The organism is Streptomyces sp. MBT53, from assembly GCF_016654115.1.
In the GTDB taxonomy this organism is placed as follows: domain Bacteria; phylum Actinomycetota; class Actinomycetes; order Streptomycetales; family Streptomycetaceae; genus Streptomyces.
On record NZ_JAEQAZ010000030.1, the window covers coordinates 1 to 57,431 of the forward strand.

A 57,431-nucleotide genomic window follows, 5' to 3' on the forward strand; every position below is an offset into this window, starting at 1 on the left:
GCCGCGGACCGTGACGGTGATCGTGTCGCCCGGTTTGGCCGTGCCGTGGGCGTCCGCGCGCACGGAATCGACCCGGAAGCGGCAGACCGCTCCACCGCCGCCCGCCATGGAAGCCTTCAACTTCACGGTGGCGGAGGGGTGTTGCCCGTGGAACCGCAGGATTCCGCCGAGCGCGCTGTAGGCGGTGCTGCTCTTGCAGCCCTTCAACTTGCCCTGGAGCGCGGCATAGTCAGAGGCCGCGAGATTCCAGTCGCCGCCCTGCCCCTGCACGGCCTTGCACGCCTCGGCGAGTCCGCGGAGCACCCGCCAGTTGTCGTTGTTGCCGTCGAGACCGGCCGGGATCTGTTTGGCGGTGTCCGCGCAGCTCGCGGGGTTCTCACCGAGCAGGTCGTAGACGACCTCGGGGTCGATCTTCGAGTTGGTGTTGGGCGAGTGCGGCCCGGGCGGTAACCAGGCGGGGCCCTCTATCTTGCCTCCGCCTCCGCCGCCTGTATTGCCCGATCCGCCGGATCCGCTCGAACTGCCCGATCCGCTGGTCCCGTTGGACCCGCCCGAGCCACCGGACCCACCGGTACTGCCCGAGCCGCTCGATCCACTGCCACCGTTCCCGTCGGGTGGCTTCCAGGTGGGCATGCCGCCACCTGTACTGCCAGTGCCACCCGTACTACTGGTGCTGCCCGAGCCGCCCGTACCGCCCGTGTTCCCGGTCCCGCCCCCGACCTGCCCTCCGTTCGCGGTCCCGCCGACGGCGCTCGTGCCGCCGCCGTTCCCGCCTTCGGACGACTTGCTCGCGGTGTTCCCGTCGCCCCCGCCGCACGCGGCAGCGGTCCCGATGGCCAACGCCCCCGCGAAACACAGCGCCGATATGCGCACGCCGAGCGAAACCCCCATGACGCCCCCCGTTGCGGTCGCCCCCGGGCTTGCCTCGCCGGGCCGGTGGCCGCGCGCGGGCCCCAGTGGGTTCCCTCATGATGGGACGGCCCGGTCCGCCCGGGAAGGCGATTCGCCCAAGATGCGAGAGCAGGGGTGAATCGATGCTCGGGAGGCAGGCCGAGGGGCCGACACCTGGGCGCAGGGGCCGAGTTGGAGGGGGCGACGCCTGGGCTCAGAGGGCGCACCAAGGCGGCGACGCCCGAGCTCGGACGGCGAGCCGGGCGGCGTGACCTCGGCTCAGGGCGCGATGCCCGGGAGCACCTCGCGGGACGGGCCCAACTGCCAGAGCCCGGCAGCGCCCTGCGGGACCGCCTCAGGGCGCGAAGCCCGGCAGCGCCTCGCGGGACCGGCCCTCCAAGCGCAGCTGCATTGCGCAGGACCGCATCAGCCCCCGAAGTTCACCAACCCCCGCAGTGTCGGCTCCCCCGAAGCCCAGCTGCACCTTGCGGCACCGGCTCAACTCCCGAAGTCCAGCTGCACCTTGCCGCACCGGCTCAACTCCCGAAGTCCAGCAGTACCTTGCAGGACCGGCTCCGGTCGGCCGCCAGTGCGAACGCGGACTCGGCCTCCCGGACGGGCACCACCGCGCTGACGAGCGCGTCGAACGCGGGCTCCACCGCGAGGAGTTGGAGCGCGTCGTCGAACTCCGTGTCGAAGCGGAACGCGCCCCGCAGTTCGATCTCCCGGCTGACGACCAGGTTCCCCGCGAAGGGACTCTGCCCCGGCGGCAGCATCCCGAGCTGCACGACCACCCCGCCCCGCCGCACGAGCCGCAGGCAGGTGTCCAGCCCCGCCGCCACCCCGGACGCCTCGATGGCCACGTCGACCTCCGACGGCCACCCGGAGTCGTCCGGGTCATCGGCCCGTACGACGGTGTCGGCGCCGGCCGCCGTGGCGTACCGAAGTGCCGCCGGAAGCAGGTCGGTTACCGTCACGTGTGCCGCGCCGGCAGCCTTCGCCGCCGCGACGACCAGGCAGCCGATCGGACCCGCGCCCGTGACCAGTACCCGGCGTCCGGTCACGTCTCCGGCTCGGCGTACGGCGTGCAGGGCGACGGAGAGGGGTTCGGCGAGGGCGGCCCGGCGCAGCTCAAGGCCCGCCGGGACCGCCCTCAACTGGTCGGCGGGGACGGTGACTTGGGCCGCGAAGCCGCCCTGTACGTGCGGGAAGCGGGCCGCGCTGCCCAGATACGCGGTGTCGCGGCAGACGTTGCGCCGCCCGTCCGCGCACTCGGGGCAGACCCCGCACGGAGTGGCCGGGTGCACGGCAACTGCCGTACCGGGGGCGGGACCTGAGCCACCGGGGCCGTAGGACAGGACCGTGCCGACCACCTCGTGGCCGAGCAGCATCGGTTCCTTGAGGCGGAAGTCGCCGACGCCGCCGTGGCGCCAGTAGTGGAGGTCGGAGCCGCAGACGCCGCCGTAGCGGACGGCGACCAGGGCCTGGCCGGGGCCGGGCTCGGGGACCGTCAACTCCTCGACGCGCAGATCTTCCTGACCGTGAATCACACAACCCAGCATGTCCGGACTCCCGTTCTCTACAGCACGCTCGTCATGCCGCCGTCGACATACAGCACCTGTCCGCTCACGAAGTCCGCGGCGGGCGATGCCAGGAACAGCACTCCGCCGACCAGGTCGTCCGTGGTGCCCCAGCGACCGGCCGGGGTCCGCTTGCGCACCCAGGCGCTGAACTCCTCGTCCTGGACGAGGGGTTGGGTCAGTTCCGTCTCGATGTAGCCGGGGCCGAGGCCGTTGACCTGGACGCCCGACGGGCCCCAGTCGGCGCACATGCCCTTGGTGAGCATCTTCAACGCGCCCTTGGTGGCCGCGTAGGGCGCGATGCCGGGGCGGACCACCTCGCTCTGGAGCGAGCAGATGTTGATGATCTTCCCGTGGCCGCGTTCCGTCATCCGCCGGGCCGTCTCACGGCCGACCAGGAACGCGCTGGTGAGGTTGGTGTCGATGATCCGGTGCCAGTCGGAGTCGGTGAACTCCAGGAGCGGGGCGCGCAGTTGCATGCCCGCGTTGTTGACCAGGATGTCCAGCGGGCCGACCCGGTCTTCGATGTCCTTGATCCCGGCGGCCACTGACGGACCGTCGGTCACGTCGAAGGCGGCGGTGTGGACATCGCCGGGGAGTTCGGCGGCGGCCTTGGTGAGGCGTTCGGCGTCCCGTCCGTTCAGGACGACCGTGCAGCCGGCCTCCGACAGGCCCTGCGCGAGGGCGAGTCCGATGCCCCGGCTGGAGCCGGTTACCAGGGCCCTGCGGCCACTGATGTCGAAGAGAGGATGACTCATTCCCGTACTCCTAGATCACGAGCGAGAGGAGGAGGACCAGTCCGCCGGCGACCACGGAGATGATCGTCTCCATGACGGACCAGGTCTTGAGGGTCTGGCCGACGCTCAGGCCGAAGTACTCCTTCACCAGCCAGAATCCGGCGTCGTTGACATGGCTGAAGAAGAGCGAGCCCGCGCCGATCGCCAGGACGAGGAGAGCGGTGTGGGTCGAGGACATGTCGGCGGCCAGTGGGGCGACCAGACCGGCCGCCGAGATGGTGGCCACCGTCGCCGAACCGGTCGCCAGCCGGATCGCCACCGCGATCAGCCAGGCCAGCAGCAGCGCCGGGATCGACCAGTCCTTGGAGATGTCCAGGATCATCTGGCCGACACCGGAGTCGATCAGCGTCTGTTTGAAGCCGCCGCCCGCGCCGACGATGAGGAGGATGCCCGCGATCGGCATCAGCCCCTTCTCGACGGTCGAGGACAGCCGTTCCTTGGTGAAGCCTGCCGGGCGGCCGAGCGTGAACATGCCGACGATCACGGCCGCGAGCAGCGCGATGAGCGGGGAGCCGATGACGTCGAAGACGCGCTGCACGGTGTGCGTGGGGTCGTCCACGATGATGTCGACCAGCGCCTTGGAGAGCATCAGCACGACCGGCAGCAGGATGGTGGAGAGGGTCGCGCCGAAGCCGGGACGGTTCTCCAGGTCCTCGGAGGGGCGCTGCGGGAGCATGCGGTCGGGCGCCTGGACGTCCACCCAGCGGGCGGCGACCTTCGAGAACAGCGGCCCCGCGATGATCACGGTCGGGATCGCGACCAGCACGCCGAGCGCGAGGGTCAGACCGAGGTTGGCCTTGACGGCGTCGACGGCGACGAGCGGCCCGGGGTGCGGCGGAATGAGCCCGTGCATGACCGACAGACCGGCCAGGGCCGGGATGCCGATCCGCATCAGGGAGTAGTTGCCGCGCTTGGCGACCATCAGCACGACCGGGATCAGCAGCACGATGCCGACCTCGAAGAACAGCGGCAGCCCGATCACCGAGGCGATCAGGACCATCGCCCACGGCATCGACCGGGGGCTCGCCTTCGCGAGGATCGTGTCGACGATCTGGTCCGCGCCGCCCGAGTCGGCGAGCAGCTTGCCGAGGATCGCACCGAGGGCGATCAGCACACCCACACCGGCGACCGTCGAGCCGAGTCCGGTGGTGAAGCTGGTGATCGCCTTGTCCAGCGGCGCCCCGGCGAACGCGCCGAGCGCGAGCGAGCCGATGGTCAGCGCCAGGAAGGCGTGCATCTTGAACTTGGTGATGAGCAGGACGATGACGGCGATGCCCGCCAGTACGGCGATGCCCAGCTGTGCGTGGCCGGCCGAGGTGATGGGCTCGACGGGGTCTGCTGCCAGCAACTCGACGCTGAGTCTGGTCACGGTGGATTCCTTGCGGATACGGGGGAGGGGTGACAGGCGGTGGGTGCTAGAAGGTGGGCTCGGGGACCTGCTCCAGCGCGGCCGTCGCCCGCTCGGCGATCTGCTCCGGGCTGCCGCTGACGTCCACGGCGACGCCCGCCTCGTCGGCCTCCAGTGGCTGGAGCGTGGCGAACTGCGAGTCGAGCAGCGCGGTCGGCATGAAGTGCCCGTGCCGGTGCGCCATCCGGTCCTCGATGAGCGCGCGGTCGCCGGTGAGATGCACGAAGACGACCCCGGGGGCTGCGGCCCGCAGCCGGTCGCGGTACGACCGCTTCAGCGCCGAGCTGCTGACGACCCCGCCGAGCCCCGCGCGCCCGTGCGCCCAGGAGCCGATGGCGTCCAGCCAGGGCCACCGGTCCTCGTCGGTCAGCGGGTGCCCGGCCGACATCTTGGCGATGTTGGCCTGCGGGTGGAAGTCGTCGCCCTCGGCGTACGGCACGCCGAGCCGGGCCGCGAGCAGGGGACCGATGGTGGTCTTCCCGGTGCCCGCTACGCCCATCACCACGACGACATGGGGGGTACGCATCGCTGCCTCACTGTCTCCGTCGACATCTGATGTCGATCCCACTGAAACCGATTAGGTACGACGAATTCAAGAGTCTGTGACATATAAGTCTGACTTTTTGGTTGGGTGACGCGCCCCGTACGCTGAGTGCATGACCACTCCGGGCCGCGGGTTGCACGGCCGTGTACTCGACTCCCTCGGCCCCGCCATCACCGCGGGCGAGTACCCGCCGGGCAGCGTCCTGCGCACGGACGAGCTGGCCAAGGACTTCGAGGTGTCACGGTCCGTGATGCGCGAGGCGGTCCGCGTCCTCGAATCCATGCACCTGGTCGAGTCCCGCCGCCGGGTCGGCGTCACCGTCCGCCCCAAGGCCGAGTGGAATGTCTACGACCCGCAGGTCATCCGCTGGCGCCTGGCCGGCGCGGACCGCCCGCAGCAACTGCGCTCGCTCACGGTGCTGCGTTCCGCCGTCGAACCGATCGCGGCGGGCCTGGCGGCCAAGTTCGCGACGGCGGAGCAGTGCGCGGAACTCACCGAGTGCGCGATCGGCATGGTCGCCAACTCACGCGGCCACAAACTGGAGGCCTACCTCGTCCACGACGTGGCCTTCCACCGGGTGATCCTCGCCGCCTCCGGCAACGAGATGTTCGCCCGCCTCGGCGACGTCGTCACCGAGGTCCTCGCCGGCCGCACCCACCACGAGGTCATGTTCGAGGACCCCGACCCGGCCGCCGTCACGCTCCACGTCCAGGTCGCGGAGGCGGTCCGCGAGGGCGACGCGGTCCGCGCGGAGACGTTGACCCGCGAGATCACGATCGGCGCCCTCCAGGAACTGGACATCCTGGCCCCGTAGAGCGTCAGTCCTCGATGAACTCCCCGTCGAGGTACACCCACGCCCCGTCGACCCGCTCGAACCGGCTCCGCTCATGGATCGCCCCACCCCGGTACGAGGCCCGGAACGTCACGGTCCCCGCGGAGTGGAACGCCGACCCGCCGCTCGTGTCGAGGATCTCGAGCCCGGTCCATCGCATCCCCGGGTCGAGTTCGAGAGGTTCGGCGGGCCGGGTCCGCGGATGCCAACTGCGCAGCAGATACGGCGCGTCGAGCCGCACGAAGGCGCTGTAGCGGGAGCGCATCAACGCCTCGGCGGTGGGGGCGGCGGTGCCTGAGTGGTAGCGGCCGCAGCAGGTGTCGTAGGGGGTGGGGAGGCCGCAGGGGCAGGTGGTGGGTCGGGGCATGGGGACCATTGTGCCGGGGCTACGGGAGTGGTTCCTCGGGGGTGACGTGGAGTGGCAACCGGACGTAGGGGTCCGTCGCCGGGCCGCCGGGCAGCGCGGTGCTCTCCTTCCCATGTGTGAGCGTCGCGCGGGCCAGGAGGGGTGGTGCAGGGGTGTCCTCAGGAGCACCGTGCGCGGCCCCGATGAACTGCACGAGAAGGGCACCGGTGACGCGGGTGCCGATCTGGTTCACGAAGCTCGGCGGGAGGATCCATTCGACTCCCTGGTACAGGGTCTCGTCGACGGTGTCGTGGACTCTCCTGACGTACCACTCGTCGTTCTGTATCTGGGGAGCGCTGCGCGCGTTCAGATGGGCGGCTATGGACGCTACCGCGTTGAGGTCGGGAAAGGTGGGAGAGCCGGTCAGGCCAGCTGTAATGGCCTCCAGTATGGGTCCGGCCACCTGCAGGTCCCTGGCCAGCGTGTCCCGCCACGCCCGCTCCTCCTGCACGGGCGGCAGGTGGTACACGACGGCCTGGAGATCCTTCACCCGCCAGTCGCCCTCAGCCGGGAACAACAGGGTGACCTCCGTGCGCCGGGCCTCCCTCGAGTACCCGAGCGTCCAGACGTACAGATAGGCCGTGAAGGGGTGCGCCTCATCCGTGTCCGTGGCGAGGATCCGCTCCAGCGGAACGGACCGCGGCTCGGTCTCCCCGTAGACCTCCAGCCACTCACCCGTCTCCGCGTGCCCTCGGCCCCATGCGGTTGCCATGACCTCACCCCCATGAAGCCACTTGATACTCCGTCAGTTCCCCACTGGCAACGGAGCCGACAACTCAGACCGCGATCCCCGTCTCCGCCGAAGGCATCGGCGGCAGCCGAGTCCCGTGCACCCACGCCTCGAAGAGCTGGTCCAGCGGCTCGGAAGTGAAGCGGGACGCATGCGACGTGAACGTCGCCGTCGTCACCGTGCCATTCCGGTGCACGCTCGCCCAGCTGCGCAGCATGCGGAAGAACGCGATGTCGCCCAGCGCGCAGCGCACCGCGTGGACGGTGACTCCGCCGCGTTCGTAGAGGCGGTCGTCGAACATGGACTTGCGGCCGGGGTCGGCGAGGCGCAGGTCTTGGGGGAGAGTCGAGAGCAACCGGTGTGCGGCGGCGGCGTGTTGGTGGGCCGTACGGCCGCCGGAGCGTTCGGACCACAGCCATTCCGCGTACTTGGCGAGGCCCTCGTTCAGCCAGATGTGCCGCCAGTCGGCGATGGAGACGCTGTTGCCGAACCACTGGTGGGCCAGCTCGTGCGCGACCAGTCGCTCCGAACTCCGCGCCCCGTCAACGTGGTTGGCGCCGAACAGCGACAACCCCTGTGCCTCGACGGGGACATCGAGTTCCTCCTCCGTCACCACGACCGCGTACTCGTCGAAGGGGTACGGGCCGAACAGCTCCTGGAACAGCTCCATCATCGCGGGCTGGCGTGCGAAGTCCCTTGAGAATTCGGGGAGCAGGTCCGACGGGATGTGTCCGTGCTGCGGGACCCCGCCCAGACCGGGGTCGCCCAGCAGCACCGTCTGGTACTTGCCGATCGACAGGCCGACGAGGTAACTCGACGTCGGCGCCGACTGTTCGTACACCCACGTCGTGGTCGAGGCCTTCGTCGTGCGGGTCAGGAGTCTGCCGCCCGCCACCACCGCGTACGCCGACGGCGTCGTGATCGAGATCTGGTACGACGCCTTGTCGGCGGGGCGGTCGTTGCACGGGTACCAGGACGGTGCCCCGATCGGCTGGCTCGCCACCAGCGCCCCGTCGGTCAACTCCTCCCAGCCGAGGCCGCCCCAGGGGCTGGCGACCGGCTTGGGGTTGCCCGACCAGTGCACCTCGACGGTGAACGCGGCCCCGGCCCGCAGCGGCTTCGCGGGGCGGATGCGCAGTCGGCCGCCGCGGTGCGTGTAGTGCGGCTGGCGGCCGTCCACCCGGACCCGGCCGATCTTGAAGTCGCCCAGGTTCAGCTGGAATTCGGGCAGCGGCGCACGGCCCGCTATGGCGTTGATACGGGCCGTGCCGGAGAGACGGTTCGGGCCGGGGCGGTAGTCCAGCGCCAGTTCATAGCGGTGCACCCGGTAGCGGGCATCGCCGTTTGCCGGGAAGTACGGGTCCGGACCTGCCGCCTGCTGAACGGTCACTGCTGCGTCTGCTCCCTGCGCTGTGCTCGTATCTCGTACCCGTGCACCGCCCTCCGAAGCCGACGCCCCGCGACCCGTGTTCAGGATCGCCATGACTCGATCGGATTGCCCAGCCAGCGGGTGTCGTCCGGGACGGACTCCGCCGCCATCACGAGCGATGCGGGACCCAGAGTGGTGCGCGCCCCGACCTCACTGCCGGGCAGGACGATTCCGCCAGGACCCAGCGTCGCGCCCTCACGGAGGACCACAGTATCCGTCCGCAAGATCCGGTCGTGGAAGAGGTGGGTCTGCAGCACACAGCCACGGTTCACCGTGGAGGCGTCCCCCAAGGTCACCAGGTCGGTCTCGGGCAACCAGTAGCTCTCCACCCAGACGCCCTTGCCGATGTGCGCGCCGAGCCCGCGCAGCCAGGCCGTCAGCACGGGAGTGCCCGGCACGGAACCGGCCAGCCACGGCACCGCGACGACCTCGACGAAGGTGTCCGCCAGCTCGTTGCGCCACACATAACCGCTCCACAGCGGGTGCTCGGCACCGTGGTGCCGTCCCACGAGGGCCCACTTGGCCACGATCGAGATCAGCCCGGCGAGAGCGCCCACGGCCAGCAGGACCAGGCCCGACAGCAGCGCAGCCCACACACCCAGCGCGCACAGCGCGGCCACCGTCAGCACGGCCAGTGCCGCCGAGCAGAACACCGGCACGATCCGGCACAGCTCCACGAGGCCACGCGCCCACAGCAGTCGGGCCGGCGGGTCGTACGTGCGGCTCTGGTCGCCGCCGCTCGTGCTGCGCGGCAGCTTCACCGGCGGCAGGCCCAGGTACGACGTGCCCTTCTTCGCCTTCTTCGGCGTCGCCGACAGCACCCCGACGAGCCCGCCGTCCGGCACGCTCCGCCCGGGCGCGGTCATCCCGGAGTTCCCGAGGAACGCCCGCCGTCCGATCTCGGCCCGCCCGATGTGCACCCAGCCGCCACCGAGCTCGTACGGCGCGGTCAACGTGTCGTCGGCCAGGAAGGCGCCCTCACCGACGGTCGTCAGGCTCGGCAGCGCGAGCACGGTCGACACCTCGGCGCCCCGCCCGATCCGCATCCCGAGCAGCCGCAGCCACACCGGCGTGACGAGCCCGGCGTAGAGCGGGAACAGGGTCTCGCGGGAGAGGTCCATCAGCTGCGTGACCGTCCACGCCTGCCAGCCGATACGGCTGTGCGTGGGGTGCGTGCCCTCGCGCAGCCCGAGGCTGAGCAGCCGTACACCGACCAGGATCAGCAGCGCGTACGTCAGCCCGAAGGCGAGCGTCGCCGGGACCAGGGCCAGGGACGCGCCCCGCAGGGCCTCACCGAGACCGTCGCCCGGGGCCACGAACAGGCTGGTCATCAGGAGCGCGACCGCTCCGGCGACCACCGGGAGCATGGTGAGCGCGAAGCCCGTGATGCCGTACATCACGCGCCAGTACGTGCCCCGCTGCGGGCGCTCCTTGGGCCAGTTGCGCTTGGCCTTGCCGAGCTTGACGGCGGGTGCGCCCGCCCAGCGCTGGCCGGTCGGGACCGTGCCGGTGACGGCCGAACCCGGCGCCACCTCGGCCCGCTTGCCCACCCGGGCGCCGGGGAACAGCATGCTGCGGGTGCCGACGACGGCGTGCGCGCCGACCTTGACCGGGCCGATCTCCAGACGGTCGCCGTCCAGCCAGTAGCCGGACAGGTCCACCTCGGACTCGACGGCGGCACCGCGGCCGAGCTTGAGCATGCCGGTGACCGGGGGGAGGGAGTGGAGATCGACGTCGGGCCCGACCTTGGCACCGAGGGCACGTGCGTACCGCTCCAGCCACGAACCCGTCAGCGAGGTCGCGCCGCTGAACTCGGCCAGTCGCTCCGCCGCCCAGAGCCGGAGGTGGACGCTGCCACCACGGTCGTAGCGGCCCGGCTTCACGCCGCGCAGCAGCAGGCGTGCACCGCCGGCCGCGATCGCGAGGCGGCCGGGCGGGCTGAAGAGCAGCAGTGCGCCGGCGGCGACCAGCCACCAGGAGGCGGTGGGCAGCCAGGCGTAGCCGTTGAGTACGTTGCCGAGCGCGGCCAGGGCCACCGTCCAGCGCAGGCCGGCGAGGGTGAACAGGGGGACCAGCGCGAGGAGTTGGACCACCTTGGCGCGGGTCGGGACCGGCGCGATCACGCGGGCCGTGCCGTCGCCCTGCGCCGAGTCCTCAAGGTGCCGGGCCAACTTGCGCAGCGTGGTCTGCTGGTAGATGTCGAGGACGGCCGCGCTCGGGTAGCGGGTGCGCAGCCGGGTGGTGAGCTGCGCGGCGGCCAGGCTGCCGCCGCCGATCGCGAAGAAGTCGTCGGAGGCGGTGCTCACGGGGATGCCCAGCACCTCGGCCCACTGCTCGGCGAGCCAGGCCTCCGTGCCGTAGAGCTGCTCCTTGGCGCCGCCGGTCTCCAGGCCTTCGAGCGGCCAGGGCAGCGCGTTGCGGTCGACCTTGCCGGAGGTGCGGGTCGGGAGATCCTCGACCGGGGCGATCAACGGGACGAGGGCGGCGGGCAGTTCGGCCCGCAGCTTCTCGACGGCGGAGGGCTGGTCCCAGCCCTCCTGGGTGACGACATAGCCGACGAGGAGTTGGTTGCCGCTGCGGGCAGTTCGTACGGCGGCCGCGGCGCCCGCGACTCCGGGCAGTGCCTGGAGGGCCGCGTCGACCTCGCCCAACTCGATCCGGCGTCCGCCGAGTTTGATCTGCTCGTCGGCACGGCCGAGGAAAATCAGGCCCTCGGGCTCGGCCTTGACCAAGTCGCCGCTGCGGTACGCCCGTTCCCAGCCGAGGGATTCGAGCGGCGCGTACTTCTCGGCGTCCTTCTCGGGGTCGAGGTAGCGGGCGAGTCCGACCCCGCCGATCACCAACTGGCCGCTGCCGCCCATCGGTACGGGCACCCCGGCCTCGTCGACGACGGCCAACTCCCAGCCGTTCAGGGGGAGTCCGATGCGGATCGGCTCGTCGCCGGTCATCAGGGAGGCGCAGGCGACGACGGTCGCCTCGGTCGGGCCGTAGGTGTTCCAGACCTCGCGGCCCTCGGTGACCAGCCGCTGCACCAGCTCGGGCGGGCAGGCCTCACCGCCGAAGATCAGCAGGCGTACGTCGGTGAGCGCCTCCGGCTCCCAGAGGGAGGCCAGGGTCGGCACGGTCGAGACGACGCTGATGTCCTGGTCCACCAGCCAGGGGCCGAGGTCGGCGCCGCTGCGGACCTGGGCGCGGGGGACGGGCACCAGGCAGGCGCCGTAGCGCCAGGCGAGCCACATCTCCTCGCAGGACGCGTCGAAGGCCACGGACAGGCCCGCCATGACCCTGTCACCCGGACCGATGGGGTCGTCGGTGAGGAACAGTGCCGCCTCGGCGTCGACGAAGGCCGCCGCGCTGCGGTGGGTGACGGCGACGCCCTTGGGCTTGCCGGTGGAGCCGGAGGTGAAGATGATCCACGCGTCCTGCTCGACGCCGGGTCGCGCGGCCGGGACGTCACTGTGCCCGAGCACGGTCAGCGCGTGCTCGGCGCCGATCACGGCCCGGACGTCGGCCTCGCCGAACACCAGGTCGGCCCGCTCGTCCGGGTCCTCGGCGTCGACGGGGACGTAGGCGGCACCGGCGGCGAGGACGGCGAGGATCGCGATGTAGAGGTCGTTGGTCCCGGACGGGACACGCACGCCGACCCGGTCGCCCAGGCCGACACCGGCCGCGGCCAGGGTGCGGCGCAGGGTCTCGACCTCGACGGCGAGTGCGCGGTAGGTGAGGCGGACGGTGCCGTCGTCCAGGGCGAGCTCGTCGGGATACGACCGCACGGACGCGTCGAAGATGTCGACAAGCGTGCGGGCCGAGGCGGCGGGCGCCGCGGAGAATCGTGCCGTATCGCCGAACTGTGTGCGGATCTCTTCGTCAAGCCCGAGAGCACTGCTCTCGTGTATGGCTGCCATCGGTCCTCGCGTCTCGAACCCGGTAACTTCCGGGGTGCTGGCGGGCCCGCAGGTATGCCTGGGGTTGTCCAGCTCCAGCTCCGTTCCGTAACAAGCCGGAAATTTTAGTACGACGCTAGGCGCCCCGCCTGCCGACGGCCACTCGGGGGAGCCGAACGGGGGCGCTCCGTGAGCGTCCGGCAACGCTCTGACCTGGTGATCTTCGGGTCGGGGGAGACATCCCCCACAAAACCGGCGCGGGGTCCGCGGGGGCCGGAACCCCACTCGTCAGAACGTGCCGAAGAAGCGATGCCACCAACTGTGCCGCTGGACGTGCCAGGGCAGTCGGCTCGGCCCGTCGTAGTCGTCCTCCAGCAGTTCCTCTGGAACGACCGTGTATCCGAGGTCGCCCAGCGCTCGATCGACCTTCGCGAGATCCGCGGCATCCAGCTCGCCCTCGGCCCGGGCCTCCGCAGTGCCGAGGAAGGCTCCGGGGTTGTCGGCGCAGACCAGGGCGAGGGACCCGAACCTGCTCACGCAGACCACGATCCGTGTCCCGCACACGGTTGCTTCGGCGGGCACGACGACACGTCCGTACTCGGCGGAGTCCTGGGTGTCCTGCTCGGTCGCGCAGCGAGCCGCGAAGCCGCCCTCCAGGGGCGACGCGGGGCGGCCAGGGCCGTAGAAACAGAAAAACCCCAGATCGACTGGGGTTTCTGCTGGTGTCCGAGGGGGGACTTGAACCCCCACGCCCCGTAAAGGGCACTAGCACCTCAAGCTAGCGCGTCTGCCATTCCGCCACCCGGACAAGGTGTTTGTCGCGCGTGGTTTCCCCCGCGGCGACGAAGGAAACATTACCAGGCTTCCAGGGGTGGCCGATCACCCCCTGTTCCCACCCGCCTCCCGCGTGAACGGCGTGTGACGGGCGCGGACCGCCCTTGGGGTGCGGGCCGGGGAGAGGGAGGATGAGGGGCAGGACCACCAGCAGTGACAGTGGGAGGAAGCAGCGTGAGCGACACGGACACGGCCAAGGGCGTCACCGGCGAGGACGAGGTCGTGGACCTCTGCCGCGAGCTGATCCGGTTCGACACCAGCAACTACGGCGACCACTCGGGCCCGGGTGAGCGCAAGGCGGCCGAGTACGTCGCCGAGCAGCTCGCCGAGGTGGGCCTCGAACCGCAGATCTTCGAGTCGCACCCGGGACGCGCCTCCACGGTCGCCCGGATCGAGGGCACGGACCCCTCCCGGCCCGCGCTCCTCATCCACGGCCACCTGGACGTCGTACCGGCGAACGCGGCGGACTGGACCCACCACCCCTTCTCCGGCGAGGTCGCCGACGGGTGTGTGTGGGGGCGCGGCGCGGTCGACATGAAGGACATGGACGCGATGACCCTGGCGGTCGTCCGCGACCGGCTGCGCAGCGGGCGCAGGCCCCCGCGCGACATCGTGGTCGCGTTCCTCGCGGACGAGGAGGCGGGCGGTACGTACGGGGCGCGGCACCTCGTCGACAACCACCCCGAGCTGTTCGACGGCGTCACCGAGGGCATCAGCGAGGTCGGCGGGTTCTCGTTCACGGTGAGCGAGGAGCGGCGGCTCTATCTGATCCAGACGGCCGAGAAGGGCATGCACTGGCTGAAGCTGACCGTCGCCGGTACGGCGGGGCACGGTTCGATGATCCACCGCGACAACGCGATCACCGAACTGTCCGAGGCGGTCGCCCGGGTCGGCCGGCACAAGTTCCCGGTGCGGGTCACCAAGACCACCCGCGCCTTCCTCGACGAACTCGGCGACGCGCTCGGCACCCCGCTCGACCCCGAGGACATGGAGTCGACCCTCAAGCGGCTCGGCGGCATCGCCAAGCTGATCGGCGCGACCCTCAGCAACACCGCCAACCCGACGCAGCTGAACGCCGGTTACAAGGTCAACGTCATCCCTGGCGAGGCCACCGCGAACATCGACGGGCGCTTCCTGCCGGGCCACGAGGAGGAGTTCCTCGCCGACCTCGACCGGATCCTCGGCCCCAAGGTCAAGCGCGAGGACGTGCACTCGGACAAGGCGCTGGAGACCTCCTTCGACGGCGCGCTGGTCGAGGCCATGCAGTCCTCGCTGCTCGCCGAGGACCCGACCGCGAAGGCCGTCCCGTACATGCTCTCCGGCGGTACGGACGCCAAGTCCTTCGACGACCTCGGCATCCGCGGCTTCGGTTTCGCCCCGCTCAAGCTGCCGCCGGAGCTGGACTTCGCGGGCATGTTCCACGGCGTGGACGAGCGGGTGCCGGTGGAGGGGCTGAAGTTCGGGGTGCGGGTCCTGGACCGCTTCATCGACGCTTCGTAAGAGGCCGGGTGACACCGGTTGACGCGTGAATTCGACCGCGCGTACGGGGGGCGACTGGGACGAGTGAATGTGCTCATAAGCTCGTAGCTCCATTACTCCCTCCTCGTTACAGGTGATGCGATCGGCAACACGAGATCGCTTTTGCCAACAAGGAGGAATAATGATCAAGAAGGTCGTCGCCGCTGCGGCTGCCACCGGTGGCCTGGTTCTCGCGGGAGCGGGCCTGGCCGTCGCCGACTCCGGTGCCCAGGGTGCCGCTGTGCACTCCCCGGGTGTCGTTTCCGGCAACGTCATCCAGGTTCCCGTGCACGTCCCGGTGAACGTGTGCGGCAACACGATCTCGGTGATCGGTCTGCTGAACCCCGCCTTCGGCAACACCTGCATCAACAAGTGACGTCGCCCCACTGAGGGGTGACCACGTCCTCGGCCCCGGAGCGCGCGCCATGCGCTCCGGGGCCGACGGGTCTTTGCGCGCTTTTTCGCCGGGAATCGGGCGGGAAGTCGCGCAAGGAATTCAGTGAGTCAGTCAGTCAGGAATGACAGCAGGAAATGAAGGCAGGGGGGAATTCAGCAATGCGACAGGTCACCCGCAAGAGTTTGATGACCATGGCGGCGGCGACCGGAGTGATCGCCGCCGCGGGCGGTGTCGCCCACGCCGACTCCGGCGCGAACGGCTCCGCCTCGGGCTCGCCCGGCGTACTGTCCGGCAACACCGTGCAGGCACCGGTGCATGTGCCGGTCAACGTCTGCGGCAACACCGTGAACGTGGTCGGGATCCTCAACCCGGCGGTCGGCAACAAGTGCGCCAACCAGGGCGGGGGCAGCGGCGGTCACGGTGGCGGCCACGGCTCGTCCGGCGGCTACGGCGACTCGGGGGGTTACGGCGACTCGGGCGGCTACGGCGGCTCGGGCGGGCACGGGGGCTCCGGCGGCCACGGCGCGCACGGCGGCTCAGGGGGCTCGCACGCCGGTGGACACACCTCCGGCTCGCCCGGTGTCGGCTCGGGCAACCACGTCCAGGTACCGATCGACGTGCCGGTGAACGTGTGTGGCAACAGCGTCGACGTCATCGGCATCGGCAACGCCGTCACCGGCAACGACTGTGCCAACGGCGGCGGTTGGAACGACGGCGGCCACCACGGCGGCGGTCACCATGGTGGGGGTCACCACGGCGGCGGCCAGGACGGTGGTGGTGGCCACCATGGTGGTGGCAACCACGGGGGAGGCCACGACGGTGGTGGTGGTCACCACGGCGGTGGGGGCGAGCACGGCGGCGGTGGCCATCACGGGGGTGGCGGTCACCATGGCGGTGGTCACGACGGTGGCGGTGGCCACCACGGCGGTGGTCACCACGGCACGCCTCCGGGCGGCGGTCACGGGACGACCCCGCCGGGAACGCCGGGCCACCCGGGCACTCCGAGCCACCCGGGGACCCCCGGTCACCCCGGAACTCCCACTCACCCGGGCACACCCGCCCACCCCGCCTCACCGGGCGGTATCTCGCCGGTCATGGGCGGTCACACGCCGGCCGGCGCAGCGCACGTCACCCAGCCCGGTGCGCAGTCCGCCGTCCAGGCCCAGGGCGGCCCGCAGCTCGCGCACACCGGTGCCGATCTGCCGCTGGGCCTCGCGCTGCCGGTTGGAGCGGGCGCGCTGCTCGCGGGTGCGGTGCTCTACCGCAAGGCGAAGGCCATGGCGTAGCGCCTGGGATCAAGCGCCCGGGAACATGTGATCTGCGCGACGGAGGGGCCCCGCACAGCCGGGGCCCGCTCCGTTTCGCCCGACTCAGCTCACCACGTGGCACGCACCTGGCGGATGATCCGCCGGCGCAGCCGCACCCTGCGGCTGCCGTCGCGCAGCAGGCTCAGTCGGTCCAATTCCCAGTGTCCGTACTCGGCGTGGTCCGTCAGCAGACGTGTGGCGTCCTTGCGGGAGACCCCGCGCGGTACGTACACGTCGACAAATTCGTATTCCGGCATCGCATCTATTGTGCGGGCAGAGCCCCGGTACGGATAGCGTCTGCACTATGTCTGATGCTGCGCAGCCCACCGCTGCCGAGGTACGCGCCGCCGCCGAGGCGGTCAAGACCGCGCTCGACCGCCACCTGGCCGCGGTCGAAGGCCGGTCGGGGGAGGACGACCCGGCCGTCTACGAGGCGTTCAACCAGCTCGCCGCTGCCGCCGAGGTCTATGACGAGCTGCTCTACGACCGTTATGACGAGGTCACGCCTTTCGAGATCCCCGGTACCGACGACTCCCTGCCGCCGTACACCGGCCCCGAGGAGCCGAACGCGGTGAGCGTGCTGATCCGTCGCGACTACGCCGTGGCGGAACCGCAGCGGCTGCTCGCGCAGGCGCAGCGGGTCGAGGCGGCGGTCGGCGACGGCACGGGCACGGAGGCCTCCGGCACGATCCACGGCGCGCTCGGCATTCTCTTCGACGAGTTCGAGGCCGACGAGATCGCCTCCCGGCCCAAGGAGTTCGGCCTTGAGGAGGGCGACTCCACGCTGTGGGTGACGGCGGCCGACGAAGCGGCCGAACCCGGCGCCTGGCTCGAGGCCCCCTTCGAGGGCGTCGACCCTCAGCGGGTGGTGTGCCGCTTCGACGTCAGCGCGGTCTTCGACGACGAGATCGACGACGAACTGGACGACATCGACGAGGTGGACGAACCCGGGGCGGAGATCGAGGACGGCATCGAGGACGAACTCGATCCCGACCTCGACGCGGATCTCGACGAGGACGAGGATCTGGAGGCGCTCGAAGCGGACCGCTGAGCCGCGCCTCGCCGACAGTGACGAACGACGACGACGGCGGCGGTCACGGAGGAAGCCCCTCCGTGACCACCGCCGTCGTCCGGTTCAGCTCCCTGCCGGGACCTGCGGTCGCAGCAGGACCGGCAACCGGGTCGTGCGCGGCTTGGCCGGGATCTCGGCCACAGCGCGGGGCAGTGCCTGGTCGACGCCGTGCACCACGGAGAGATGACGGTCCGCCCGGCTGAACGCCGTGTAGACCCAGGGCCGGCTGAGCGCCTGCGCCGCGTCCCCGGGCAGCACCACGACCACCGCGGGCCACCGCGCCCCCACCGCCTGATGCGCGGTCAGCGCCCACCCGTGCCGCACGGACTGCTCCACCCGCTCCTTCGGTACGACGACGGGTTCGCCCGCGCACGACAGGTGCAGCCCCTCGGCGTCGGCCTTCACCACCTGGCCGACGACGGTACGGCCCGGGGTGGGGGAGTAGGCGACCCGGTCACCGGGGTCGAAGCCGCCGAACCGGCCGGGGCCGGGGTTGAGCCGCTCCTTCAGCGCCACGTTGAGGGCGCGGGTGCCGGCCGCGCCGCCGTGGCCCGGAGTGATCACCGTGGTCTGTTCGGCGGGGACGCCGATCACGCGCGGCACCGAGTCGGCGACGAGCTGCACGGTCCGGTGCACGGCCTCGCCGGCATCCCGGACCGGCACGATCACGACCTCCTTGCCGGGGGCCTCCACCTGGTTCAGCTCGCCGATGCCGATGCCGGAGACCAGCTCGCCCACGGGACCGAGGTCGGGGCGGCGGGACACGACGTGGGGGCAGGCCCGCGCGGCGAGCAGATCGGCGAAGACCCGCCCGGGGCCCGCCGACCACAGCACCGCGGGGTCCCCGGCCAGCACCAGCCGGGCGCCGTCCGGCAGCGACTCGGTGAGCAACGCCGCCGTCTCGACGTCCAGTTGAGGCGCGTCGAGCACGACGAGGAGATCCAGGTCCAGGGCGCCGTCTGCGTCCCGCCCGGGGCCTTCGACACCGGCTGAGCCGGCCAACAACCCGGCGACGGTGGCCACTTGGGGTCCGTCACCGGGCGCGGCCCCAGCCGTCCCGCCGGACCGCGTCAGCAGCGCGGCGAACCGGTCCCGGCCCACCGGGCTGTACGCGGCGGCCCAGGCGCGGAGTCCGAAGCCCGCCGCCGTGTGCAGCAGCGCGGCCGGTTCTTCGAGGGACGCCTCCCCGCCGGTGTGCAGCACCAGGCCGTGCCCCGCGACCGCGCGGATCAGCTCGCCGGTGGACCCCTTGGCACCGCCGGCCCGCTCCCAGTCCGCCGCCGAACCGTCCTCCTTCGGCACGGAGTTGATCAGCTTGGCCAGTCCGTCGGCGAGGCTCTCCTCGGCGAGCGCGTACCGCTCCAGGCCGATCAGCACCCGGACCGGACGCTCCTCCTCCTCCGCCTCGTCGTCCGTGCGCTGCACCGGGACCGCGGGCTCGTCCAACGCGTCCTGGAACACCAGCACTTCGCCCTCCGCGATGGCGCTCTGCGTCGCCGCGTCGGGGTCGGGCACACCCTGCTTGGCCATCGCGGCAGTCAACGCCGAGGCCTCCAGGGCCGTATGCCCGGCCAGGGCCGCCTGCTCCAGGAGCCAGCCGGTGACCGACCGGCCCCGCCGCTCGTCGTCCGGCGCGCACTCGGCGCCGAGCAGCGCCCGCGCGAAACCGTCGGCCTGCTCGGGCCGTACCCCCGGGACGCGCAGCAACTGCCAGGGATCCTCGCGGAGTTGGTCGTCCGCACCCTCGCCGAGCGCCGCCGCGACCTGGGCCGCGAGCGACTCGGGCGCGCCGCCCTCGACCAGCACCTGCCGTACGGAGGCGACGGTCTCGCCGGCCGGGGCGCCGGGCTCGGCCGTGACGGGCTGCGGGCGCCGCACGGCTTCGGGGGTGGCGGGGCGGCGCGGGGCGGGCTCCGGCCCGGTGAACGCGGTGGCGACGGGCTTCTCGCCGCTCTCCACGGCCCGTACGGCCGCGAGCAGATCGGCGGCCGTACCGCTCAGCTTGGTCCCGGCCGCGATGGGCCCGGCCTTCTCCGCCTTCCGCCGCTCGATCCGCTCCCGCTCCAGCCGCTGCGCGAGCAACTCGGCGGCGGCTTCGGAGAGTTCGGGGGCGGCGGCAGCTTCGGCGGTGGCCTCACCGGCGGCTTCCGTGACCTCGGCGCCCTCGGCGCCCTCGGCGGTCGCTGCCTCGCCGGCGCCGGCGCCGGCGTCCGTGCTCTCGGCGTCCGTATCCGCGCCGTCGGCGGCCGAACTCTCCCCGGCCGGGCCCCCATCCGCGCCCCCGGGTCCCTCGCCGGCGTCCGTGCCGGTGCCCGTGTCCTCGGCGGCGTCCGCCACGGTGTCCCGCGTCGCCTCCGCGCCCTCGGCCGGCGAGGTCTCCGTGGTCTCCGGGTCCGTGCTCACAGCGTGCTCCAGTCGTGATCGGGATAGCGGTGCAGAGGCGCCGACACATCGTCGAGCGCTCGGCAGATCTCGTCAGGAAGACTAAGCGCCTCCACTGACAATGCGGCCGTGAGCTGCTGCGCGTTGCGCGCGCCGACGATCGGGGCGGCCACCCCGGGCCGGTCACGGACCCAGGCCAGGGCGATCTGAAGGGGTGTCACGGCGAGCCCGTCCGCGGCCGTGGTCACGGCGTCCACGATGCGGGTCGCCGTGTCGTCGAGGTAGGGCGCGACGAAGAGCCCCATGTGCTCCGAGGCGCCGCGCGAGTCGGCCGGTGTGCCGTGCCGGTACTTCCCGGTGAGCACCCCGCGCCCGAGCGGCGAGGAGGGCAGCAGCCCGATGCCCAGGTCCAGCGCGGCCGGCAGCACCTCGCGCTCCACGCCCCGCTGCAGCAGCGAGTACTCCAGCTGTGTGCTGGCCAGCCGTGTCCGCGAGCCCGGCGCCGCGAGCTGCCAGGTCGCCGCCTTGGCGAGCTGCCAGCCGCAGTAGTTGGAGACGCCCGCGTAGCGTGCCCGGCCGCTGCTGACCGCCAGGTCGAGGGCCTGGAGGGTCTCCTCGAGCGGGGTGAACGGGTCGAAGGCGTGGATGTGCCACAGGTCGACGTAGTCGGTGCCGAGCCGGGCCAGCGAGGCGTCCAGCGCGGCGAGCAGATGGCCGCGTGAGCCGTCGAAGCGGCGGTCGGGGTCGGGCACGCTCCCCGCCTTCGTCGAGATGACCAGGTCCCGGCGCGGCACGAGCCCTTCTATGAGCTGTCCGAGCAGGTACTCGGCCTCCCCGTCGCCATACACGTCCGCCGTGTCGACGAGGGTGCCGCCGGCCTCCCAGAACGCCTTCAAGAGGTCCGCGGCGTCATGCTCGTCGGTGTCGCGTCCCCACGTGAGGGTGCCGAGTCCGATCCGGGACACACGAAGGCCGGTACGGCCGAGATGCCTCTGCTCCATGAACGCCGAGATTACTGGCCTGAACCTGGCCTGTGGTTGCCTGTGGATAACCGATTTCCACGATGATCCACAGTCGGTCGCACGGCACGCTCCGTGACCACTCACCGGCACCCGTCCTGTCCGCCGGGACCACCTCGCGCTAGGGTCGGCACAACAGCGACGTTACTGACGGGTAAGGGGTCTGCCATGCAGCTCGGGATCAACCTCGGCTACTGGGGTGCCGGAATGGACGGCGACAATCTGGCCGTGGCCCAGGAGGCCGACCGCCTCGGCTACGCCGTGTGCTGGGCCGCCGAGGCCTACGGCTCCGACGCGGCCACGGTGCTCACCTGGGTCGCCGCGCAGACCGAGCGCATCGACGTCGGCTCGGCCATCTTCCAGATCCCGGCCCGCCAGCCCGCGATGACCGCGATGACCGCCGCGACCCTCGACTCCCTCTCCGGGGGCCGCTTCCGCCTCGGCATCGGCGTCTCGGGCCCGCAGGTCTCCGAGGGCTGGTACGGCGTCAAGTTCGACAAGCCCCTGGCACGCACGCGTGAGTACGTCGAGATCGTCCGCAAGGCCATGACCCGCGAGCGGCTGTCGTACGACGGCGAGCACTGGACGCTGCCGCTGCCCGGCGGCCCGGGCAAGCCGCTCAAGCTGACCGTGCACCCGCAGCGCGAGCACATTCCGCTGTACATCGCGGCGATCGGCCCGAAGAACCTGGAGCAGACCGGCGAGATCGCCGACGGCGCGCTGCTCATCTTCCCGTCCGCCGAGCACCTGGAGGACACCGCCGTACGGCACCTGCGGGCCGGGCGCGAGAAGGCGGGCAAGACCCTCGAAGGCTTCGACATCGTCCCGACGCTCCCGCTCGCCCTCGGCGAGGACAAGGACGTCGAGAAGCTCGCCGACACCTTCCGCCCGTACACCGCGCTCTACGTCGGCGGCATGGGCAGCCGGCAGCAGAACTTCTACAACAAGCAGGCTCAGCGCATGGGCTTCGAGGAGGCGGCCGCCGAGATCCAGGACAAGTACCTGGCCGGCGACAAGGACGGCGCCGCGGCCGCCATCCCGCACGACCTGATCGACAAGACGACGCTCCTGGGCTCCGTGGACCGCATCGCGGACCGGATGAAGGAGTACGCGGCGGCCGGTGTCACCACCCTGACGCTCGCCCCGGCGGGCTGGACCCTGGAGGAGCGGATCGCCGCCCTCCGCGCCGGAACCGACGCACTGGAGCGCGCGGGTCTCGCGTAACGCGGCCCTGCCGTACGGAAGTTTTCTACGGCCGTGGTGGGGGCTCGGGGGGTCTTCCCCGCCACGGCCGTCACGGGGAACAACGCGCGGCGGGCCGCGCGGTTACGCCCCCGGAGGGACATCCGCCGTCCTCCTTTTGGCGGAGTTGTCCGACACTGCTGTTGCAGCACCTCTGACGTCGCATTTGACTCGTTCTTTGCGGAATGCGGCGGAATCCTGCATGGAGGTGCCTTCAGATGCTTTCGGCCAAGAGCCTGTTCCAGGAGATCCTCGACGACGACGAGTCCTTCCGGCTGTTCTGCTCCATCGCGGCCGGCGGGGAGTCCCAGGGCGGCTGGGAGAACGGGCGCATCGCCGCCCTCGTCCCGCCGGCCGAGCGCGACCTCGCCCCCAAGATCAGCCGGCACGGCGCCGACGAGGACAAGCACGGGCGCATTTTCAACGCCCTCATGAAGAAGCGTGGCCTCGAACCCGTTCCGGTGCCCTCGGACACCGACTACACGATGCTCCTGGAGCGGCACGGCATCGGTCTCCCGCACGAGAAGCTCAAGGGCGACCAGTCGCTCACCGTCCAGGACATCGTCGTCTACCTCGCCCACAGCCGGGTCACCGAACAGCGCGCCTCCGAGCAGATGGACCTGCTGCGCAGGCACTTCGCGGACCATCCCGACCTGGGCCGCGCGGTGCGGATGATCTCGCACGACGAGGACAACCATCTCGCGTACTGCCACGAGGAGTTGCTGCGCTTCGCGGCCGCGGGACACGGCCGCGCGATCCAGCGGACGCTGCGCGAGTGCGCGCTCGCCGAGATCCGCATCTACCGGGACGTGAGTCTCGCCGTGATGGCCCACATGGGACGCGTCCTCGGCTGGCCGCGGGCCAAGTCGGCGGTGCTCGCCGCGGGCATCCACGCCGTGTACGCGTACGAACGGCTCGGCGGCTGGCGGCGGATGGTGTCCCTGAGGATGCCGGAACGACGCGACGCCCTCGGCGGACCGGCGACCACGGCCCCCGAATTCGCGTGAGAACTACAGCCAGCCGCGCCGCTTGAACGTCCGGTACAACAGCACCTCCAGGGCGACCATCAGCAGGATCACCGCCGGATACCCCCACAGCCAGTGCAGTTCCGGCATGTGGTCGAAGTTCATGCCGTAGACGCCCGCGATCATCGTGGGGACCGCGGCCATGGCCGCCCACCCGGAGATCTTCCGCATGTCGTCGTTCTGCCGGACGCCGGTCTGCGCGAGATGCGCCGCCAGGACGTCCGAGACCAGCCGGTCCAGGCCCTCCACGGACTCGTTGACCTTCATCAGGTGGTCGTTCACGTCCCGGAAGAACGGCCGCGCCTTGTCGTGCACGAACCGCACCCGGTCCCCGGCGAGACCGGCGCCCGCGAGCCGGGACAGCGGCTGCGCGAGCGGTCCGGTGGCCCGGCGGAACTCCAGGATCTGCCGCTTGAAGGCGTAGATCCGCGACGCCGTGGTCCGCGAGCCGCCGCCGGTCGGCGAGAACACCGCCGCCTCCAGCTCCTCCAGGTCGGTCCCCAACTCGCCCGCGACGTCCACGTAGTGGTCGACCACGGCGTCGGCGATCGAGTACAGCACCGCCGTAGGACCGTGCCGCAGCATCTCCGGCTCCTCCTCGAGGCGGTGCCGTACGGCCGCCAGGGGGGCCTCCTCGCCGTGCCGGACGGTCACCACGAAGGAGTCGCCCACGAAGACCATGACCTCGCCGGAGGTGACCACGTCGCTGTCCGCCTCGTAGCCCACCGGCTTGAGGACCATGAACAGCGAGTCGTCGTAGACCTCCAGTTTGGGCCGCTGATGCGCGGTCAGGGCGTCCTCGACGGCCAGTGGGTGCAGCGCGAACTCCTGGGTGACCTTGTCGAACTCGTCCTCCGTGGGCTCGTAGAGGCCGATCCAGACGAACGCGTCACCCACCCGACGGCAGTGGTCCAGGCCGTCCGAGAAGTCGCCGGGCCCCTCGGTCCGGCGCCCGTCGCGGTAGATGGCGTAGTCGACGATCACGGTGCGTATTCTCCCGCCGCCCGGCCGAAAACGCACCCTGGGGTACGCCTACCCTTGGCCGCATGCCCACGTTGATCCTTGTCCGGCACGGACGTTCGACCGCCAACACCGGGGGAGTGCTCGCCGGCTGGACGCCCGGTGTCGCCCTCGACGAGCGGGGCAACGCCCAGGCCGCCGCACTCCCGGGACGGCTCGCCGCGCTGCCGATCGCCGAGGTGGTCGCCAGCCCGCTGCAGCGCTGCCAGGAGACCCTCCAGCCCCTCCTGGACGCCCGCCCCGACCTGCGGCTGCACACCGAGGAGCGGATCGGGGAGTGCCACTACGGCGACTGGTCCGGGCGCAAGCTCGCCGAGCTGTCGGGCGAGCCCCTGATGGAGGTCGTACAGGCGCATCCCTCGGCAGCCGCGTTCCCCGGCGGCGAGTCGATGCGGGCGATGCAGACCCGCGCGGCCGAGGCCGTACGCGAGTGGAACGCGCGCGTGGAGCGCGATCACGGCGCCGACGCCGTCTACCTGATGTGCTCGCACGGCGACATCATCAAGTCCCTCGTCGCGGACGCACTCGGACTTCATCTCGACCTCTTCCAGCGGATCTCCGTGGAACCGTGTTCCATCACCGCGATCCGTTACACCCGTCTCAGGCCCTTTCTCGTACGGCTCGGGGACACCGGCGATCTCGCCTCCCTGGCGCCGCGCGAGGAGCCCCCGGGCGACGAGGCCACGGTCGGGGGCGGCGCGGGCGCACCGTGATCGTCGGCCGCAGTAGGGTGAAGCGGTCGCAGTAGCGCCGCACTTGTCAGCAGTCGATTCCAATGGAGACAGGACGTGTCCCGTCAGGTGTTCCTCTACGACCCGCCGGACCGCTTCGTAGCCGGTACGGTCGGTCTGCCCGGGCGCCGTACGTTCTTCCTCCAGGCCGCCGCCGGTCCTCGGGTGACCAGCGTGGCCCTGGAGAAGACGCAGGTCGCCGCGCTCGCCGAGCGCATGGACGAGCTTCTGGACGAGGTCGTACGGCGCAGCGGCGGCAGCGCGGCCGTCCCGGCCGTCACCCCCACCGAGATCTCCGACACCCGCCCGCTGGAGACCCCCGTCGAGGAGGAGTTCCGCGTCGGGACCATGGCGCTCGCCTGGGACGGCGAGGAACAGCGCATGATCGTCGAGGCGCAGGCCCTCGTGGAGCTCGACGCGGAGTCCGAGGAGGACCTCGCCGAGGCCGAGGAGCGACTGCTCCAGGACGAGGAGAACGGACCCCCGATGCTGCGGGTCCGCCTCACCGGCGCCCAGGCCCGCGCCTTCGCCAAGCGGGCCCTCGACGTCGTCAACGCCGGCCGTCCGCCCTGCCCGTTGTGCAGCCTCCCGCTCGACCCGGAAGGACACGTATGTCCGCGCCAGAACGGATACCGCCGCGGAGCGTGACCACGGCCGAGCTGCTCGCCAAGGGTGAGCTGAAGGTACGCGGACGCATCCGCGAGGCGTCGAACGCGGTGCTGTTCTGCTCCGTGACGTACGAGGGCCGTGAGGCGTCCTGCGTCTACAAACCGGTCGCCGGGGAGCGCCCCCTGTGGGACTTCCCGGACGGCAACCTGGCCCGGCGCGAGGTCGCCGCCTACGAGGTCTCCGAGGCGACCGGCTGGGGGCTCGTGCCGACCACCGTGCTGCGCGACGGGCCGTACGGCGAGGGCATGTGCCAGCTGTGGATCGAGGCGGCGGCCGAGTCGGAGTTGCTGGCCCTGGTCGACGCCGAGGAGCCCGAGGCGGGCTGGAAGGCCATCGGGTTCGCCGAGGTCGGCGAGGGGAAGACCGCCCTCCTGGTGCACGCCGACGACGAGCGGCTGCGCCGGCTCGCCGTCCTCGACGCCGTCATCAACAACGCCGACCGCAAGGGCGGCCATCTGCTGCCCGCCGACGAGGGCCGCCTCTACGGCATCGACCACGGAGTCACCTTCAACGCCGAGAACAAGCTGCGCACCCTCCTGTGGGGCTGGGCGGGCGAGTCCCTCACCCCGGAGTCGATCGAGGTCCTCCAGGGGCTCAGAGAGGCGCTCAGGGACGGTGGCGGCCTGGCCGGGAAGCTCGCCGAGCTGATCACCGCCGTCGAACTCGACGCCACGCGCGCGCGGGTCGACGCGCTGCTCGCGGCCGGAAAGCATCCCGAGCCGAGCGGGGAGTGGCCGGCCATTCCGTGGCCGCCGGTGTAGGAGCACGGCGATCACGGGCGCGCAAGAGGGCCTGATCGGCCGTCCGCCCTGGTCCGGTTCGTATGCGAAACACCTGTCCGGTTACGCTCATGACATGTATGCCTGGCCCGCTTCTGAGGTCCCCGCCCTGCCCGGCAAGGGCCGCGACCTCCGGATCCACGACACCGCGACCGGCGGTCTGGTCACCCCTGACACCGGTCCCGTCGCCCGTCTCTACGTATGCGGCATCACGCCGTACGACGCCACCCACATGGGGCACGCGGCGACCTACAACGCGTTCGACCTCGTGCAGCGCGTGTGGCTCGACACCAAGCGCCAGGTCCACTACGTCCAGAACGTGACCGACGTCGACGACCCGCTCCTGGAGCGCGCGGTGCGCGACGGCGTCGACTGGGTCGCCCTCGCCGAGAAGGAGACGGCGCTCTTCCGCGAGGACATGACCGCCCTGCGCATGCTGCCCCCGCAGCACTACATCGGCGCGGTCGAGGCGATACCCGGCATCGTGCCGCTCGTCGAGCGCCTCAGGGAGGCCGGTGCCGCCTACGAACTCGAGGGCGACATCTACTTCTCGGTCGGTTCCGACCCGAACTTCGGCAAGGTGTCGAACCTCGACGCCGCCGCGATGCGCCTGCTGTCCGCCGAGCGCGGCGGCGACCCGGACCGCCCGGGCAAGAAGAACCCGCTCGACCCGATCCTGTGGCTCGCCGCCCGCGAGGGCGAACCCAGCTGGGACGGCGGCTCGTTGGGCGCCGGCCGCCCCGGCTGGCACATCGAGTGCGTGGCCATCGCCCTGGACCACCTCGGCATGGGCTTCGACGTCCAGGGCGGCGGCTCCGACCTCGCCTTCCCGCACCACGAGATGGGCGCCTCGCACGCCCAGGTGCTGACCGGCGAGTTCCCCATGGCGAAGGCGTACGTCCACGCCGGCATGGTCGCCCTGGACGGCGAGAAGATGTCGAAGTCCAAGGGCAACCTGGTCTTCGTCTCGGCGCTGCGCCGCGAGGGCGTCGACCCGGCCGCGATCCGGCTGGCGCTGCTCGCCCACCACTACCGCGCCGACTGGGAGTGGACCGACGGGGTGCTCGCGGACGCGGTCGCCCGGCTCGGCCGCTGGCGTGCCGCCGTCTCCCGGCCCGACGGCCCCTCCGCCCTGAAGCTCGTCGAGGAGATGCGCGAAGCCCTCGCGAACGACCTCGACGCCCCCGCCGCGCTCGCCGCGGTCGACCGCTGGGCCGCCGTTCAGCGCGACCGGGGCGGCAGCGACGAGGGCGCCCCCGGCGTCGTGTCCCGCGCGGTGGACGCCCTGTTGGGCGTGGCCCTCTAGCAACGGCGGACAGAACAGGGGCGGTTCCTCCCGGATGGGAGGAACCGCCCCTGTTTCACGCCCTGTTGACCTGCAGAATCACTCCTCGGAGGAGTCCTCGTCGTCGGCCTCGGGTCCGGTGTCGGGCCCGGTCCCGGGCTCCGTCTCCGGCTTCGCGGGCCTCGTCGGCTTCGGACGGCCGGCACTGGGGTTGTCCCGCAGATACGACGCGCTGTCGCTGCCGTCCGCCGTGGCATGCCCGCCCGGCGGCGGACTGCCCCCGCCGTCCCTGCGCCGCAGATAGCGCTCGAACTCGCGGGCGATCGCCTCGCCCGACGCCTCCGGCAGCTCCGCGGTGTCGCGGGCCTCCTCCAGCGTCTGGACGTACTCGGCGACCTCGCTGTCCTCGGCGGCCAGTTGGTCCACGCCGACCTGCCAGGCGCGCGCGTCCTCGGGCAGTTCGCCCAGCGGGATGCGCACGTCGATCAGGTCTTCCAGGCGGTTCAGCAGCGCCAGGGTGGCCTTCGGGTTGGGCGGCTGCGACACGTAGTGCGGCACCGCCGCCCACAGCGACACGGCCGGGACGCCCGCGTGCGTGCACGCCTCCTGGAGGATGCCGACGATCCCGGTGGGACCCTCGTACTTGGTCTCCTCCAGGTCCATGCGCTGCGCCAGGTCCGCGTCGGACGTGGTCCCGCTGATCGGCACCGGACGGGTGTGCGGGGTGTCACCGAGCAGCGCGCCCAGGATCACCACCAGCTCCACGCCCAGCTCGTGCGCGAAGCCCAGCAGCTCGTTGCAGAACGAGCGCCAGCGCATCGACGGTTCGATGCCTCGGACGAGTACGAGATCACGCGGCTTCTCACCGCCGACCCGGACCACCGAGAGGCGGGTCGTGGGCCAAGTGATCTTTCGCACACCGGAATCCATCCACACCGTGGGCCGGTTCACCTGGAAGTCGTAGTAGTCCTCGGCGTCCAGGGCCGCGAACACCTCGCCCTTCCACTCCCTGTCCAGATGCGCGACCGCGGTGGAGGCGGCGTCGCCGGCGTCGTTCCAGCCCTCGAACGCGGCCACCATCACTGGGTCGATCAGCTCGGGAACCCCCTCCAGCTCGATCACCCAGCGCCTCCTTCCGATCTGCCCTCGCGTACGCCCCAACCTTACGGCGTCCGACGGGGGCGCCCGCAGCCCCCTTGCACGGGGGAGTGACCCCATGCCTGCCCCGTCCGAGCCGGTCGAACACACAAGATCGCCACCCGGTGCGGACCTGGACCGGCCGGTCACTCCTCCGATGGATCAGCGGACCCACTCACTCGTTCACAGAGTCGAACGCAGCCACTGCTCCACGCTCGCGATGTGCACGGTCGCCCACGAGCGTGCCGCCTCCGCGTCCCGGTCGCGCAGCGCGCCCAGGATCGCCCGGTGCTCGTGCAGGGTCCGGCTGACCGCGTCCTCCTGGGTCAGCCCGCGCCAGATCCTGGCCCGCGTGGTGGGGCCCGACAGACCGTCGAGCAGCGAGCAGAGCACCGAGTTGCCGGAACTCTGCACGATGCCCCGGTGGAACTCCAGGTCACAGGCGACCAGTTCCTCCACCGAGGGAGCACCGCCCAGCGCGTCCAACTGAAGGGTGAGCGCGTCGAGTTGCTGCTCGCTGATCCGCAGCGCCGCCATCCCGGTGGCGGCGGGTTCCAGAATCCGCCGTACGGCCAGGAATTCGAGGACCGTGTCGTCGCGGTGGAAGTCCACGACGAAACTCAGCGCCTCCAGCAGGAGTTGAGGATCCAGACTCGTGACGTACGTGCCGTCGCCCTGCCGCACATCCAGGATGCGGATCAGCGACAGCGCGCGCACGGCCTCCCGCAGGGAGTTGCGGGACAGGCCGAGTTCGGCGGCGAGTTCGCTCTCCTTGGGCAGCCGATCGCCGGGACGCAGCGCGCCGGAGACGATCATTCCCTTGATTTTCTCGATCGCCTCATCGGTCACTGCCATGACCGACCTCCCTGTTGCTCAGACATCCGATGTATCAGGCACATTATGGGGGTTCAGTGGGCTGAACGGGAGGGAAATCCACAGCTCAGGCAAGTGATTCGAGCTCCGCGATCACGGCTTCCTCGTCCAGCGTGGCCAGTGTCCGGTTCCGCATCAGCACCCGGCCGTCCACCACCGTGTCCCGCACGTCCGCCGAGTGCGCCGCGTACGCGAGCGTCGACCAGGGGTCGTGCAGCGGCCGCAGATGCGGACCGCCCAGGTCGAGCACGATCAGATCGGCCCGCTTGCCGACCTCCAGGGACCCCAGGTGCTCCCCCAGCCCCAGCGCCCGCGCGCCCTCGATCGTCGCCATCCGCACGGCCTGCTCGGCCCCGACCGCCGTCGGATCACCGCCCGCCTTGTGCACCAACGCCGCCTGTCGTACGGCGCCCAGCAGGTCCAGCGTGTTGGAGCTGACGGCCCCGTCCGTGCCGAGCCCGACGGTGACCCCCGCGCTGAGCAGCCGCGGCACCGGCGCGATCCCGCAGCCCAACTTCAGGTTCGACACCGGACAGTGGGCCACCGACGTGCCCGTGCGGGCCAGCGCCGCGATCTCCGGGCCGGTCAGGTCCACGGCGTGCGCGAGCAGCAGATCGGGACCGAGCAGCCCGAGCGAGTCGAGCAACTCCACAGGCCGCTTGCCGTACTTGACCTCGACGGTCGCGACCTCGGTCGGGTTCTCCGCCGCGTGGATGTGCAGCAGCGCCCCGAACTCCCGTGCCAGGGCGGCGATGTCGACCAGCTGGTCGGGGGAGAGGGTGTAGGTCGAGTGCGCGAACAGGATCGGCCGCCGACCGGGGCGTGCCGCACCCCGCGCCGCCAAGTCCCTTCGCGCCCAGTCGAGTCGGTCCTCGTACGGCATACCGTCCGGCGGCTCCGGTACGTCCATGAAGGTCGGCCCCGAGTGCAGCCGCCAGCCGGCCTCACGGGCCGCCTGCTCGGCCGCCTCGTGGAACCAGTACATGTCGAGCGCCGAGGTCACCCCGGCGCGCACGCTCTCGGCCACCGCGAGCCGCACCGCCGCCGCCACGTTCTTCGGCGCCAGCAGCTCGGCCTCCCACTTCAACACCCGCTCCAGGAAGCCCTGGAGAGTGACGTCGTCGGCGCGACCGCGCAGCAGCGTCATCGCGAGGTGGGTGTGCGTGTTGATGAGTCCGGGCAGGACGAGACAGCCCGAGGCGTCGATCGACTCCGCAGCAGTGAAGCGTGCTTTCAGCTCCTCGGCGGGTCCTACGGCGACGATCTCGCCCTCGTGGACGGCAACTGCCCCGTCCTGTACGACAGTTCCGGCCTCGTCGACGGTCAGGACATCCCCGCCGTGCACCAACAGGTCGATGCTCACGCCTCGTTCCCTTCCGCCAGCAGTCGCAGCGCCTCCAGCGAGACCACCGCACCGCGTTCGACACCGGCCGCGACGACGTCCCGGTGCGGGTCGTACCCACCGGTGGCGTCCGCGTCGACGAGCTCATCGGCGTTGGCACCGTCGATGACCAGGACCCCGCCCGCGACCAGACCCCGCAGCGAGGCGGTGACCAGCAGCGCCGACAGTTCCATCTCGATCGCCGCGAGCCCCGCGCCGTCGTAGGAGAAGAGAGGAATGAGACCGGGCTGGAAGGCCGCTCGGGTCCACACGATCCCCCGGTGGTGCGGGGCGCCGGTCTCGCGGGCCGCGCGCTGGAGGGCGAGGACCGCCTCGGGGGCGGCGACCGCCGGGTACTCCGGCGGGAGCATCTGCTGCGTGACACCGTCGTCGCGTACGGCCGCCTCCGCGATGACGAGGTCGCCGTCGCCGATACCGGGTTTCATCGCGCCGGCCGTGCCGAAGCGCAGGAAGGTGCGGACCCCCGCGTCCGCCAGCTCCTGGAACAGCAGGATCGCGCCGGGACCGCCCACCCCGTGCGAGGCGACGGTGACCGGCAGGCCCTTCCAACTCCCGCTGAACACACGGTATTCGCGGTGGTACGACACCTCCTCGGCGCCGTCGAGCAGCGCGGCCACGGCGGCGGCACGCGCCGGGTCGCCGACGACCACCGCGTGCGCCGGGAGTCCGGTGCGCGGAATGCGGGTGATGGGCAGTAGATCCTGCGTCATGTAGTGGCTCCGGAAGGGGAGTTGGCGGTACGGCGACGGCGACGGGCCGTCGAGAGGAAGAGGGCGACGAGCGTCACGACGTAGGGCGCGGCATCGGTGGCTTGCTGCGGCAGGCCGACGCCCTGGAGTCGGAAGCCGGCGGCCTCGGCGAGACCGAAGAGCAGCGCCGCGAGCAGTACGCCGACGGGTGCCGCGCGGCCGAGCATCACCGCGACGACGGCGATCCAGCCCCGGCCGGCCGTCATGTTCTCGGAGAACAACGTGACGTTGCCGAGCGCGAGTTGGGCCCCCGCGAGCCCGCACAGCACACCGGAGATCAGCACCGCCGCGTACTTGTACTTCGCCGGGCTCACCCCCAGCGTGGCCGCCGCGTCCGGTGCCTCGCCGACCCCGCGCAGCCGCAGTCCCCACACATGGCGGGACAGCATCACCGCGGCCACCGCGACCGCGACGAACGCCAGATACGCGAGCGGGGTGAAGCCACCGACCACCGGCAGCCCGGCGAGTGACGGATCGTCGAAAGTGCCCTGCACACCGAAGACCGTACGCAACAGGAAGCTGGTCAGGCCAACTGCCAGGAGATTCATGGCGATTCCGAGCACGACCGCGTCCCCGCGCAGAGTCACCGCGCCGACGGCGAGGATGAGGGAGTACGCGGCTGCCGCGAGGGCGGCGGCGAGGACGCCGAGCCAGGCACTGCCCGTGAACCAACTCGTGGCCACCGACGTGAAGCAGCCCATCAGCATCATGCCTTCGAGGCCGATGTTGAAGACCCCCGCCCGCTCGCACAGGGCACCGCCGAGCGCGGCCAGCAGGATCGGGGTCAGCGCGCGCAGCGCCGACATCAGGAGATCGGAGTCGAAGAACATCACGCGGCCCCGCTTTCCTGAGTACGCCTGCTGAACCACTTGGTGGGGAAGCGGAGTCGGGCCGCGAGGAACACGATCACGATGGCCTGGAGGACTTGAGTCAGTTCGCGTGGCACCTCGGTCGTGCGCTCCATCGCCAGGCCGCCGACCGCGAGGACGGCGAAGAAGAAGGAGGCGACGACCGTGCCGAGCGGGGCCGCGGCTGCCAACAGGGCCGCCGTAAGTCCCGTCCAGGTGTAGCCGGGTGCCGTGAGCGAGCCGTCGACGAAGCGGTACGGGAAGCTCAATACCCCTATGGCGCCCACGAGTCCGGCCAGGGCGCCGGACACGGACATCAACTTGAGGGTCAGGCCCCGGCGTTCGACGCCCGCGTAGGCGGCGAAACGGGAGTTGAGGCCCGTCATGCGGATCTCGTAGCCGAAGGCCGTGCGCTTGTCCGTGAACCAGTACCCGGCCGCCGCGAGGACGACAAGGATCAGCCCGACGGTGACCGTCGAGTCGCCGAACGCGGGCAGCGCGACACCGTCCGGCATCGCGCGGGTCTGGGGGAGGCTGGAGCCGGGTTCCTTGAGCGGGTAGCGCGCCAGGTAGGAGGCGAGCGAGACCGCCGGGTAGCTCAGCAGCAGGCTGCTGACCAGGAGCGGGACGCCGAGGCGGTTCTCGCACAGGGCGGCGAGGGCGGCGTACGCGGCGCCCACGGCCATGCCCGCGAGCAGCGCCAGTACGACGGTCAGGGGCGCCGGCAGCGGGGAGTAGAGGCCGGTCACGGCCGCCGTGATGCCGCCGAGGACCATCTGTCCGTCGCCGCCGAGGTTGATCAGCCCGGCCCGCAGCGGGATCGCCAGCGCGAGGGCCATGCCGAGCACGCTGGTGCCGGTGCTCAGCGTGGAGCCGATGCCGTCCGCGCCGAGCGAGCCGGTGAGGACCGCGCTGTAGGCGCTGAGCGGGTCCGCGCCGGTACCGACCAGGAACAGCGCGCCGATGACCAGGCCCGCGAGCACGGAGAAGGTGATGGGGGAGCGCAACACCCCTGATATGCGCGGCATTTGAGTGTGTGCCATGTCAGTCGACGGCCTCCGTCGGCGCCACGGTCCCGCCCGCCATGGCGAGCCCGAGCGCGCGTTCGTCGGCCTCGTCCTTCGTGTACGTCGCCGTGACCCGGCCCTCGTACATCACGAGGACCCGGTCCGCGAGGCCCCGGATCTCGCTCAGTTCGGCGGAGACGAGGAGGACGGCGTGACCGGCGTCGCGGTAGGCGACGATCTGGTCGTGGATGTTCTGGATGGCGCCGATGTCGACCCCGCGCGTGGGCTGCTCGACGAGCAACAGCGGTGCCTCATGGGCGAGTTCGCGGCCGATCAGCAGCTTCTGCAGATTGCCGCCGGACAGCGCGGAGGCGGGCACCTCGGGGGTGGCCGCCTTGATGCCGAAGCGCTCGATGAGCCGCCCGGCGTGGGCGCGTACGGACGCGGGCGGCAGAAGTCCCTTTGCGGAGAGGGACGTTCGGTGGTGGCCCATCGCGAGGTTGTCGGCGACGGTGGCCGCCGGTGCCGTACCGACCGCGTGCCGGTCCTCGGGTACGTAGGCGAGGCCTTGCGCGCGGCGCTCGGTGGCGGAGGCGTGGGTGATGTCCCGCCCCTTGAGACGCACCTGTCCGGAAGCGACGGGCCGTAGCCCGGCCAGGGCCTCGATCAGCTCGCTCTGGCCGTTGCCCGCGACGCCCGCGATGCCGACGATCTCCCCGGCGTGGACAGTGAGTCCCACATCGTGGACGGAGTCCGTGGTGAGGTCTCTCACGTCCAGGACCACGTCACCGGGTGTGCCGGGCGCGTGCACGCGGTCCAGCTCGACCGCGCGGCCGGTCATCGCGGCGGCGATCTCGTCGGCGGAGGTGTCCGCGGTGACCAGGCGGGCGACCACCCGGCCGTCCCGCAGCACGGTCACGTTGTCGCTGCCTTCGAGGACTTCGCGCAGCTTGTGGGTGACAAGGATCACCGTACGGCCCTGCGCGGCCAGCGACTTGAGGACCGTGAACAGGGTGTCCGCCTCGGCGGGGGTCAGTACCGCGGTCGGCTCGTCGAGGATGAGGGTGCGGGCGCCCCGGTGCAGCAGCTTCAGGATCTCCACGCGCTGGCGCAGGCCGACCGGCAACTCCCCGACCCGGGCGTCCGGATCGACGGCGAGGCCGTGCTCCTCGGCCAGTTCACGCACCCGGCGGCGGGCCGCGGCCCGGTCCACCAGGCCGAAGCGGCGCGGTTCGGCGGCGTAGACGACGTTCTCGGCGACCGTCAGCGAGTCGAACAGCTTGAAGCTCTGGTGGACCATGCCGAGCCCGGCGGCCATCGCGGCGCTCGGGTCGCCGAACGTGACCTCGCGGCCGTCGATCCGGATGGAGCCCGTGTCGGCGCGCTCCATGCCGTAGAGGATCGACATGAGGGTGGACTTGCCGGCGCCGTTCTCGCCCATGAGGGCGTGGATCTCGCCGCGTTCGACGGACAGGTCGACGTTGTCGTTGGCGAGCGTGCCGGGGAAGCGCTTGGTGATTCCCCGGAGCTCGACGGCTGGGTCAACTGGCGGCCGGGTCATCGACCTTGAGCTCTCCGGAGACGATCTGGTCGCGCAGCGCCTTGACCTTCGCGAGGACGTCCTTGTGCTGGGCGATCACGCACTTCGACGAGTCGACGCCCGCCTCAAGACCGGTGAGGCTGATGCCGCCCTCCTTCAGTCCGTACGACACCGTGGTCCCGGTCTTGCCCGCGAGGACCTGCTCGACGCCCTTCTCCACGGCGACGTCCGTCTTCTTGATCACGTTGTCGACGACCGTGCCGGGCGAGGAGACGCACTGGTTGACGTCGACGCCGTACGCGAACGCGCCCTTGGCCTTCGCGGCCTCGAACACGCCGTAGTTGCCGGCCGCGGCGGCCGCCATGATCTGGTCGGTGCCCTTGGAGAGCAGGGAGTTGGCCTGTTCCTTGGCGCGCGCCGAGTCGTCGAACGGGGACTGGCCGCCGACGAAGCGCGTCGACGCGGAGGTCTTCGCGGCGACCTTCTTGGCACCGGCCGCGAACGGGTCGCTGTAGCGGCGGAACTGGGGCGTGTCGAGCACGTCGACCGCGCCGACCTTGCCGCTCTTGCTCAGCAGCCCGGCCTCGGCGCCCGCGAGATAGACACCCTCGTGCTCGCGGAAGACGGCGCAGGTGACGTTCGCGAACGTCTTCGTCGTGCACGCGTCGATCATCAGGAACTGCTGCTTGGGGTGCGCCTTGGCCTGCTGCGCCACGATGTCCGCGAACTCGAAGCCGACCAGCACGATCACGTTCGGGCTCGCGTCCACGGCGGCCTGCACGTTCTGCTGCTGGGACGCGGTGTCCGTCGACTCGTAGACCTTCTCGGTCCCGTCGTGCGTCTTCGCGGCGGCCTTCACCCCGGTGACGGCGAGCTTCAGGAACTCGTTCTGACCGACCGCGTCCGGCGTGACCAGCGTGAACGACTTCCCGCTGCTGCCGCTCGCGCTGTCCGAGGCGTCGGTCTTCGCGGCGGCGTTACAGGCGGTGGCGGCGGTGACCATGAGCGTGGTGGCGGCGACGAGCTGCAGGGTGCGACGTGATCTGCGGAGCATGGGGACCTTCCGGGGTACGGCAAGGCGCGCTCCGGCGGGAGCGCGTGCGACCAGATGGTGAGACGGGGAGACGAGGGGTGGACGCGAGAGGGACAGGTCAGCGTCGACAGCAGTCGCTCGCACAGCGGCCGTGATCGAGGAAACGGCGCATCGTCAACAGCACGCGTCCTCCTTCGTCTCGGCCTTCGGGCTGCGGGTGCTGGACTTTAACATTCGTTTTGAGACACCTGCTCGACTGTCTCGAACTGTGGTTCTTCGAGGTCATGTACGGTGTCCGACACCATCGGAACAGCAGGAGTGTCCCGTTATGCCCCAGGAATTGCGCGCGGTCGACTGGACCGGCAGCGGCCTCGCGCTCATCGACCAGACCCTGCTTCCGCACCGCCATGAGACGGTGACTGTCCACGATGTGGACACGCTGGTCGACGCGATCCAGCGTCTCGTCGTGCGCGGGGCACCCGCGATCGGGGCGGCCGGCGCGTACGGCGTCGCGCTCGCGATCATCGAGGGCGAGCGGGAGGGCTGGACCGAGGCGGAGGTGCGCGCGGCCGTCGCCCGCGTCCGCGAGGCCCGGCCCACCGCGGTCAACCTGATGGTGTGTGTGGACCGGGTCATGTCCCGCTTCGCCGAGGGCCTCGACGCGGTCCTCGAAGAGGCTGACGCCGTCCAGCAGGAGGACGTCGCGGCCAACCGCGCGATAGGTGCGTTCGGCGCGGACTGGCTGGTCCAACGCGTGGGCGTGGAGCGGCCGTTGAGGCTTCTGACGCACTGCAACACCGGCGCGCTGGCCACCGCCGGCTGGGGCACCGCACTCGGCGTCATCCGCGAACTGCACGCACGTGGGCTGGTGGAGGTCGTCTACGCCGACGAGACCCGCCCCCTCCTCCAGGGATCCCGCCTGACCGCCTGGGAGTTGGTCCAGGAAGGCATCCCGCACTACGTCCAGGTCGACGGCGCCGCGGCCGGAACCATCCTGCGCGGCGAGGTCGACGCGGCCATCGTCGGCGCCGACCGCATCGCCGCCAACGGCGACACCGCGAACAAGGTCGGCACGGTCGGCGTCGCCCTGGCCTGTGCGGACGCCGGCATCCCGTTCCTGGTGGCGGCCCCGACCACCACGGTCGACCTGGCCACCAAGACCGGCGACGAGATCCACATCGAACTCCGGGGCGAGGCCGAGGTGTTGGAGTGGGCGGGGGTACGGACCGCGCCCGCCGAGTCGCGCGGCCACAACCCCGCGTTCGACGTCACACCGGGCCGCTTGGTGACGGGACTGGTCACGGAGCGGGGCGTGTTGGAGGTCTCGGCGGGTCAACTGCCGGGCGACCGCCTTAAGTAGCGAAAGGGGACCTCTGAGCTTCAGAGGTCCCCTTTCTCTCTCGGATCAGCGCTGGGTGAGCTCCAACTCCAGCAGCCACTCCACCACTTCGGTGTGATGCCGAGCCTGGCGCGCATCCGCCCCCCACACGTACAACCCGTGCCCGGCCACCACCACGGCCGGCATCCTCGGGTCCCGGGCCGCCTCCAGGCGGTCCCCGAGCACCTTCATGTCCTGGCTGTTGGCGATGACCGGCAGGGTCACCTCGACGTCGTGCGCGGGCTGACCGACGCCCTTGAGCATCTCGACGTCCTTGAACACGATCCCGCCCGGTTCACGCCGTCCCATCGCGACGGACGCCACCGTGTGCACGTGGACAACCGCACCGGCACCGGTCAACGCGGCGACACGGGCGTGCAGTTCGGCCTCGGCGGACGGCTTCCCACCCCGGACGGCGGCGCCGTTCCCGTCCACCAACACCACATCCGCGGGCGTCAGTTCACCCTTGTCGTGCCCACTCGCCGTCACAGCAAGCCGCAACGGATCCCGGCCCAGCACCACGGACAGGTTCCCGGAGGTACCCCGCATCCAGCCGAACGAGGCGAACCGGGCGGACTCGGCGGCGAGTCGAGCCCCCGCCTCCTTCAGGTCGAGGTCACTGATCTCGCTGGTCACGTGGTGCTCCTTGAACTGGTGATGCCGATCTCGTCGAACGCCCCCGCCTGCGCGTGGTCGCCGACGCCTTGCTCGAAGTACGGCTCTCCCGGCCGCCGTACACCCACCGCGTGCCAGCCCGCGGCCACGGCCGCGTCCAGCTCGCCGGGCCGGTCGGAGAGGAAGAGCAGCCGGGACGGCTCGACACCGGTCGCCGCCGCGATACGGCGGTACGACTCCGGCTCCTGCTTGGGGCCGGCGTTCTCCGTGTCGTAGAGGCCGGAGACGAGGGGGAGGAGGTCGCCCTCGGGGCTGGACGTGAACCACGCCCGCTGTGCCGCCACCGAGCCGGACGAGTAGACGTACAGCCGCAGGCCCGCCGAGTGCCAGGCGCGCAGGGCCGGTACGACGTCGTCGTAGAAGTGCGAGACGAGGTCGCCGCGGGCGAAGCCCTCGGACCAGATGATGCCCTGGAGGGTCTTGAGGGGCGTGGCCTTGCGGTCCTCGTCGAGCCAGGTGTTGAGGGTCTTCTCGATCTGTACGGCGTCGGCGTCCGGGGTGTCCGTCAGCTCGCGGACCTGCGCGATCGCCCGGGACACGGCAGGGTCGTCGGCCCGCTCGGTGAGCAGGTCGGCGAAGCGCGAGCGCGAGTACGGGTACAGCACGTCGACGACGAAGCCCGTGGCGCTCGTGGTGCCCTCGATGTCGAGCACCACGGCGTCCACGGTGAACCGCAAGCTCACGCGGCGGCCTTGTCCTGCTGGTAGCCCGCGTCGATCGTGTCGTAGTCGGGGAAGCGCGAGGCGATGGTCGAGCCGGTGAAGTTGCCGACCCAGCCGTCCTCCTCGTGGAAGAAGCGGATCGCGGTGAAGGCGGGCTTGGTGCCCATGTCGAACCAGTGGGTGGTGCCGCGCGGCACGCCCAGCAGGTCGCCCTTCTCGCAGTAGACGGCGTGCACTTCGCCGTTCACGTGCAGGTAGAAGATGCCGGAGCCGGAGACGAAGAAGCGGACCTCGTCATCGTCGTCGTGCGTGTGCTCCTGGAGGAACTTCGCGCGGGCGCCGGCCGCCTTCGCCGGGTACTCCGGGTCGTCACTGGGGTGCAGACCGAGGACGTCGACGGTGGTGAAGCCCTCCTCGGCGTTCAGCTTGTCGATCTCCGGGCCGTACGCGGCGAAGACGGTGTCGCTGTCCGCGTCGGCCGGGACGTCCTCACGGATCGGCCACTGCTCGTAGCGCACACCGAGGGGCGCGAGCGCGGCGGCGATCTCGACGGGGTCGGCGGTGCGGCGCACCAGGTTCTCGGGACCGGACTCGGGCCAGGTGGTGAGCAGGGTCATGGGAACAACTCCGAAAAAGTGGGCGTGATGTCCGGATACCGAGACGGACACCGGACCGGTGGGGGGCGGAAAGCGGCTGCTGCGCGGCCCGTTGTACTGCGTCGGGACCGGTTATGTGATGGTAACCGCCGCCGGTGAACAGGTCTGATGTGACGTAGTCGTTGTCTCACCAGCTGAGAAACCGCTTCCATCCCTTTGACCAATGGCTGAAAACATTCTCATGATCTCCCTATGAAGACGCTGCTGCTCGTGCGGCGGCTGTACGTGGACTTGCTCCGGTCGACCACAGCCAGCTGTCGCTGACCACATCCGGAGCCCCGCGAGCCTTTCGTGCCGCGGTCCACCACCCGTTCGCGGTGGCTGATTCCTTTTCCCACGCTCCGGGACACGCACGCCCGTCCTTCACCCCTTCTGCACCACCTTGCACCTGGAGCCCCTCATGTCCCGCACCCGTGTCCCCCTCGCCGCGCTCTCGCTGGCCTCCGCCTCGGCCCTCCTCCTCGCGGGCTGCTCCCAGTCCGGCGACGCGTCGAAGAACACCGCCGACACCGCCGCCTCGGCCTCGGCCGCCACGGGCAAGAAGCCGGCCCCCTTCAGCAAGGGCACGGTCAAGATCGCCCTCGTACGGCAGAGCGGCGCCGGCGACTACTTCGAGCAGTGGGGCAACGGCGCCAAGGCGCAGGCCAAGGCCCTCGGCGTCGACCTGACCGTGTACGACGCCCAGGCCGACAACGCCAAGCAGGCCACCGACCTGTCCTCCGCCATCAACTCCGGCGCGCAGGCGATCATCATCGACCACGGCTTCCCGTCGACGATCCAGCCCGAGATCGACCAGGCGGTGAAGAAGGGCATCAAGGTCGTCGTCTACGACGTCGACCAGACCAACAAGTCCGTGATCAGCACCGAGCAGGACGACGCCAGCATGGCGCAGGCCGTCCTCGACGTGATGGCCAAGACGGTCGGCAAGAACGCCAAGGTCGGCTACGTCAACGTCGCCGGCTACGCGGCGCTCGACAAGCGCAACACCGTCTGGGCGAAGGAAGTTGCCGCCCAGGGCTGGAAGCAGCAGTTCAAGGTCGGCAAGGTCACCGACTCCACGGCCACCGACAACGTTCCCCTGGTCTCCGCCGCGCTCACCCAGCACTCCGACGTGGTGGGCGTGTTCGCCCCCTACGACGAGCTGGCCAAGGGCACCGTCCTCGCCGTCCAGAACAAGAAGCTGCAGAGCAAGGTGAAGGTCTTCGGCGCGGACGTCTCCAACGCCGACATCCAGAACATGACCGCCGCGAACAGCCCGTGGGTCGCCACCGCCGGCACCGACCCGTCCGCCGTCGGCGCGGCCGTGGTCCGTACGGCGGCACTGGAGTTGGCCGGTCAGCTGAACAAGACCTCGGTCGACTTCCCGGCCGTCGCCATCACCCAGGACTTCCTGCGCAAGAACAAGATCGAGAACATGGACCAGCTCCGCGCGGCCTTGCCCGCCCTGAACCTCTCCAAGGTGAGCACCGCCGACTGGATCCCCAATGTCGCCCACTGACACGGCAGTTGACGTCGCGGACGCCGGTGTGGCGGTCGGTCTCCGCGACGTCAGCATGGCCTTCGGCGGCAAGACGGTGCTGGCCTCCGTCTCGCTCGACATCGCACCGGGCAGCGTGGTCGCGCTGCTCGGTGCGAACGGCGCCGGAAAGTCCACGCTGATCAAGATCCTGTCGGGCGTGCACACGGACCACGGCGGGGAGGTGCGGGTCGCCGGGGAACCCGCAGCTCTCCAGTCCCCGTCCGCCGCCCGGCAGTTGGGCATCCAGACCGTCCACCAGCGGATCGGTGAGGGCATCGTGCCCGGCCTCTCCGTCGCCGAGAACCTGGTCTTCGAGGAGCTGGCCCAGCGCCGCGGAAACCCGTTCCTCAACGGCCGCCGCGTGCTGGCCCGCGCCCGCGAGATCCAGGCCGCGCTGGAACTCGACTGGAGCGACGCCGTGTTGCGCCGCGATGTCACCGAACTCGGCATCTCCGACCGCCAGTTGCTCATCCTGGCCCGCGCGCTGGCCACCCGCCCCCGGCTGCTCATCCTCGACGAACCGACCTCCGCCCTCTCCGCCGCCGAGGCGCAGCGGCTCTTCGCCCTCGTCGAGAAGATGCGCGACGACGGCATCGCGGTCCTCTATGTCTCCCACCGTCTCGGCGAGATCGACGCCCTCGCCGACCGCCTGGTCGTACTGCGAGACGGCCGTCTCACCGAGGACCAGGTCAAGCCCTTCGACTGGGACAGCGCCCTGCGCGCGATGCTCGCCCAGGCCCACGAGGTGACAACGGCCCGCCCGCAGCACTCCGGCGAGCACGGGAACGCCGTCCTCGCCCTGCACGGCGTCCACCTCTTCGAGGGACGGGCACCGCTGGACCTCGACCTCCGTGCCGGTGAAGTCACCGGTGTCGTAGGCCTGTTGGGCGCGGGCAAGACAGAACTCGCCCGCGGCCTGTTCGGCGCCGAGCCCTTCACCACCGGCACGGTCACGCTCGACGGCAAGCCGTATGCGCCCCGCCGCCCGGCCGACGCGATCCGCGCCGGCGTCCACCTCGTGCCCGAGGACCGGCACGCCGACGCGCTCGTCCCCGGCTGGTCGGTGGCGCAGAACATCTCGCTGCCGTTCCTCAAGTCCCTCTCCCGGGGCGGACTCGTGAACACGGGCAAGGAGGACGCCCTCGGCCGCGAGACCATCGACGCCCTCGGGGTCGTCGCCCGCGACGAGCACAGCACGGTCGAGGAACTCTCCGGCGGCAACCAGCAGAAGGTCGTCGTCGGCCGCTGGCTCGCGCACACCCCTCGTGTCCTCATCCTGGACGAGCCCTTCCGAGGCGTGGACATCGGCGCGCGGCGCGACATCGGCCGCCGGGCGCGGGCGCTGGCCGCGGAGGGTGCGGCCGTACTCGTGCTGTCGGCCGACGTCGACGAGGTGCTCGAGATCGCCGACCGGGTCGTAGTGCTGGCGGCCGGTGAGGTCCACCTCGACGCCTACGGCGAAGACGCGGAACGCGACCGCGTGATCCAGACCATCTCGGCGTCCGTGTGACCCCGGCCCACTCAGGAAGTACGCCATGACCACCACCCAGAGCCCCGAGGCCGTACCCAAGGCGACGGGGGCGCCCGCCGTCTCCACCGCCGTGCTCGTGCAGAACGCCGTCATCAAGTACGGCTTCATCTTCGTCACGGTCGCGCTGTTCCTGTACTTCGCGCTGACCGAGGGCTCCTTCCGCGAGTCGGCGACCCTCCTCGACACCCTCCGGTACGTCTCCGTCGCCGCGATCCTCGGCCTCGGCGTCACCCTCACCATGGCCGTCGGCGGAATGGACATGTCCGTCGGCGCGGTCGCCGGGCTCGGTGTCACCGTCGCCGCGAAGACGATGGTGACGTACAACCAGGTCGGCACGGTCGCGATCCTCGCCGTCATCGCGGCGGGCGCGCTCGCCGGACTCCTCAACGCCCTGCTGATCGTCGTGATGAAGATCCCGGACATGCTGGCCACCCTCGGCACCATGTTCGTCATCCAGGGCACCAAACTCATCCTGGTCGACGGCCAGTCCATCTCCGCAGGAATGACCCAGTCCGACGGCACCACCGCCCCCGGCAAGTTCACCGCCGGCTTCCTGCGCATCGACCGCGGCACGCTGTTCGGCATCCCCATCTCGGTGGTGATCTTCGGCGCGCTGACGGTGATCGCCTGGGTGTTCCTGGCCCGCACCCGCTGGGGCCGCGTGCTCTACGCGATCGGCGCCAACCCGGAGGCGTCCCGCCTGGCGGGCATCCGCGTCGGCGCGTACCGGGCCCTGGCCTACGTCCTCTCCGGCGTCCTCGCCTCCATCGGCGGCCTGATCCTGGCGTCCCGGATCGGGCAAGGGGACGTGTCCGCCGGTACGTCACAGCTGCTGGAGGCGGTCGCCGTCGCGCTGGTCGGTACCTCGGTCCTCGGCCGGGGCCGCCCGAACGTCTGGGGCACGGCGTTGGGTGCGGTACTGATCGGCATCATCACCACCGGCCTGACGATCAAGGGCCTGCCCTACTACACCCAGGACGTCGTCGAGGGCGCGGTCCTCATCCTCGCCCTGGTCTTCAGCTTCACCCTGTCCAAGCGCCGCACCGCATAAGGAAGTTCGAGGAGTTCGTACGATGGGCTACCGCATCCTGGAGACCGACGACATCCCGGCGTACCTGCACGAGCGCGGCCACTGGGCGGACGTGACCGACATCCAGGTCCGCGAGGTGTCGGACGGCAACATGAACCGGGTGTTCCTCGCGGCGAACGCCGACGGCAGCCACAGCCTCGCCGTCAAGCAGGCGCTGCCGTGGGTGCGGGTCGCCGGCCCCTCCTGGCCGATGAGCCCCGAGCGCGCCGACGCCGAGGCGCGGGCGTACGAGCAGGTGGCCCGCGTGGCCCCCGACAAGATCCCGGCGATCCACGGCTACGACGCCGACAACTACGCCCTCGTCATGGAGGACATGTCCGACCTGGAGGTGCTGAGGACAGTCCTCAACGAGGGCGCGTCCTACGGCCCGGACACCTCGGCGCGGATCGGCGAGTTCGTCGCGCAACTCGCCTTCGCGACCAGTGACTTCGGGATGGAGTCCGCCGACCGCAAGGCGCTGATCGCGGCCTCGGTGAGCCCGGAACTCTGCAAGATCACGGAAGACGTGGTGCTGTCCGAGCCGTACATCGAGCACGAACACAACCACTGGCTCCCGGAGTTGACCGACCTGGCGGCCGAGTTCCGTGCCGACGCCCGCCTGCGCACGGAGGTCGCGGACCTCCGGTACACGTTCATGACCAGCGCGCAGGCACTGCTCCACGGTGACCTGCACACCGGCAGCGTGATGGTCGGCGAGCGCGAAGGCGCCCCGGTGGTACGGGTCTTCGACCCCGAGTTCTCCTTCGTCGGCCCGATCGGCTACGACCTCGGGCTGTACTGGGCCAATGTGCTGGTGTCGGAGGAACGGGCGCGTGAGCTGGGCACGTTGTCCGACCACGGCGACCAACTCCGGCTGTCCTGGGCGGCGTTCGAGACCGAGTTCCGCCGCCTGTGGCCGACCCGCGTCGACACCTTCTTCGACGACGCCTACCTCGACCGCTTCCTGCGCCGCGTCTGGACCGACTCCGTCGGCTACGCCGGCACGGAGATCGTCCGCCGCGTCATCGGCTTCGCCCACCTGACCGACCTGACGACCCTGCCGGACCCGGCACCGGCGTCCCGACGGGCACTGCTGCTGGGGCGCGAACTGATCGTGCGGCGCGAGGAGTTGACGTCACCGGAGGCTGTCCGGGCGGTGGTCTGAGTCCGGGCGGGAACCGAGGGATCCCCCTGCCTGCACCGACCGATCCTGCGGCTCGCGCGGTCGCGACGGCCCGTCCGCCGGGCGATCCGTGACCGCCGGGGGCGTAGCGCGGCCCGCCAAGTGTGACTGGAGTCGCTGGTGGCGGAATTCGAGACCCGCGCCGGACTGTCGTAGGACACCACGGCGGTGGGCGTCCTCCAGGAACGTCATCAGGCGCCACGGCATCCGGCCCGTCGCCGCCAGCCAGGCGCGGGCGACGGTGAAGCGGCCCCAGGCGCTCAGCGCGAGGGCCGCCGAGCCCAGGGGCAGCCACAACTGGGTGCCGATGTGCACCAGGCCGCCCCAGTCGCCCGGCAGCGTCACCACCGGGACGCACACCGCGGCCACCAGCAGCGCCACCAGGCCGCCGCGGGTGAAGGACGCCGTACGGTCCGTACGCAGGGACGAAGCGGGGCCGGCCGCGCGCATGACGTCCGACGGGACGCTCAGCGCGCGGTAGACACCGCACACGCAGCCGCCCACGATCCCGACCAGCACCCCGCCTGCCATCAGCGGCGGCAGACAGCGCTGGAGTACGCCCGACGGCGGGCCCGCGGTGAGCCAGGCGCGGGCCGCCTCCGGCAGCACGGACCGCAGGTTCGCCGCGTACGCCGTCGTGGTCGTGTCGTCCGTGAGGTTCAGGCGGGTCACCACCGCGCCGTTCCGGGACTCGAAGACCGTGCGCCGTGCGGTGAAGGGGACGCATCGGCGGTCGGCGAGGAGGGGAATCGCGCAGTCGGGGGGTCGGGTGCCCTCGGGGTAGGCGATCGGCCGGGCGCCGTTGCCGGGGAGGAGCAGTGTGCCGTGCAGCTCACGGTTCGTGGCTGCCGTTCGCAGGCCGGGGTGTTGCGTGAAACTCCAGCCGTCGATCGTCCGGCCCGAAAGGGCGTCTGTGGAACCGGACTTGAGCAGGGTCACCCCGGCCGCCGTCAGCCCCGCGACCGTGCAGGCCGTGACCCCGATCAGCAGTGCGGCGGCGGTGCCCCGGACCGCGCCCGCCGCGAACCGTCGGGCGACGCGGCCGGACCGGGGCGCGTGCGCGAGGTCCTGCCCGGCCCGGCGGCCACCGCTCATCAGCAGGGCCGCGCCCGCTCCCGCGCAGGTGATGCCGACCAGACCGGTCCAGGGGTTGCCGGACCGGCCGGTCGCCACCGCGCACGCCAGGGCAAGGCCGCCCAGCAGCAGTACGGCCCCGCAGACCCGGGCCACCGCGCGGCCCGCGCTGCCGCTCCACGGCAGTGAGAGCGGCACCGGGTGGCGGGACAGCCCGGCGATGCCGAAGAAGAGGGTGAAGAGGAGCGAGAACAGGCAGCCGCCGAGCAGATCGGGCACCCAGCCGTCCGTCACCGCGCCGAAGCGGAAGCCGAACCGCAGGTCGTCGGCGTAGGCGAAGCCCGCCCACAGCAGTGCGCTCACCCCGGCGGTGATCAGCGTTTGACGAGCCAGGGTGCGGCGGTTCGGCGGGGTGTCTCCGGACGGGAGCAGGAACGCCTCTCCGAACGCGAAGCCCACGGTCTGTCCGACGAGGGTGGCGAGTACAGACGCGAGATCCTCCACGCCGGCCAGTTCGTTCGCCGCGCGCGCCACCGTCACCGGCAGCACCACCAACGACAGCATGGCCAGCGCCAGCAGTCCCGGTGCCAGGACGGAGACGGCCCGCGGCAGCATCGACTCCAGCTCCCACCACGCCAGCCGCCCGGTGCCGCGCCGCTCCAACGCCCTTGCCAGCAGGGTGAGTCGGCGCACCGCGTCGGAGGTGGCCGCCGGTCCTGAGTCCGCGAACGCGGCGGGCACGAACGCCCCGAGCAGATGTTCCTCGACGGCCTCCACGGTCGGGAAACGGTCCGGGTCCAGGAGTTCGGACGGGTCGCGGGACGTGTCGCCGTAGACCGCGCGGGCCAGTGCCACCATCAGGGGAGTGGTGAGCGCCCGTGCCGCCGGGCAGTCCGGCCGGGCCGTGAGTTCCCGCAGCACGGGTGTCCACACGGTGCCCGGCGCACCCTCCCCAGGGCGTAACGGCCGTGCCGTGCGCTCCAGATGGGCCCCGGCCTGCGCGAGGCAGAGCGGGCGCAGTTCGACCACCTCGGCGGCGGTCAGCACATCGCCCTCGGTCACCGCCTTCGCCCACGCCTCGGCCCGGCTGGTGAGCAACAGCGGGAGATCGTCGTCGAGTTCGGCGTTGATGCGGCGCACGGCCTCCCCGTAGACGGGGCGGGAGAGTTCGTCGAAACCGTCGAGGACCGGCAGCACGAGGCCCGCGTCGAGGAGACCCCGGGCGAGGGTGTGCCGTCCTTCGGCCACGGCGGCCAGCGGGCGGTGCTCGGCGGCCAGCCGCTCGGCGAGCCAGTCGCGCAGCCCGGTCCGGCGTGGGTCCCAGCCCGCCAGCGGGAAGATCACCGGGACCGGGCCGCCGGACCGCCGCGCGGCCAGCCGGCCGAGCACGAACCGCATCGCCAGCACACTCTTGCCCGACCCCGGACCGCCCAGCACCACCAGCCGCCGCCCGGGCAGCGCGGCGAACGACCCGGTGACGTCCTCGATCCGCTGGCCACGGGGCGCGGGCAGCGGCCGGCCCCGCCTGATGTTCTCCGGGTGATCGGCCAGCCACCGCTCCGCCGGAGCCCAGGCCACGTCCAGCGGAGCCGGGTCCTGCAGCCGCCGCAGCCTCGCCTCGGCGGACCACTGCTCCCGTACGGCCTCGGCGAGCGCGTCGGCGGCCCGTCGGCGGTCCTCGTCGGCCGAACGCGGGGCCGGATCGGCGTCGCCGCGCAGCACATCGGCGACGAGCGCCGCGATCGACACGAACGCGCCGATCGCCGACACCATCACCCCTGCCGTGGCCGCGTCGCTCCACCACAGCCGCAGCACCCCGGCCAGCGCCGCGAGCGCGCCCCCGCACACGGCGAACCCGAGGCGCCGCCGGACCCGCGCGCTGTGCCATCCACCTTGCATACGACCGCTGCTCCCCGGGCCGGACCCCATGGCCCGACCGCTGTGTCGGAAGCCAACTGTTCTAACGGCCGGACGGGCCACGAACCGCCGGTCGCCAACTCGTGTGAGGGAGCGCGCGGAATCATCCGAGGGGCGTGCGGAAGCGTGAATCACCGGAGGGGCATGGGCTGTTGGCACGTGTGAGCAGCATGCGCGGACACGGCGGAGGGGCGGCTCCCGGCACGACCGAGGGGCGGCTCCCGGTCGGGAACCGCCCCTTCGGTGTCGTAGCGACTACTTCTTGTCGAGCAGGTCCTGGACCTTCGCGCGGACCTCGTCCGTGGCCAGGCCGCGGATCGTCAGGGTGGTGCGGCGGCGCAGGACGTCGTCCTGGGTCTCCGCCCACTCGTGGTCGCGGGCGTAGACGACCTGCGCCCAGATCTCGGGGGCGTCGGGGTGGACGCGCTGGCCCAACTCCGGGTTCTCGTTGGCGAGTCGGGCGATGTCGAAGGCCAGCGAGCCGTAGTGCGTGGCCAGGTGCTTCGCCGTGTCGGCCGCCATGCGCGGGCCCGGGGCGGGGTTGTCGACGAGGAGGCGGTGGGCGACCGCGCGCGGGTTGGCGACCCCCGGCAGCGGGAGCTTCTTCGGGAGGGAGGAGATCGGCTCGAAGTCCTCGCCGAGCGGGCGGCCGGGGAGGGCCTCCAGCTTCTGCATGACCGTACGGCCGATGTGCCGGAACGTGGTCCACTTGCCGCCCGCGACGGACAGCATGCCGCCCTTGCCCTCGGTCACCACCGTCTCGCGCTTGGCCTTCGCCGTGCTGCCCGGGCCGCCAGGCAGGACGCGCAGACCGGCGAAGGAGTACGTGATCAGGTCACGGGAGAGCTGCTGGTCGCGGACCGAGAACGCGGCCTCGTCCAGGATCTGGGATATGTCCTTCTCGGTGACCGAGACGTCCGCCGGGTCGCCCTCGTACTCCTCGTCGGTCGTGCCCAGCAGCAGCATGTCCTCCCAGGGGAGGGCGAACGTGATGCGGTACTTGTCGATGGGGGTGGCGAGAGCCGCCTTCCACGGAGCCGTCCGCTTCAGGACCAGGTGCGCGCCCTTCGACAACCTGATTGACGGAGCCGCGTTGGGGTCCTCCATCTTGCGCAGGTGGTCGACCCACGGGCCGGTCGCGTTGAGCACCAGGCGGGCGCTCACGCCGAACTCGTCGCCGGAGGTCGCGTCGCGCAGCTCCGCGCCGGTGACGCGGCCCTGGGTGAAGCGCAGGCCGGTGACCTGGGCATGGTTGAGGACGACCGCGCCCGCCTCGACGGCCGCGCGGACCGTCATCAGCGCCATGCGGGCGTCGTTCATCTGGTCGTCGCCGTACACGGCCACGGCCTTGAGGTTCTGGGTGCGCAGCTCGGGCACGTCCTGCGCCGCCTTGGCGGGGGACAGGAGATGGCCGACGCCGTCGCCGAACGCGGAGAGCGCGGAGTAGGCGAAGACACCCGCCCCGAGCTTCGCCGCACCGTGCGGACCGCCCTTGTACACGGGCAGGTAGAAGGTGAGCGGGTTCGCCAGGTGGGGGGCCACCTGGCGGGACACCGCACGGCGTTCGAAGTGGTTCTCCGCCACCAGCTTCACCGCGCCGGTCTGCAGATAGCGCAGACCGCCGTGGAGGAGCTTGGAGGAGGCGGAGGAGGTGGCACCGGCGAAGTCGCCGGCGTCGACCAGGGCCACCCGCAGCCCGGACTGCGCGGCGTGCCAGGCGGTGGAGATGCCCAGGATGCCGCCGCCGATGACGAGGAGGTCGTACGTCGCCTTGGAGAGCTGCTCCCGGGTCTCGGCCCGGCTCGGGTTCGAGCCGGAGGCCGGGTGCGTACCGAGGGCAGGCACGGACTGCAGGGTGGACTGACTGGTCATGTGGGGTTCTTACTCCTCGTCGTCGAGCCAGCCCATGGTCCGCTCCACGGCCTTGAGCCAGCTCTTGTACTCACGGTCGCGCTTCTCCGCGGCCATGTTGGGGGTCCACTCGGCGGCCCGGCGCCAGTTGGCGCGCAGGTCGTCGGTGCTGGTCCAGAAGCCGACGGCCAGACCGGCGGCATAGGCGGCGCCGAGGCAGGTGGTCTCGGCGACCATCGGGCGCACCACGGGGGCGTCGACGAAGTCCGAGAGCGTCTGCATCAGCAGGTTGTTGGAGGTCATGCCGCCGTCGACCTTGAGCGCGGCGAGCTCGACGCCGGAGTCCTTCGTCATGGCGTCCGTGATCTCACGGGTCTGCCAGGCGGTGGCCTCCAGGACGGCACGCGCGAGGTGCGCCTTGGTGACGTACCGGGTGAGGCCGGCGATCACACCGCGGGCGTCGGAGCGCCAGTACGGGGCGAACAGACCGGAGAAGGCCGGCACGAAGTAGGCGCCGCCGTTGTCCTCGACCGAGAGCGCGAGCGTCTCGATCTCGGCGGCGGTGGAGATCAGGCCCATCTGGTCGCGCATCCACTGCACCAGCGAACCGGTGACGGCGATCGAGCCCTCCAGGGCGTAGACCGGCGCGTCATTGCCGATCCGGTAGCCGACCGTGGTCAGCAGGCCCGAGTAGGAGTTGATGATCTTCTCGCCGGTGTTCATCAGCATGAACGTGCCGGTGCCGTACGTGGACTTGGCCTCGCCCTCGGCGAAACAGGTCTGGCCGAACAGGGCCGCCTGCTGGTCGCCGAGCGCGGAGGCGACCGGGATGCCGCCGAGCAGCTCGCCGAGGCGGCCGCCGGTGACCTCGCCGTAGACCTCGGCGGAGGAGCGGATCTCGGGGAGCATGTTCAGCGGGACGCCAATGGACTCGGCGATCTTGTCGTCCCATGCCAGGGTGTGCAGGTTCATCAGCATGGTGCGGGAGGCGTTGGTGACGTCGGTGTAGTGCTTGCCGCCGTTGACACCGCCCGTCAGGTTCCAGATGACCCAGCTGTCCATGGTGCCGAAGAGGATGTCGCCCGCCTCGGCGCGCTCCCGCAGGCCCTCGACGTTGTCGAGCAGCCAGCGGGCCTTGGGGCCGGCGAAGTACGAGGCGAGGGGGAGGCCCGTCTCGCGGCGGAAGCGGTCCTGGCCGACGTTGCGGCCCAGCTCCTTGCAGAGCGCGTCGGTGCGGGTGTCCTGCCAGACGATGGCGTTGTGGACGGGCTCACCGGTGTTCTTGTCCCAGAGCAGCGTGGTCTCGCGCTGGTTGGTGATGCCGATGGCCTTGATGTCGTCGCGGGTGATGCCGGCCTTCTCGATGGCGGAGGCGACGACCTCCTGGACGTTGGTCCAGATCTCGGTGGCGTTGTGCTCGACCCAGCCCGGCTTCGGGAAGATCTGCTCGTGCTCCTTCTGGTCGACGGAGACGATACGGCCGTCCCGGTCGAAGACGATGCAGCGGCTGGAGGTCGTGCCCTGGTCGATGGCCGCGATGAACGGTCCGGCGGTGTGCGCGTCGGTCACTGTGTGCTCCTGAGGGGTTCCGTGGTCATGAGGACTGGTTCTACGGCTGCTTCGGTGCTCGGAAGTGCTTGGAATTCTGCTTCTAAGCAAAAGCGAGGTTGTAGATACCCGCAGCGATCGCGCCGCCGATCAGCGGACCGACCACCGGGATCCACGCGTAGCTCCAGTCGGAGCCGCCCTTGTTGGGCAGGGGCAGGAGCGCGTGCACGATGCGCGGGCCCAGGTCACGGGCCGGGTTGATCGCGTAACCGGTCGGGCCGCCGAGCGACAGACCGATCGCGACGACCACGAAGGAGGTGATCAGGGCGCCCAGGACGCCGAGGCCGTTGCCCTTGTCGTTGAGACCCTGCGTCAGGATGGCGAGGATCAGGACGACGGTGCCGATGATCTCCGTGGCGAGGTTCTGCACCACGTTGCGGATCTCGGGGCCGGTGGAGAAGATGCCCAGGACCGGGCCCGCGCCCTTCTCCTCGGCCTCGACGGCCTTGGCCGCCGGCTCGCCGACGATCTCCTTGTCGGTCAGGTGCGCCTGGAACTGGCCGTAGTAGGCCACCCAGACGAGCGTCGCGCCGATCATGGCGCCGAGCAGCTGGCCGCCCCAGTAGATCGGGACGTTGTCCCAGCCACCGTCCTTGATCGCGAGTGCGAGCGTCACGGCCGGGTTGAGGTGGGCACCGGAGAGCGGTGCCGAGATGTACACGGCCGTCATGACGGCGAAACCCCACCCGAAGGCGATGGCGAGCCAGCCGGCGTTACGTGCCTTGGAGGCCTTCAGCGTGACGGCGGCGCAGACGCCACCGCCGAGCAGGATGAGTACGGCGGTACCTATGGTCTCGCCGATGAAGATGTCGGAGCTGGACACCCGCGACTCCTTTGTCCTTCGTCCAGGGAAGCCGAACCCCGGGTCCCGCCGGGGGTTCGTGCGCCCTCGGGGGTGAGAGCGATGCCGGCCTTTGGCGTTGCCACACTCTAGCGCGTATTGCCGGTAGGTGTTCGACAATGCCGACCGATGGACGGGAGTCTTGCTCCGGGGTTACAGGCGCGTCAAGAGTGCTGTTATCGAAAACACGATCGTTATTGATTGGCATGAGCTATCGGTCTCGTGGCCGATGCGCACGGCAGTCAGGCGGACACCGTGTGTGGTGATTTGACGTTTTGGCCGACTTTGACGTCCAGAGTACGACTAATGCCGGAACGTCCCCATGACGTTCCGGTGAGTTCTCGCTGTGAATCAGGTGAGGTCGGACTGTGGAACCGCTGAGCTCAGAACCGCCCGGCGCCCAGGTCCCGCGACACCGCGCGGGCACAGTCCCGTACCGCGGCGATCAGCTCGGGCCGCAGCGCGCCGTCCTCGTCGGGCCGGCACAGCCGCTCCACGGCGCCCGTGATGCCGACCGCGCCGACCGGCATGCGCCGCCGGTCGTGGATGGGCGCGGCGATGGACGCGACGCCCTCCCAGGTCTCCTCGACGTCGGCCGCGTACCCGCGCGCGCGGGTGACGTCCAGGACGTGCTCGAAGTCGGCCAGCTCGGACACCGTACGCTCGGTGAAGGGCTTGCGGTCGGCCTCGAGCACCTCGCTGTGTGCGACCGGGTCGTAGGCCGACAGCACCTTGCCCAGGGCCGTGGAGTGCAGCGGCTGCATGGCGCCGATCTCCAGGACCTGCCGGCTGTCGTCGGGCCGGAAGACGTGGTGGACGATCAGGACGCCCTGCTGGTGCAGGACGCCCAGGTGCACGCTCTCGCCGCTGGAGCGGGCCAGGTCGTCCGTCCACACCAGGGCACGCGCGCGTAGCTCGTGCACGTCGAGGTACGTGGTGCCCAGGCGCAGCAGTTCGGCGCCCAGCTGGTAGCGCCCGGAGGCGTCGTCCTGCTCGACGAAGCCCTCCTGCTGGAGGGTGCGCAGGATGCCGTGGGCCGTGCCCTTGGCCAGGCCGAGCGACGAGGCGATGTCCGAGAGGCCGAGCCGTCGCTCGCCGCCCGCGAGCAGGCGCAGCATCGCGGCCGCCCGTTCGAGCGACTGGATGTTCCGTGCCATCGCCGTACTGCCTCCGTCCCGTTCGACCGCCGATGCGCGACGCTGCCGCCGCCGTTCGGCAATGTCGAACACTACCGGTCCATGCCGACCTCCCGCCAATGGTCGGTCGACACCTGTTACGTCACTCGTCGCGAGAACCTAGACGGGGTTGATCCGCCCGTCACCCCGGTCCGCCCCATGGACGTGCCGAGCATTCTCCCGCCCGACCCCGTTACCCTGGCGGCGTGCAAGCTCCCCGGGCACTTCCGTGAGAGGTTCCCAGGGAAGCCGCAAAGCCGACAGCCGTCGCACTCCAGGGAGCCCCTTCATGGCCTCGTCGCCACTGACCCCTTCTGCCGACAGCCGGACCCGTGTGTCCGAGCTCCGAGAGGCACTCGCCACCCGCGTGGTGGTCGCCGACGGAGCCATGGGCACCATGCTCCAGGCGCAGGAGCCCACTCTCGACGACTTCGAGAATCTCGAAGGCTGCAACGAGATCCTGAACATCACCCGCCCGGACATCGTCCGCTCGGTCCACGAGGAGTACTTCGGCGCGGGCGTCGACTGCGTCGAGACCAACACCTTCGGCGCCAACCACTCCGCCATGGCCGAGTACGACATCGCCGACCGCGTCCACGAACTCTCCGTGGCCGGTGCCCGCATCGCCCGCGAGACCGCCGACGACTTCGCCGCCCGCGACGGCCGCCGCCGCTGGGTCCTCGGTTCCATCGGCCCCGGCACCAAGCTGCCCACCCTCGGCCACATCGGCTACGCCACCCTCCGCGACGGCTTCCAGGCGAACGCCGAGGGCCTCCTCGCCGGTGGCGCCGACGCCCTGATCGTGGAGACCACGCAGGATCTCCTGCAGACCAAGTCGTCGATCCTGGGCGCCCGCCGCGCCATGGAGGCGACCGGCGTCGACGTGCCCCTCCTGGTCTCGATGGCCTTCGAGACCACCGGCACCATGCTGCTCGGCTCCGAGATCGGCGCCGCGCTCACCGCGCTCGAGCCCCTCGGTATCGACATGATCGGCCTGAACTGCTCGACGGGCCCGGCCGAGATGAGCGAGCACCTGCGCTATCTCGCCCGCCACTCCCGCACCCCGCTGCTGTGTATGCCGAACGCGGGCCTGCCCATCCTCACCAAGGACGGCGCCCACTTCCCGCTCGACCCCGAGGGCCTGGCGGACGCCCAGGAACACTTCGTGCGGGACTACGGCCTGAACCTGGTCGGCGGCTGCTGCGGTACGACCCCCGAGCACCTGCGCCAGCTCGTCGAGCGGGTCCGCGAGGCCACCCCCGTCGAGCGCCACCCCCAGCCCGAGCCGGGCGCCGCCTCGCTCTACCAGACCGTCCCGTTCCGCCAGGACACCGCCTACATGGCGATCGGCGAGCGCACCAACGCCAACGGCTCGAAGAAGTTCCGCGAGGCCATGCTGGAGGCCCGCTGGGACGACTGTGTGGAGATGGCCCGCGACCAGATCCGCGAGGGCGCCCACATGCTGGACCTCTGCGTGGACTACGTGGGCCGCGACGGCGTCGCCGACATGGAGGAACTGGCCGGCCGCTTCGCCACCGCCTCCACCCTGCCCATCGTGCTCGACTCCACCGAAGTCCCGGTCATCCGGGCCGGGTTGGAGAAGCTCGGTGGCCGCGCGGTCATCAACTCCGTCAACTACGAGGACGGCGACGGCCCCGAGTCCCGCTTCGCGAAGGTCACCAGGCTGGCGCAGGAGCACGGCGCCGCGCTCATCGCGCTGACCATCGACGAGGAGGGCCAGGCCCGCACCCCGGAGCACAAGGTCGCCATCGCCGAGCGGCTGATCGAGGACCTCACGACGAACTGGGGCATCCACGAGTCGGACATCCTCATCGACACCCTGACCTTCACCATCTGCACCGGCCAGGAGGAGTCCCGCGGCGACGGCATCGCCACCATCGAGGCCATCCGCCGGCTCAAGGCCGCTCACCCCGACGTCCAGACCACGCTCGGCCTCTCCAACATCTCCTTCGGCCTCAACCCGGCCGCCCGCGTCCTGCTCAACTCCGTCTTCCTCGACGAGTGCGTCAAGGCGGGCCTCGACTCGGCGATCGTGCATGCCTCGAAGATCCTCCCGATCGCCCGCTTCACCGAGGAGGAGGTGCAGACCGCCCTCGACCTCGTCTACGACCGCCGCGCCGAGGGCTACGACCCGCTCCAGAAGCTGATGGCCCTCTTCGAGGGCGCCACCACCAAGTCCCGTACGGCGGGCCGCGCCGAGGAACTGGCCGCCCTCCCGCTGGACGAGCGGCTCAAGCGCCGGATCATCGACGGCGAGAAGAACGGCCTGGAGACCGACCTAGCCGAGGCACTGGAGACCCGCCCCGCCCTCGACATCGTCAACGCGACGCTCCTGGACGGCATGAAGGTCGTCGGCGAGCTCTTCGGCTCCGGCCAGATGCAGCTGCCGTTCGTGCTCCAGTCCGCCGAGGTCATGAAGACCGCGGTCGCCTACCTCGAACCGCACATGGAGAAGTCGGACGCCGAGGGCAAGGGCACCATCGTGCTCGCCACCGTGCGCGGCGACGTCCACGACATCGGCAAGAACCTCGTCGACATCATCCTGTCCAACAACGGCTACAACGTCGTCAACCTCGGCATCAAGCAGCCCGTCTCCGCGATCCTCGAAGCCGCCGAGGAGCACCGCGCCGACGTCATCGGCATGTCGGGTCTCCTGGTCAAGTCGACGGTGATCATGAAGGAGAACCTCCAGGAGCTCAACCAGCGCAAGATGGCCGCCGATTACCCGGTCATCCTCGGCGGAGCAGCCCTGACCCGTGCCTACGTCGAGCAGGACCTGCACGAGATCTACGAGGGCGAAGTCCGCTACGCCCGCGACGCGTTCGAGGGCCTGCGCCTGATGGACGCCCTCATCGGCGTCAAGCGGGGCGTGCCCGGCGCGAAGCTGCCCGAGCTCAAGCAGCGCAGGGTGCGGGCGACAGCGGCCGTCACGGAGGTCGAGGAGCGCCCGGAGGAGGGTCACGTCCGCTCCGACGTCGCCGTCGACAACCCGATCCCCACCGCGCCGTTCCGCGGCACCCGGGTCATCAAGGGCATCCAGCTCAAGGAGTACGCCTCCTGGCTGGACGAGGGTGCCCTCTTCAAGGGCCACTGGGGCCTCAAGCAGGCCCGTACGGGCGAGGGACCGACGTACGAGGAGCTGGTGGAGACCGAGGGCCGCCCCCGGCTGCGCGGCCTCCTGGACCGGCTCCAGACCGACAACCTCCTCGAAGCGGCCGTCGTCTACGGCTACTTCCCCTGCGTGTCCAAGGACGACGACCTGATCATCCTGGACGACGAGGGCAACGAGCGGACCCGCTTCACCTTCCCGCGCCAGCGCCGCGGCCGCCGGCTCTGCCTGGCCGACTTCTTCCGGCCCGAGGAGTCCGGCGAGAAGGACGTGGTCGGCTTCCAGATCGTCACCGTCGGCAACCGCATCGGCGAGGAGACCGCCAAGCTCTTCGAGGCCAACTCCTACCGCGACTACCTCGAACTGCACGGCCTGTCCGTCCAGTTGGCCGAGGCGCTCGCCGAGTACTGGCACGCGCGCGTGCGCTCCGAGCTGGGCTTCGCCGGCGAGGACCCCGCGAACGTCGAGGACATGTTCGCCCTCAAGTACCGGGGCGCCCGCTTCTCCCTCGGCTACGGCGCCTGCCCCGACCTGGAGGACCGCGCGAAGATCGCCGACCTGCTGGAGCCCGAGCGCATCGGCGTCCACCTGTCGGAGGAGTTCCAGCTGCACCCGGAGCAGTCGACGGACGCGATCGTCATCCACCACCCCGAGGCGAAGTACTTCAACGCACGTTGATCGGATAAGTCGTACACTGGTCGGTCCACCGCAGGCCGGTCGCCTCTCTGTGAAAAAGAGGCGGCCGGCCTGATCGTCCCTCAAGGAGGTGCGCCAGGATGACCAGCACGGTTC

Annotated in this window: 48 protein-coding genes and 1 tRNA gene (1 of these 49 running past the window's edge); 18 read left to right on the forward strand and 31 right to left on the reverse strand. The window is 70.9% G+C overall.

The genetic code is table 11. The features are described from left to right. The 5 genes from JHN45_RS13775 to JHN45_RS13795 form a co-directional block, all read right to left on the reverse strand. Positions 1 to 633 (reverse strand): hypothetical protein (locus JHN45_RS13775; RefSeq protein ID WP_374195613.1); only part of this gene is annotated, 633 nt, incomplete at its 3' end. 794 nt (positions 634 to 1,427) lie between these two features. Then, positions 1,428 to 2,453 carry an L-idonate 5-dehydrogenase gene (locus JHN45_RS13780; RefSeq protein ID WP_201049172.1) on the reverse strand — a complete coding sequence of 342 codons (1,026 nt, stop codon included), beginning with the start codon at positions 2,451 to 2,453 and terminating at the stop codon, positions 1,428 to 1,430. Between the two features lie 17 nt (positions 2,454 to 2,470). Continuing rightward, entirely contained in the window at positions 2,471 to 3,229 is a 759-nt protein-coding gene (locus JHN45_RS13785) for an SDR family oxidoreductase (protein ID WP_200717099.1), read from the reverse strand. Between the two features lie 10 nt (positions 3,230 to 3,239). Next, positions 3,240 to 4,637, reverse strand: coding sequence for a gluconate:H+ symporter (locus tag JHN45_RS13790; protein ID WP_200717100.1), 1,398 nt, complete (start codon positions 4,635 to 4,637; stop codon positions 3,240 to 3,242). A gap of 46 nt (positions 4,638 to 4,683) precedes the next feature. Further along, the gene (locus JHN45_RS13795) at positions 4,684 to 5,202 is read right to left on the reverse strand and encodes a gluconokinase (RefSeq protein ID WP_200717101.1); all 519 of its coding nucleotides are present in this window, start codon (positions 5,200 to 5,202) and stop codon (positions 4,684 to 4,686) included. 130 nt (positions 5,203 to 5,332) lie between these two features. On the opposite strand from JHN45_RS13795, the gene JHN45_RS13800 reads away from it, so the two are divergent. Next, positions 5,333 to 6,034: a FadR/GntR family transcriptional regulator gene (locus JHN45_RS13800; RefSeq protein WP_093624811.1), complete on the forward strand. Its 702-nt coding sequence runs from the start codon at positions 5,333 to 5,335 to the stop codon at positions 6,032 to 6,034. Positions 6,035 to 6,038: 4 nt separating this feature from the next. Here JHN45_RS13800 and JHN45_RS13805 read toward each other — a convergent pair whose 3' ends face one another. The 6 genes from JHN45_RS13805 to JHN45_RS13830 form a co-directional block, all read right to left on the reverse strand. Then, entirely contained in the window at positions 6,039 to 6,419 is a 381-nt protein-coding gene (locus JHN45_RS13805) for a YchJ family protein (protein ID WP_374195614.1), read from the reverse strand. 19 nt (positions 6,420 to 6,438) lie between these two features. Beyond that, entirely contained in the window at positions 6,439 to 7,170 is a 732-nt protein-coding gene (locus JHN45_RS13810; protein WP_200709347.1) for a hypothetical protein, read from the reverse strand. A 64-nt stretch (positions 7,171 to 7,234) separates the two neighbouring features. Further along, on the reverse strand, positions 7,235 to 8,578 hold the full coding sequence (locus tag JHN45_RS13815) for a M1 family metallopeptidase (RefSeq protein ID WP_200709348.1): 1,344 nt from the start codon (positions 8,576 to 8,578) through the stop codon (positions 7,235 to 7,237). 80 nt (positions 8,579 to 8,658) lie between these two features. Then, complete coding sequence (locus JHN45_RS13820; RefSeq protein WP_200709349.1) at positions 8,659 to 12,522, reverse strand: Pls/PosA family non-ribosomal peptide synthetase; 3,864 nt, start codon at positions 12,520 to 12,522, stop codon at positions 8,659 to 8,661. Between the two features lie 267 nt (positions 12,523 to 12,789). Then, the gene (locus tag JHN45_RS13825) at positions 12,790 to 13,038 is read right to left on the reverse strand and encodes a hypothetical protein (protein ID WP_234467645.1); all 249 of its coding nucleotides are present in this window, start codon (positions 13,036 to 13,038) and stop codon (positions 12,790 to 12,792) included. 183 nt (positions 13,039 to 13,221) lie between these two features. Beyond that, positions 13,222 to 13,309: transfer RNA gene (locus JHN45_RS13830), tRNA-Leu, on the reverse strand. 200 nt (positions 13,310 to 13,509) lie between these two features. Between JHN45_RS13830 and JHN45_RS13835 the strand changes: the two genes are divergently transcribed. The 3 genes from JHN45_RS13835 (at position 13,510) to JHN45_RS54375 (ending at position 16,536) form a co-directional block, all read left to right on the forward strand. After that, positions 13,510 to 14,835 carry a M20/M25/M40 family metallo-hydrolase gene (locus tag JHN45_RS13835; protein WP_200709350.1) on the forward strand — a complete coding sequence of 442 codons (1,326 nt, stop codon included), beginning with the start codon at positions 13,510 to 13,512 and terminating at the stop codon, positions 14,833 to 14,835. 160 nt (positions 14,836 to 14,995) lie between these two features. Then, positions 14,996 to 15,229 (forward strand): chaplin ChpH, encoded by a 234-nt coding sequence (gene chpH / locus JHN45_RS13840; RefSeq protein WP_019066065.1) that lies wholly within the window; start codon positions 14,996 to 14,998, stop codon positions 15,227 to 15,229. Between the two features lie 179 nt (positions 15,230 to 15,408). Further along, complete coding sequence (locus JHN45_RS54375; protein ID WP_200709351.1) at positions 15,409 to 16,536, forward strand: chaplin; 1,128 nt, start codon at positions 15,409 to 15,411, stop codon at positions 16,534 to 16,536. A gap of 89 nt (positions 16,537 to 16,625) precedes the next feature. Here JHN45_RS54375 and JHN45_RS13850 read toward each other — a convergent pair whose 3' ends face one another. Beyond that, complete coding sequence (locus tag JHN45_RS13850) at positions 16,626 to 16,814, reverse strand: DUF5703 family protein (protein ID WP_005485166.1); 189 nt, start codon at positions 16,812 to 16,814, stop codon at positions 16,626 to 16,628. A gap of 47 nt (positions 16,815 to 16,861) precedes the next feature. Here JHN45_RS13850 and JHN45_RS13855 point away from each other — a divergent pair, with 47 nt between their 5' ends. Further along, a complete protein-coding gene (locus JHN45_RS13855; protein WP_200709352.1) occupies positions 16,862 to 17,608 on the forward strand; it encodes a hypothetical protein in 747 nt (248 codons plus the stop codon). A gap of 84 nt (positions 17,609 to 17,692) precedes the next feature. On the opposite strand, the gene JHN45_RS13860 is transcribed toward JHN45_RS13855, so the two are convergent. Together JHN45_RS13860 and JHN45_RS13865 are read right to left on the reverse strand one after the other, a co-directional pair. Then, positions 17,693 to 20,032: a helix-hairpin-helix domain-containing protein gene (locus JHN45_RS13860; protein ID WP_201049174.1), complete on the reverse strand. Its 2,340-nt coding sequence runs from the start codon at positions 20,030 to 20,032 to the stop codon at positions 17,693 to 17,695. Then, entirely contained in the window at positions 20,029 to 21,012 is a 984-nt protein-coding gene (locus JHN45_RS13865) for an aldo/keto reductase (protein WP_200709354.1), read from the reverse strand. Before JHN45_RS13865 ends, JHN45_RS13860 begins: the two co-directional genes overlap by 4 nt. Positions 21,013 to 21,198: 186 nt before the next feature. Here JHN45_RS13865 and JHN45_RS13870 point away from each other — a divergent pair, with 186 nt between their 5' ends. Both JHN45_RS13870 and JHN45_RS13875 read left to right on the forward strand, forming a co-directional pair. After that, positions 21,199 to 22,254 carry an LLM class F420-dependent oxidoreductase gene (locus tag JHN45_RS13870; RefSeq protein ID WP_201049175.1) on the forward strand — a complete coding sequence of 352 codons (1,056 nt, stop codon included), beginning with the start codon at positions 21,199 to 21,201 and terminating at the stop codon, positions 22,252 to 22,254. 236 nt (positions 22,255 to 22,490) lie between these two features. Next, positions 22,491 to 23,279 (forward strand): ferritin-like domain-containing protein, encoded by a 789-nt coding sequence (locus tag JHN45_RS13875; RefSeq protein WP_201049176.1) that lies wholly within the window; start codon positions 22,491 to 22,493, stop codon positions 23,277 to 23,279. A gap of 3 nt (positions 23,280 to 23,282) precedes the next feature. On the opposite strand, the gene corA is transcribed toward JHN45_RS13875, so the two are convergent. Then, positions 23,283 to 24,281 carry a magnesium/cobalt transporter CorA gene (gene corA / locus JHN45_RS13880; protein ID WP_200709357.1) on the reverse strand — a complete coding sequence of 333 codons (999 nt, stop codon included), beginning with the start codon at positions 24,279 to 24,281 and terminating at the stop codon, positions 23,283 to 23,285. Positions 24,282 to 24,343: 62 nt separating this feature from the next. On the opposite strand from corA, the gene JHN45_RS13885 reads away from it, so the two are divergent. The 4 genes from JHN45_RS13885 (at position 24,344) to mshC (ending at position 27,802) form a co-directional block, all read left to right on the forward strand. After that, positions 24,344 to 25,030 (forward strand): histidine phosphatase family protein, encoded by a 687-nt coding sequence (locus JHN45_RS13885; RefSeq protein WP_200709358.1) that lies wholly within the window; start codon positions 24,344 to 24,346, stop codon positions 25,028 to 25,030. Positions 25,031 to 25,105: 75 nt separating this feature from the next. Next, on the forward strand, positions 25,106 to 25,696 hold the full coding sequence (locus JHN45_RS13890; RefSeq protein ID WP_019066074.1) for a DUF3090 domain-containing protein: 591 nt from the start codon (positions 25,106 to 25,108) through the stop codon (positions 25,694 to 25,696). Beyond that, positions 25,660 to 26,478, forward strand: coding sequence for an SCO1664 family protein (locus tag JHN45_RS13895; RefSeq protein ID WP_200709359.1), 819 nt, complete (start codon positions 25,660 to 25,662; stop codon positions 26,476 to 26,478). Before JHN45_RS13890 ends, JHN45_RS13895 begins: the two co-directional genes overlap by 37 nt. Before the next feature lie 94 nt (positions 26,479 to 26,572). Then, entirely contained in the window at positions 26,573 to 27,802 is a 1,230-nt protein-coding gene (mshC, locus tag JHN45_RS13900; protein WP_201049177.1) for a cysteine--1-D-myo-inosityl 2-amino-2-deoxy-alpha-D-glucopyranoside ligase, read from the forward strand. Positions 27,803 to 27,880: 78 nt separating this feature from the next. Here the strand turns inward: mshC and JHN45_RS13905 are convergent, their stop codons facing one another. The 8 genes from JHN45_RS13905 to JHN45_RS13940 form a co-directional block, all read right to left on the reverse strand. Beyond that, complete coding sequence (locus JHN45_RS13905; RefSeq protein ID WP_201049178.1) at positions 27,881 to 28,903, reverse strand: PAC2 family protein; 1,023 nt, start codon at positions 28,901 to 28,903, stop codon at positions 27,881 to 27,883. Between the two features lie 198 nt (positions 28,904 to 29,101). Beyond that, complete coding sequence (locus JHN45_RS13910) at positions 29,102 to 29,773, reverse strand: FadR/GntR family transcriptional regulator (protein WP_019066078.1); 672 nt, start codon at positions 29,771 to 29,773, stop codon at positions 29,102 to 29,104. A gap of 85 nt (positions 29,774 to 29,858) precedes the next feature. Continuing rightward, positions 29,859 to 31,154 (reverse strand): amidohydrolase, encoded by a 1,296-nt coding sequence (locus tag JHN45_RS13915; RefSeq protein WP_201049179.1) that lies wholly within the window; start codon positions 31,152 to 31,154, stop codon positions 29,859 to 29,861. Beyond that, positions 31,151 to 31,903: a nucleoside phosphorylase gene (locus JHN45_RS13920; protein ID WP_201049180.1), complete on the reverse strand. Its 753-nt coding sequence runs from the start codon at positions 31,901 to 31,903 to the stop codon at positions 31,151 to 31,153. Before JHN45_RS13920 ends, JHN45_RS13915 begins: the two co-directional genes overlap by 4 nt. Next, positions 31,900 to 32,772 (reverse strand): ABC transporter permease, encoded by an 873-nt coding sequence (locus JHN45_RS13925; protein ID WP_201049193.1) that lies wholly within the window; start codon positions 32,770 to 32,772, stop codon positions 31,900 to 31,902. The genes JHN45_RS13920 and JHN45_RS13925 overlap by 4 nt, the downstream gene beginning before the upstream one ends. Further along, a complete protein-coding gene (locus tag JHN45_RS13930) occupies positions 32,772 to 33,818 on the reverse strand; it encodes an ABC transporter permease (protein ID WP_200709382.1) in 1,047 nt (348 codons plus the stop codon). The genes JHN45_RS13925 and JHN45_RS13930 overlap by 1 nt, the downstream gene beginning before the upstream one ends. A 16-nt stretch (positions 33,819 to 33,834) precedes the next feature. Further along, positions 33,835 to 35,358, reverse strand: a complete 1,524-nt coding sequence (locus JHN45_RS13935; protein WP_201049181.1) for an ABC transporter ATP-binding protein — start codon at positions 35,356 to 35,358, stop codon at positions 33,835 to 33,837. Continuing rightward, entirely contained in the window at positions 35,339 to 36,391 is a 1,053-nt protein-coding gene (locus tag JHN45_RS13940) for a BMP family ABC transporter substrate-binding protein (RefSeq protein WP_200709365.1), read from the reverse strand. The genes JHN45_RS13935 and JHN45_RS13940 overlap by 20 nt, the downstream gene beginning before the upstream one ends. 307 nt (positions 36,392 to 36,698) lie before the next feature. Here JHN45_RS13940 and mtnA point away from each other — a divergent pair, with 307 nt between their 5' ends. After that, positions 36,699 to 37,730 (forward strand): S-methyl-5-thioribose-1-phosphate isomerase, encoded by a 1,032-nt coding sequence (mtnA, locus tag JHN45_RS13945; RefSeq protein ID WP_200709366.1) that lies wholly within the window; start codon positions 36,699 to 36,701, stop codon positions 37,728 to 37,730. Positions 37,731 to 37,775: 45 nt separating this feature from the next. Here the strand turns inward: mtnA and mtnB are convergent, their stop codons facing one another. From mtnB to JHN45_RS13960, 3 genes are read right to left on the reverse strand one after another with little or no spacing between them, the layout of a single operon-like run. Continuing rightward, complete coding sequence (gene mtnB, locus JHN45_RS13950; protein WP_200709367.1) at positions 37,776 to 38,384, reverse strand: methylthioribulose 1-phosphate dehydratase; 609 nt, start codon at positions 38,382 to 38,384, stop codon at positions 37,776 to 37,778. After that, a complete protein-coding gene (mtnC, locus tag JHN45_RS13955; RefSeq protein WP_201049182.1) occupies positions 38,381 to 39,106 on the reverse strand; it encodes an acireductone synthase in 726 nt (241 codons plus the stop codon). Before mtnC ends, mtnB begins: the two co-directional genes overlap by 4 nt. Next, the gene (locus JHN45_RS13960) at positions 39,103 to 39,702 is read right to left on the reverse strand and encodes an acireductone dioxygenase (RefSeq protein WP_093624766.1); all 600 of its coding nucleotides are present in this window, start codon (positions 39,700 to 39,702) and stop codon (positions 39,103 to 39,105) included. Before JHN45_RS13960 ends, mtnC begins: the two co-directional genes overlap by 4 nt. Before the next feature lie 439 nt (positions 39,703 to 40,141). Between JHN45_RS13960 and JHN45_RS13965 the strand changes: the two genes are divergently transcribed. Genes JHN45_RS13965 through mtnK form a run of 4 tightly spaced genes read left to right on the forward strand, consistent with a single transcriptional unit; the run spans position 40,142 to position 45,025 of the window. Beyond that, positions 40,142 to 41,239: a substrate-binding domain-containing protein gene (locus JHN45_RS13965; protein ID WP_201049183.1), complete on the forward strand. Its 1,098-nt coding sequence runs from the start codon at positions 40,142 to 40,144 to the stop codon at positions 41,237 to 41,239. Then, on the forward strand, positions 41,226 to 42,770 hold the full coding sequence (locus JHN45_RS13970) for a sugar ABC transporter ATP-binding protein (protein WP_201049184.1): 1,545 nt from the start codon (positions 41,226 to 41,228) through the stop codon (positions 42,768 to 42,770). The genes JHN45_RS13965 and JHN45_RS13970 overlap by 14 nt, the downstream gene beginning before the upstream one ends. 25 nt (positions 42,771 to 42,795) lie before the next feature. After that, positions 42,796 to 43,842: an ABC transporter permease gene (locus tag JHN45_RS13975; protein ID WP_201049185.1), complete on the forward strand. Its 1,047-nt coding sequence runs from the start codon at positions 42,796 to 42,798 to the stop codon at positions 43,840 to 43,842. A gap of 22 nt (positions 43,843 to 43,864) precedes the next feature. Continuing rightward, positions 43,865 to 45,025, forward strand: coding sequence for an S-methyl-5-thioribose kinase (gene mtnK / locus JHN45_RS13980; RefSeq protein WP_201049186.1), 1,161 nt, complete (start codon positions 43,865 to 43,867; stop codon positions 45,023 to 45,025). Here mtnK and JHN45_RS13985 read toward each other — a convergent pair. The 5 genes from JHN45_RS13985 to JHN45_RS14005 all read right to left on the reverse strand — a co-directional run bounded on the left by JHN45_RS13985 (position 44,996) and on the right by JHN45_RS14005 (position 53,491). Then, the gene (locus JHN45_RS13985; protein ID WP_201049187.1) at positions 44,996 to 48,016 is read right to left on the reverse strand and encodes an NACHT domain-containing protein; all 3,021 of its coding nucleotides are present in this window, start codon (positions 48,014 to 48,016) and stop codon (positions 44,996 to 44,998) included. The two genes, mtnK and JHN45_RS13985, sit on opposite strands and share 30 nt — an antisense overlap. Before the next feature lie 273 nt (positions 48,017 to 48,289). After that, positions 48,290 to 49,906, reverse strand: a complete 1,617-nt coding sequence (locus tag JHN45_RS13990; protein ID WP_201049188.1) for a glycerol-3-phosphate dehydrogenase/oxidase — start codon at positions 49,904 to 49,906, stop codon at positions 48,290 to 48,292. Positions 49,907 to 49,915: 9 nt separating this feature from the next. After that, positions 49,916 to 51,454 (reverse strand): glycerol kinase GlpK, encoded by a 1,539-nt coding sequence (gene glpK / locus JHN45_RS13995; protein WP_200709375.1) that lies wholly within the window; start codon positions 51,452 to 51,454, stop codon positions 49,916 to 49,918. 82 nt (positions 51,455 to 51,536) lie between these two features. Then, positions 51,537 to 52,316 carry an MIP/aquaporin family protein gene (locus JHN45_RS14000; protein ID WP_200709376.1) on the reverse strand — a complete coding sequence of 260 codons (780 nt, stop codon included), beginning with the start codon at positions 52,314 to 52,316 and terminating at the stop codon, positions 51,537 to 51,539. A 401-nt stretch (positions 52,317 to 52,717) separates the two neighbouring features. Further along, on the reverse strand, positions 52,718 to 53,491 hold the full coding sequence (locus JHN45_RS14005; RefSeq protein ID WP_019066101.1) for an IclR family transcriptional regulator: 774 nt from the start codon (positions 53,489 to 53,491) through the stop codon (positions 52,718 to 52,720). A gap of 307 nt (positions 53,492 to 53,798) precedes the next feature. Between JHN45_RS14005 and metH the strand changes: the two genes are divergently transcribed. Then, a complete protein-coding gene (gene metH / locus JHN45_RS14010; protein ID WP_201049189.1) occupies positions 53,799 to 57,317 on the forward strand; it encodes a methionine synthase in 3,519 nt (1,172 codons plus the stop codon). A 98-nt stretch (positions 57,318 to 57,415) separates the two neighbouring features. Beyond that, positions 57,416 to 57,431, forward strand: partial view of an HAD family phosphatase gene (locus JHN45_RS14015; RefSeq protein WP_201049190.1) — the start only. It continues 683 nt past the right edge of the window; only the first 16 of its 699 coding nucleotides appear in the window; it begins with the start codon at positions 57,416 to 57,418; the stop codon falls past the right edge of the window.

Excerpts from the sequence above, each read along its gene's own strand:
- JHN45_RS13780 (WP_201049172.1), bottom strand. The coding sequence starts at position 2,453 with ATGCTGGGTTGTGTGATTCACGGTCAGGAAGATCTGCGCGTCGAGGAG.
- JHN45_RS13785 (WP_200717099.1), bottom strand. The coding sequence starts at position 3,229 with ATGAGTCATCCTCTCTTCGACATCAGTGGCCGCAGGGCCCTGGTAACC.
- JHN45_RS13795 (WP_200717101.1), bottom strand. The coding sequence starts at position 5,202 with ATGCGTACCCCCCATGTCGTCGTGGTGATGGGCGTAGCGGGCACCGGG.
- JHN45_RS13800 (WP_093624811.1), top strand. The coding sequence starts at position 5,333 with ATGACCACTCCGGGCCGCGGGTTGCACGGCCGTGTACTCGACTCCCTC.
- JHN45_RS13805 (WP_374195614.1), bottom strand. The coding sequence starts at position 6,419 with ATGCCCCGACCCACCACCTGCCCCTGCGGCCTCCCCACCCCCTACGAC.
- JHN45_RS13810 (WP_200709347.1), bottom strand. The coding sequence starts at position 7,170 with ATGGCAACCGCATGGGGCCGAGGGCACGCGGAGACGGGTGAGTGGCTG.
- JHN45_RS13820 (WP_200709349.1), bottom strand. The coding sequence starts at position 12,522 with ATGGCAGCCATACACGAGAGCAGTGCTCTCGGGCTTGACGAAGAGATC.
- chpH (WP_019066065.1), top strand. The coding sequence starts at position 14,996 with ATGATCAAGAAGGTCGTCGCCGCTGCGGCTGCCACCGGTGGCCTGGTT.
- JHN45_RS54375 (WP_200709351.1), top strand. The coding sequence starts at position 15,409 with ATGCGACAGGTCACCCGCAAGAGTTTGATGACCATGGCGGCGGCGACC.
- JHN45_RS13850 (WP_005485166.1), bottom strand. The coding sequence starts at position 16,814 with ATGCCGGAATACGAATTTGTCGACGTGTACGTACCGCGCGGGGTCTCC.
- JHN45_RS13855 (WP_200709352.1), top strand. The coding sequence starts at position 16,862 with ATGTCTGATGCTGCGCAGCCCACCGCTGCCGAGGTACGCGCCGCCGCC.
- JHN45_RS13865 (WP_200709354.1), bottom strand. The coding sequence starts at position 21,012 with ATGGAGCAGAGGCATCTCGGCCGTACCGGCCTTCGTGTGTCCCGGATC.
- JHN45_RS13870 (WP_201049175.1), top strand. The coding sequence starts at position 21,199 with ATGCAGCTCGGGATCAACCTCGGCTACTGGGGTGCCGGAATGGACGGC.
- JHN45_RS13875 (WP_201049176.1), top strand. The coding sequence starts at position 22,491 with ATGCTTTCGGCCAAGAGCCTGTTCCAGGAGATCCTCGACGACGACGAG.
- JHN45_RS13885 (WP_200709358.1), top strand. The coding sequence starts at position 24,344 with ATGCCCACGTTGATCCTTGTCCGGCACGGACGTTCGACCGCCAACACC.
- JHN45_RS13895 (WP_200709359.1), top strand. The coding sequence starts at position 25,660 with ATGTCCGCGCCAGAACGGATACCGCCGCGGAGCGTGACCACGGCCGAG.
- mshC (WP_201049177.1), top strand. The coding sequence starts at position 26,573 with ATGTATGCCTGGCCCGCTTCTGAGGTCCCCGCCCTGCCCGGCAAGGGC.
- JHN45_RS13910 (WP_019066078.1), bottom strand. The coding sequence starts at position 29,773 with ATGGCAGTGACCGATGAGGCGATCGAGAAAATCAAGGGAATGATCGTC.
- JHN45_RS13920 (WP_201049180.1), bottom strand. The coding sequence starts at position 31,903 with ATGACGCAGGATCTACTGCCCATCACCCGCATTCCGCGCACCGGACTC.
- JHN45_RS13925 (WP_201049193.1), bottom strand. The coding sequence starts at position 32,772 with ATGTTCTTCGACTCCGATCTCCTGATGTCGGCGCTGCGCGCGCTGACC.
- JHN45_RS13930 (WP_200709382.1), bottom strand. The coding sequence starts at position 33,818 with ATGCCGCGCATATCAGGGGTGTTGCGCTCCCCCATCACCTTCTCCGTG.
- JHN45_RS13935 (WP_201049181.1), bottom strand. The coding sequence starts at position 35,358 with ATGACCCGGCCGCCAGTTGACCCAGCCGTCGAGCTCCGGGGAATCACC.
- JHN45_RS13940 (WP_200709365.1), bottom strand. The coding sequence starts at position 36,391 with ATGCTCCGCAGATCACGTCGCACCCTGCAGCTCGTCGCCGCCACCACG.
- mtnA (WP_200709366.1), top strand. The coding sequence starts at position 36,699 with ATGCCCCAGGAATTGCGCGCGGTCGACTGGACCGGCAGCGGCCTCGCG.
- JHN45_RS13960 (WP_093624766.1), bottom strand. The coding sequence starts at position 39,702 with ATGACCCTGCTCACCACCTGGCCCGAGTCCGGTCCCGAGAACCTGGTG.
- JHN45_RS13965 (WP_201049183.1), top strand. The coding sequence starts at position 40,142 with ATGTCCCGCACCCGTGTCCCCCTCGCCGCGCTCTCGCTGGCCTCCGCC.
- JHN45_RS13970 (WP_201049184.1), top strand. The coding sequence starts at position 41,226 with ATGTCGCCCACTGACACGGCAGTTGACGTCGCGGACGCCGGTGTGGCG.
- JHN45_RS13975 (WP_201049185.1), top strand. The coding sequence starts at position 42,796 with ATGACCACCACCCAGAGCCCCGAGGCCGTACCCAAGGCGACGGGGGCG.
- mtnK (WP_201049186.1), top strand. The coding sequence starts at position 43,865 with ATGGGCTACCGCATCCTGGAGACCGACGACATCCCGGCGTACCTGCAC.
- JHN45_RS13985 (WP_201049187.1), bottom strand. The coding sequence starts at position 48,016 with ATGCAAGGTGGATGGCACAGCGCGCGGGTCCGGCGGCGCCTCGGGTTC.
- JHN45_RS13990 (WP_201049188.1), bottom strand. The coding sequence starts at position 49,906 with ATGACCAGTCAGTCCACCCTGCAGTCCGTGCCTGCCCTCGGTACGCAC.
- JHN45_RS14005 (WP_019066101.1), bottom strand. The coding sequence starts at position 53,491 with ATGGCACGGAACATCCAGTCGCTCGAACGGGCGGCCGCGATGCTGCGC.
- metH (WP_201049189.1), top strand. The coding sequence starts at position 53,799 with ATGGCCTCGTCGCCACTGACCCCTTCTGCCGACAGCCGGACCCGTGTG.